The organism is Methylobacterium platani, assembly GCF_001653715.1.
Lineage (GTDB): Bacteria > Pseudomonadota > Alphaproteobacteria > Rhizobiales > Beijerinckiaceae > Methylobacterium > Methylobacterium platani.
On the sequence record NZ_LWHQ01000027.1, the window covers coordinates 138,723 to 195,651 of the forward strand.

Annotated in this window: 49 protein-coding genes; 26 read left to right on the forward strand and 23 right to left on the reverse strand. The window is 71.0% G+C overall.

All coding sequences use genetic code 11. From position 1 onward, the window contains the following. Positions 1-154: 154 nt before the first annotated feature. From A5481_RS15330 to groES, 3 genes are all read right to left on the reverse strand, one after another. Entirely contained in the window at positions 155-331 is a 177-nt protein-coding gene (locus tag A5481_RS15330; protein WP_197514190.1) for a type II toxin -antitoxin system TacA 1-like antitoxin, read from the reverse strand. A 405-nt stretch (positions 332-736) separates the two neighbouring features. After that, positions 737-2,377 (reverse strand): chaperonin GroEL, encoded by a 1,641-nt coding sequence (groL, locus tag A5481_RS15335; RefSeq protein ID WP_048433002.1) that lies wholly within the window; start codon positions 2,375-2,377, stop codon positions 737-739. A 108-nt stretch (positions 2,378-2,485) separates the two neighbouring features. After that, a complete protein-coding gene (groES, locus tag A5481_RS15340) occupies positions 2,486-2,773 on the reverse strand; it encodes a co-chaperone GroES (RefSeq protein WP_048433003.1) in 288 nt (95 codons plus the stop codon). A gap of 192 nt (positions 2,774-2,965) precedes the next feature. Here groES and A5481_RS15345 point away from each other — a divergent pair, with 192 nt between their 5' ends. Next, complete coding sequence (locus A5481_RS15345; RefSeq protein ID WP_048433004.1) at positions 2,966-3,979, forward strand: magnesium transporter CorA family protein; 1,014 nt, start codon at positions 2,966-2,968, stop codon at positions 3,977-3,979. A 7-nt stretch (positions 3,980-3,986) separates the two neighbouring features. On the opposite strand, the gene A5481_RS15350 is transcribed toward A5481_RS15345, so the two are convergent. Then, positions 3,987-4,868 carry a DMT family transporter gene (locus A5481_RS15350; RefSeq protein WP_048433005.1) on the reverse strand — a complete coding sequence of 294 codons (882 nt, stop codon included), beginning with the start codon at positions 4,866-4,868 and terminating at the stop codon, positions 3,987-3,989. A 145-nt stretch (positions 4,869-5,013) separates the two neighbouring features. Between A5481_RS15350 and A5481_RS15355 the strand changes: the two genes are divergently transcribed. The 9 genes from A5481_RS15355 to A5481_RS15395 all read left to right on the forward strand — a co-directional run bounded on the left by A5481_RS15355 (position 5,014) and on the right by A5481_RS15395 (position 14,367). Next, positions 5,014-6,255 carry a glycosyltransferase family 4 protein gene (locus A5481_RS15355; RefSeq protein ID WP_048433006.1) on the forward strand — a complete coding sequence of 414 codons (1,242 nt, stop codon included), beginning with the start codon at positions 5,014-5,016 and terminating at the stop codon, positions 6,253-6,255. A 92-nt stretch (positions 6,256-6,347) separates the two neighbouring features. Beyond that, a complete protein-coding gene (locus tag A5481_RS15360) occupies positions 6,348-7,775 on the forward strand; it encodes a lipopolysaccharide biosynthesis protein (RefSeq protein WP_048433007.1) in 1,428 nt (475 codons plus the stop codon). Positions 7,776-7,823: 48 nt separating this feature from the next. Further along, on the forward strand, positions 7,824-8,165 hold the full coding sequence (locus tag A5481_RS15365; RefSeq protein WP_048433008.1) for a nucleotidyltransferase domain-containing protein: 342 nt from the start codon (positions 7,824-7,826) through the stop codon (positions 8,163-8,165). Between the two features lie 4 nt (positions 8,166-8,169). After that, positions 8,170-8,556, forward strand: a complete 387-nt coding sequence (locus A5481_RS15370; RefSeq protein WP_167350041.1) for a HEPN domain-containing protein — start codon at positions 8,170-8,172, stop codon at positions 8,554-8,556. 100 nt (positions 8,557-8,656) lie between these two features. Continuing rightward, positions 8,657-9,835 (forward strand): FAD-binding protein, encoded by a 1,179-nt coding sequence (locus tag A5481_RS15375; RefSeq protein ID WP_048433010.1) that lies wholly within the window; start codon positions 8,657-8,659, stop codon positions 9,833-9,835. A 55-nt stretch (positions 9,836-9,890) separates the two neighbouring features. After that, positions 9,891-10,787 carry a metallophosphoesterase family protein gene (locus A5481_RS15380; RefSeq protein WP_048433011.1) on the forward strand — a complete coding sequence of 299 codons (897 nt, stop codon included), beginning with the start codon at positions 9,891-9,893 and terminating at the stop codon, positions 10,785-10,787. 147 nt (positions 10,788-10,934) lie between these two features. Continuing rightward, complete coding sequence (locus A5481_RS15385; RefSeq protein WP_048433012.1) at positions 10,935-13,211, forward strand: CDC48 family AAA ATPase; 2,277 nt, start codon at positions 10,935-10,937, stop codon at positions 13,209-13,211. Between the two features lie 125 nt (positions 13,212-13,336). Beyond that, a complete protein-coding gene (locus A5481_RS15390; protein ID WP_048433013.1) occupies positions 13,337-13,921 on the forward strand; it encodes a L,D-transpeptidase in 585 nt (194 codons plus the stop codon). Positions 13,922-14,073: 152 nt separating this feature from the next. Beyond that, complete coding sequence (locus tag A5481_RS15395; protein WP_048433014.1) at positions 14,074-14,367, forward strand: GIY-YIG nuclease family protein; 294 nt, start codon at positions 14,074-14,076, stop codon at positions 14,365-14,367. A 153-nt stretch (positions 14,368-14,520) separates the two neighbouring features. Here the strand turns inward: A5481_RS15395 and A5481_RS15400 are convergent, their stop codons facing one another. Beyond that, positions 14,521-15,939, reverse strand: coding sequence for an FAD-binding oxidoreductase (locus A5481_RS15400; protein ID WP_048433015.1), 1,419 nt, complete (start codon positions 15,937-15,939; stop codon positions 14,521-14,523). Positions 15,940-16,174: 235 nt separating this feature from the next. Here A5481_RS15400 and A5481_RS15405 point away from each other — a divergent pair, with 235 nt between their 5' ends. Then, positions 16,175-16,738 carry a thioesterase family protein gene (locus A5481_RS15405; protein WP_048433016.1) on the forward strand — a complete coding sequence of 188 codons (564 nt, stop codon included), beginning with the start codon at positions 16,175-16,177 and terminating at the stop codon, positions 16,736-16,738. Positions 16,739-16,772: 34 nt separating this feature from the next. On the opposite strand, the gene A5481_RS15410 is transcribed toward A5481_RS15405, so the two are convergent. Continuing rightward, complete coding sequence (locus tag A5481_RS15410) at positions 16,773-17,021, reverse strand: hypothetical protein (protein WP_048433017.1); 249 nt, start codon at positions 17,019-17,021, stop codon at positions 16,773-16,775. Between the two features lie 152 nt (positions 17,022-17,173). On the opposite strand from A5481_RS15410, the gene A5481_RS15415 reads away from it, so the two are divergent. The 4 genes from A5481_RS15415 (at position 17,174) to A5481_RS15430 (ending at position 22,213) form a co-directional block, all read left to right on the forward strand. Continuing rightward, on the forward strand, positions 17,174-19,516 hold the full coding sequence (locus A5481_RS15415; RefSeq protein ID WP_048433018.1) for an ATP-dependent helicase: 2,343 nt from the start codon (positions 17,174-17,176) through the stop codon (positions 19,514-19,516). Positions 19,517-19,865: 349 nt separating this feature from the next. After that, positions 19,866-20,582, forward strand: a complete 717-nt coding sequence (locus A5481_RS15420; RefSeq protein ID WP_048433019.1) for a PhoH family protein — start codon at positions 19,866-19,868, stop codon at positions 20,580-20,582. A 364-nt stretch (positions 20,583-20,946) separates the two neighbouring features. After that, positions 20,947-21,597: an NAD(P)-dependent oxidoreductase gene (locus A5481_RS15425; RefSeq protein WP_048433020.1), complete on the forward strand. Its 651-nt coding sequence runs from the start codon at positions 20,947-20,949 to the stop codon at positions 21,595-21,597. A 13-nt stretch (positions 21,598-21,610) separates the two neighbouring features. Then, positions 21,611-22,213 (forward strand): SOUL family heme-binding protein, encoded by a 603-nt coding sequence (locus tag A5481_RS15430; protein WP_048433021.1) that lies wholly within the window; start codon positions 21,611-21,613, stop codon positions 22,211-22,213. 12 nt (positions 22,214-22,225) lie between these two features. Here the strand turns inward: A5481_RS15430 and A5481_RS15435 are convergent, their stop codons facing one another. Next, positions 22,226-23,245 (reverse strand): alpha/beta hydrolase, encoded by a 1,020-nt coding sequence (locus A5481_RS15435; RefSeq protein WP_048433029.1) that lies wholly within the window; start codon positions 23,243-23,245, stop codon positions 22,226-22,228. A gap of 191 nt (positions 23,246-23,436) precedes the next feature. On the opposite strand from A5481_RS15435, the gene meaB reads away from it, so the two are divergent. Beyond that, on the forward strand, positions 23,437-24,414 hold the full coding sequence (gene meaB / locus A5481_RS15440) for a methylmalonyl Co-A mutase-associated GTPase MeaB (RefSeq protein ID WP_048433022.1): 978 nt from the start codon (positions 23,437-23,439) through the stop codon (positions 24,412-24,414). 60 nt (positions 24,415-24,474) lie between these two features. Here meaB and A5481_RS15445 read toward each other — a convergent pair whose 3' ends face one another. Both A5481_RS15445 and A5481_RS15450 read right to left on the reverse strand, forming a co-directional pair. Continuing rightward, positions 24,475-25,134, reverse strand: coding sequence for a DsbA family protein (locus A5481_RS15445; RefSeq protein ID WP_048433023.1), 660 nt, complete (start codon positions 25,132-25,134; stop codon positions 24,475-24,477). A gap of 41 nt (positions 25,135-25,175) precedes the next feature. Next, a complete protein-coding gene (locus A5481_RS15450) occupies positions 25,176-25,781 on the reverse strand; it encodes an NAD(P)-dependent oxidoreductase (RefSeq protein ID WP_048433024.1) in 606 nt (201 codons plus the stop codon). 150 nt (positions 25,782-25,931) lie between these two features. On the opposite strand from A5481_RS15450, the gene A5481_RS15455 reads away from it, so the two are divergent. Further along, on the forward strand, positions 25,932-26,279 hold the full coding sequence (locus A5481_RS15455) for a winged helix-turn-helix transcriptional regulator (protein WP_048433030.1): 348 nt from the start codon (positions 25,932-25,934) through the stop codon (positions 26,277-26,279). A 224-nt stretch (positions 26,280-26,503) separates the two neighbouring features. Here the strand turns inward: A5481_RS15455 and A5481_RS15460 are convergent, their stop codons facing one another. From A5481_RS15460 to A5481_RS15480, 5 genes are all read right to left on the reverse strand, one after another. Beyond that, on the reverse strand, positions 26,504-27,040 hold the full coding sequence (locus A5481_RS15460) for a prolyl-tRNA synthetase associated domain-containing protein (protein WP_048433025.1): 537 nt from the start codon (positions 27,038-27,040) through the stop codon (positions 26,504-26,506). Continuing rightward, complete coding sequence (locus A5481_RS15465) at positions 27,037-27,993, reverse strand: threo-3-hydroxy-L-aspartate ammonia-lyase (protein ID WP_048433026.1); 957 nt, start codon at positions 27,991-27,993, stop codon at positions 27,037-27,039. The genes A5481_RS15460 and A5481_RS15465 overlap by 4 nt, the downstream gene beginning before the upstream one ends. Next, a complete protein-coding gene (locus A5481_RS15470) occupies positions 27,993-28,766 on the reverse strand; it encodes an enoyl-CoA hydratase (RefSeq protein WP_048433027.1) in 774 nt (257 codons plus the stop codon). The genes A5481_RS15465 and A5481_RS15470 overlap by 1 nt, the downstream gene beginning before the upstream one ends. 63 nt (positions 28,767-28,829) lie before the next feature. Further along, positions 28,830-29,570, reverse strand: coding sequence for a phosphatase PAP2 family protein (locus A5481_RS15475; protein WP_048435749.1), 741 nt, complete (start codon positions 29,568-29,570; stop codon positions 28,830-28,832). Beyond that, positions 29,570-30,082, reverse strand: a complete 513-nt coding sequence (locus A5481_RS15480; protein ID WP_048435750.1) for a 2'-5' RNA ligase family protein — start codon at positions 30,080-30,082, stop codon at positions 29,570-29,572. The genes A5481_RS15475 and A5481_RS15480 overlap by 1 nt, the downstream gene beginning before the upstream one ends. Before the next feature lie 85 nt (positions 30,083-30,167). Between A5481_RS15480 and A5481_RS15485 the strand changes: the two genes are divergently transcribed. Both A5481_RS15485 and A5481_RS15490 read left to right on the forward strand, forming a co-directional pair. Further along, a complete protein-coding gene (locus A5481_RS15485; RefSeq protein ID WP_048435751.1) occupies positions 30,168-31,109 on the forward strand; it encodes an alginate O-acetyltransferase AlgX-related protein in 942 nt (313 codons plus the stop codon). Positions 31,110-31,174: 65 nt separating this feature from the next. After that, complete coding sequence (locus A5481_RS15490; RefSeq protein ID WP_048435752.1) at positions 31,175-32,152, forward strand: glutathione S-transferase family protein; 978 nt, start codon at positions 31,175-31,177, stop codon at positions 32,150-32,152. Between the two features lie 204 nt (positions 32,153-32,356). On the opposite strand, the gene puuE is transcribed toward A5481_RS15490, so the two are convergent. Next, a complete protein-coding gene (gene puuE / locus A5481_RS15495; protein WP_048435753.1) occupies positions 32,357-33,799 on the reverse strand; it encodes an allantoinase PuuE in 1,443 nt (480 codons plus the stop codon). A gap of 331 nt (positions 33,800-34,130) precedes the next feature. Next, positions 34,131-35,411: a glycosyltransferase family 4 protein gene (locus tag A5481_RS15500; RefSeq protein WP_048436971.1), complete on the reverse strand. Its 1,281-nt coding sequence runs from the start codon at positions 35,409-35,411 to the stop codon at positions 34,131-34,133. Between the two features lie 244 nt (positions 35,412-35,655). On the opposite strand from A5481_RS15500, the gene A5481_RS15505 reads away from it, so the two are divergent. From A5481_RS15505 to A5481_RS15525, 5 genes are all read left to right on the forward strand, one after another. After that, on the forward strand, positions 35,656-35,976 hold the full coding sequence (locus tag A5481_RS15505; RefSeq protein WP_048436970.1) for a rhodanese-like domain-containing protein: 321 nt from the start codon (positions 35,656-35,658) through the stop codon (positions 35,974-35,976). A 169-nt stretch (positions 35,977-36,145) separates the two neighbouring features. Beyond that, positions 36,146-37,279, forward strand: coding sequence for an efflux RND transporter periplasmic adaptor subunit (locus A5481_RS15510; protein ID WP_048436969.1), 1,134 nt, complete (start codon positions 36,146-36,148; stop codon positions 37,277-37,279). A 112-nt stretch (positions 37,280-37,391) separates the two neighbouring features. Beyond that, positions 37,392-40,580, forward strand: coding sequence for an efflux RND transporter permease subunit (locus tag A5481_RS15515; RefSeq protein ID WP_048436968.1), 3,189 nt, complete (start codon positions 37,392-37,394; stop codon positions 40,578-40,580). Between the two features lie 158 nt (positions 40,581-40,738). Further along, a complete protein-coding gene (locus A5481_RS15520; protein ID WP_048436967.1) occupies positions 40,739-41,770 on the forward strand; it encodes an SDR family oxidoreductase in 1,032 nt (343 codons plus the stop codon). Between the two features lie 81 nt (positions 41,771-41,851). Beyond that, on the forward strand, positions 41,852-42,715 hold the full coding sequence (locus A5481_RS15525; protein WP_048436966.1) for an MBL fold metallo-hydrolase: 864 nt from the start codon (positions 41,852-41,854) through the stop codon (positions 42,713-42,715). A 7-nt stretch (positions 42,716-42,722) separates the two neighbouring features. Here A5481_RS15525 and A5481_RS15530 read toward each other — a convergent pair whose 3' ends face one another. After that, complete coding sequence (locus A5481_RS15530; RefSeq protein ID WP_048436965.1) at positions 42,723-43,703, reverse strand: ferredoxin reductase domain-containing protein; 981 nt, start codon at positions 43,701-43,703, stop codon at positions 42,723-42,725. A gap of 65 nt (positions 43,704-43,768) precedes the next feature. After that, complete coding sequence (locus tag A5481_RS15535) at positions 43,769-44,146, reverse strand: hypothetical protein (RefSeq protein WP_048436964.1); 378 nt, start codon at positions 44,144-44,146, stop codon at positions 43,769-43,771. A gap of 220 nt (positions 44,147-44,366) precedes the next feature. Here A5481_RS15535 and A5481_RS15540 point away from each other — a divergent pair, with 220 nt between their 5' ends. Beyond that, entirely contained in the window at positions 44,367-44,747 is a 381-nt protein-coding gene (locus tag A5481_RS15540; RefSeq protein ID WP_048436963.1) for a response regulator, read from the forward strand. Between the two features lie 279 nt (positions 44,748-45,026). Here A5481_RS15540 and A5481_RS15545 read toward each other — a convergent pair whose 3' ends face one another. From A5481_RS15545 to A5481_RS15555, 3 genes are all read right to left on the reverse strand, one after another. Beyond that, a complete protein-coding gene (locus tag A5481_RS15545; protein ID WP_048436962.1) occupies positions 45,027-46,550 on the reverse strand; it encodes a calcium-binding protein in 1,524 nt (507 codons plus the stop codon). A gap of 654 nt (positions 46,551-47,204) precedes the next feature. Further along, positions 47,205-50,027, reverse strand: coding sequence for an EAL domain-containing protein (locus tag A5481_RS15550; protein WP_197514193.1), 2,823 nt, complete (start codon positions 50,025-50,027; stop codon positions 47,205-47,207). A 234-nt stretch (positions 50,028-50,261) separates the two neighbouring features. Continuing rightward, positions 50,262-51,368 carry a UDP-3-O-acyl-N-acetylglucosamine deacetylase gene (locus A5481_RS15555; protein ID WP_082173532.1) on the reverse strand — a complete coding sequence of 369 codons (1,107 nt, stop codon included), beginning with the start codon at positions 51,366-51,368 and terminating at the stop codon, positions 50,262-50,264. A 742-nt stretch (positions 51,369-52,110) separates the two neighbouring features. On the opposite strand from A5481_RS15555, the gene A5481_RS15560 reads away from it, so the two are divergent. Then, complete coding sequence (locus tag A5481_RS15560) at positions 52,111-54,195, forward strand: hypothetical protein (RefSeq protein ID WP_156312114.1); 2,085 nt, start codon at positions 52,111-52,113, stop codon at positions 54,193-54,195. A 29-nt stretch (positions 54,196-54,224) separates the two neighbouring features. On the opposite strand, the gene A5481_RS15565 is transcribed toward A5481_RS15560, so the two are convergent. Then, complete coding sequence (locus A5481_RS15565) at positions 54,225-55,520, reverse strand: M16 family metallopeptidase (protein WP_048436813.1); 1,296 nt, start codon at positions 55,518-55,520, stop codon at positions 54,225-54,227. Beyond that, complete coding sequence (gene thrC, locus A5481_RS15570; RefSeq protein ID WP_048436814.1) at positions 55,517-56,929, reverse strand: threonine synthase; 1,413 nt, start codon at positions 56,927-56,929, stop codon at positions 55,517-55,519. The genes A5481_RS15565 and thrC overlap by 4 nt, the downstream gene beginning before the upstream one ends.

A 56,929-nucleotide genomic window follows, 5' to 3' on the forward strand; every position in this document is an offset into this window, starting at 1 on the left:
CCCGCAGAGGGGGGAGGGGTCGCGCGCGGCGGTCGTAAGCGATTGCACCGCGCAACCTGCTGTATCGTGCACCATCCCGCGACGTGGAATGGCCCTGGTGATCGTTCGATTGCTCACCAGCCCTGAGACACAGCCTCGCCGGACTCATCTGCCGTCACCGCTCCACGCGGCGCGCATGCTCGGCAAAGGCCGCTTTCAGCCGATCATTCTGGCCGCGTGGATTGATGAGCGTGTCGAAGAAAACGGCGCGGTCCCGATCGTAGAGCACCAGGGCTGCATGCGCGGCTATCGACTGCCGCGCGCGCGAGGCGGCTAGCTCGATCGGCGACATCGTCTCATCGTCGATCGAGTGGGGCGGCTGCGATCGGCAGGACATCAGAGATCCAAATCCCGCAGCGGAGTTCTGTCGCGCTCCGGCAAATCCCCGTCACGCAGCCCCGACGAGCCCAGGAGTTGCCCGAAACTCCGTATTTCCGAAGGCGGCCTCCGCACCTCAGGCGATGGACGGGTAGAATCCGGAGCACCGGGTAAAGCAGGAGCGTGCTCATCCGCAACGGCGGAGCCGGCATCCGTCAGGCCTCGCGGTCGCAGCTCGCCCATCGCACCCTCCGACGACCGCAATTCTGACGCCGGGCATCGAGCGCACAAGTCCGGCCGCGATCCGGGCCGCCCCAACGGAAAAGGGGCCGCCTTTCGGCGACCCCCTTCCGTCTCTCGAAGACTGGTTGGCTTGGACTTAGAAGTCCATGCCGCCCATGCCGCCGCCCGGCATCGCCGGAGCGGGGGAGTCCTTCTTCGGGGCGTCGGCGACCATCGCCTCGGTCGTCACGAGCAGGCCGGCCACCGAGGCGGCGTCCTGCAGCGCGGTGCGCACGACCTTGGCCGGGTCGACGATGCCGGCCTGGATCATGTCGACGTACTCTTCGGTCTGGGCGTTGAAGCCGTAGGTCTCCGAGTCGCCCTTGTCGCCGATCTTGCCGACCACGATCGAGCCCTCGACGCCGGCGTTGCTGGCGATCTGGCGGATCGGGGCCTCAAGCGCCTTGAGGACGATCTTGATACCGGCCTGGACGTCGGCGTTGTCGCTCGACAGGCCGGCCACGGCCTTCTTGGCGCGCAGGAGGGCGGTGCCGCCGCCGGGAACGATGCCTTCCTCGACCGCCGCGCGGGTGGCGTGGAGGGCGTCGTCGACGCGGTCCTTCTTCTCCTTGACCTCGACCTCGGTCGCGCCGCCGACGCGGATCACCGCGACGCCGCCCGCGAGCTTGGCCAGACGCTCCTGGAGCTTCTCGCGGTCGTAGTCCGAGGTGGTCTCCTCGATCTGCGCCTTGATCTGCTGGACGCGGGCCTCGATGTCGGCCTTCTCGCCGGCGCCGTCGATGATCGTGGTGTTCTCCTTCTCGATGCGGACGCGCTTGGCGCGGCCGAGCATCGGGAGGGTCACGTTCTCGAGCTTGATGCCGAGGTCCTCGGCGATCATCTGACCCTGGGTCAGGATCGCGATGTCCTCGAGCATGGCCTTGCGACGGTCACCGAAGCCCGGCGCCTTCACGGCCGCGACCTTCAGGCCGCCGCGCAGCTTGTTGACCACCAGGGTGGCCAGGGCCTCGCCCTCGATGTCCTCGGCGACGATCAGCAGCGGCTTGCCGGTCTGAACGACGGCCTCGAGCACCGGCAGCATCGCCTGGAGCGACGACAGCTTCTTCTCGTGGATGAGGATGTAGGGATCCTCGAGCTCGGCGATCATCTTCTCCGCATTCGTGATGAAGTACGGGGAGAGGTAGCCGCGGTCGAACTGCATGCCCTCGACGACGTCGAGCTCGGTCTCGGCGGTCTTCGCCTCCTCGACCGTGATCACGCCCTCGTTGCCGACCTTCTGCATGGCATGGGCGATCATCTCGCCGATGTCCTTGTCGCCGTTGGCCGAGATCGTGCCGACCTGGGCGATCTCCTCCGAGGCCGACACCTTCTTGGCGCGGCTCTGGATGTCCTTCACGGCGGCCTGGGTGGCGAGGTCGATGCCGCGCTTCAGGTCCATCGGGTTCATGCCGGCGGCGACGTACTTGGCGCCCTCGCGGACGATCGCCTGGGCCAGCACGGTCGCGGTGGTGGTGCCGTCACCCGCGATGTCGTTGGTCTTCGAGGCCACTTCGCGCACCATCTGGGCGCCCATGTTCTCGAACTTGTCGGCGAGTTCGATCTCCTTGGCGACGGTCACGCCGTCCTTGGTGATCCGCGGCGCGCCGAAGCTCTTCTCGATCACGACGTTGCGGCCCTTCGGGCCGAGCGTGACCTTCACCGCATCCGCCAGGATGTCGACGCCGCGCAGCATCTTCTCGCGGGCGTCGGAGGCGAAACGAACGTCTTTCGCTGCCATGGTGATTCCTCACTGTAGATCGGTGTTGCAGGGGACAGCCCTCCGGCGTCAGCTCCCGGGAAGGGGCGCCGCCGTCGGGCTCGCAGGGCTTCTCAAGGGGGTGGCGGTTTAGGCCAGCACGCCCATGATGTCGGACTCCTTCATGATGAGGAGGTCCTTGCCGTCGATCTTGACCTCGGTGCCCGACCACTTGCCGAACAGGACACGGTCGCCGGCCTTGACGTCGAGGGGGTTCAGCTTGCCGGACTCGTCGCGGGCGCCGGGGCCGACGGCGACGATCTCGCCCTCTTGCGGCTTCTCCTTGGCGGTGTCCGGGATGATGATGCCGCCCTTGGTCTTCTCCTCGCTCTCGATGCGACGGACGACGACACGGTCGTGCAGCGGACGGAATTGCATGTGCTGCCCTCTTGCTTCGCAGAACGCATTGCGGTTGGTGCTGACGCCGAAGCCGCCTGCCCAACCCGGGCATTAGCACTCTCATGAGGTGAGTGCTAAGGCTGGCGAGGAGATAATCGGGCCGCGGACCCGAGTCAAGGCGCTGGCGTGTGGCCTGCGGGAAACAACCGACGGCCTTAAGGGGGCCCGATCATGATCACGCTGCACGGCCCGGAGGGGGTCGTCGCCGAGGGGCAGGCCTGCGCCGCGCGGCCCCTGCCGGCCCACGGCACCTGGCTCGACCTCGACGACCCGAGCGAGACCGAGACGGCCCTGGCGGAGGCCGCGACCGGTCTCTCCGTCCCGTCCCGGGCGGCGCTGAGCGAAGTGCAGAACTCCCGCCGCCTCAACCGGCGCCGGGACGCCTTCTATCTCAGCACGCCGATGGTCTCGTTCCGGGACGACGACCTGACGCTCCGCCCCCTCGGCTTCGTGCTGACGCCGGAGCGGCTGCTCACCATCCGGTTCCAGCCGCTCGCCGCCTTCGACACCGTCAAGGCGCGCCAGGCCGAGCGGGACGGGCCGGCCTCCAGCGTCGAGACCTTCCTGGCCCTCAACGAGGAGCTGATCGACCGCATGGCCGACACCCTCGAGACGACGAGCGACGAGCTCGACTCGCTCTCGACCCGGGTCTTCACCTTCGACGTCAGCGCGAACGGCAAGGCCCGGCCCGACGCGGCTGGCTCCAGGAACTTCGCACCCAAGCGCCGCGACCTCGCCTTGCGCCGGCTGCTGCGCGCCATCGGCCGGCGCGGCAAGGCGCTGGCGAAGCTGCGCGCCTCGCTGCTCGGGCTGGGCCGGATCCTGCCCTACGTCGCCGGCGAGGCGGAAGGCTGGCTGAAGCCCGAGGAGAAGGCGCGGTTCGAGAGCCTGCGCCTCGACGTCACTTCCCTCGACGAGTTCGAGACCCGGCTGTCCGAGACAGTGCAGTTCCTCCTCGACGCCACCCTCGGGCTCATCAACATGGAGCAGAACAACACCTTCCGGGTGCTGACCGTGGTCTCGGTGATCGGCATCCCGCCGACCCTGATGGCCTCGGTCTACGGCATGAACTTCAAGCACATGCCGGAGCTGGATTGGGCCTGGGGCTATCCCTACGGGCTCGCCGTCATCGCCGCGAGCGCGCTGGTGCCGGCGGTCTACTTCAAGCTGAAGGGGTGGTTCTGACGCCCGCTCACCGCCGCGCCGCCAGCGCCGAGCCCGCCAGGATCAGCCCCGCCCCGGCCAGCGTCGCCGCCCCCGGCACCTCCCCGAAGGCGACGTAGCCGAGGCCGATCGCCCAGAGGAGCGCGGTGTATTCCATCGCGGCGAGCCGCGAGGCTTCGGCCCTGGCGTAGGCGCGGCTGAGCACCAGGTGCCCGGCGACCCCGAGCACGCCGACGAGGACGAGGAGGGCCCAGTCCGGCGCCGCGACCGGGGTCCAGGTCCAGGCCGCCGGGCCGGCCAGCATCGCGGCGGGTCCGGCATTCTGGATCGCCACGATGGTCACCACCGGGTCGTGCCGGGCGCGGGCGCGCAGCAGCACCATCGAGAGCGCGTAGGTCAGGGCCGAGACCAGGATGGCGGCGATGCCCCAGGTCGAGGCCGCCGCCCGCGGCCCCTCGGATCCGACCTCCGATCCGATCTGGCCGGCGACCACGATCCCGACCCCGACGAAGCCGACGACGAGCCCGGCCCAGACCGGCGCGCGCACCCGCTCGCGCAGGAGGAGCGCGGCGAACAGCGCGATGAAGATCGGGCTCAGGAACGACAGCGCCAGCGCCTCGGCGAGCGGCAGCACCGACAGGCCGTGGAAGAAGCAGAGCGCGGTCGCCACCACCAGCACGGCCCGCAGGCCGTTGGTGCGCCAGGTCTCCGCCGAGGGCCAGCCGGGCCGCAGGGCGGCGAGCACGGCCGCCATCACCAGGGTGCCGACGGCGTAGCGCGCGAAGGCGATCCCGGTGACGCCGTAGCGCTCGGACAGGCCCTTGATGGTGGCGTCCATCAGCGACAGGAGCCCGATGCCGAGGGCGGCGAGCAGCACAGCCGAGGCGGGGGAGGTGGAGCGGGGGAGCATGGCCAAGGCGGATGGCCCGCGCGCGGCCGCGGCGCAAGGCCTGATGCGAGCGGCGATGCACCATGGCGCTTAGGCGTTTCATAAGGGGTCCGACCCATCCTGGCGCCGATCCGCCCGAGGAAGCGGTCATGCCAGGGAAGCGGTCATGAAGGTCATTCTGGTCGCGGACCACGCCTACATCAACGGCGGCCAGGCCAAGGTGTCGCTGGAGAGCGCCATCGGGCTCGCCCGCCGCGGCCACGCGGTCGTGCTGCTCGCCGCCGTCGGCCCGGCCGATCCGCGGCTGGCGGAAGCCGGCGTGCGCGTCGTGCTCCTCGGCCAGACCGACGTGACGCAGGCCCGCTCGCTGGCCCGCTTCGGCGTGCAATGGCTGTGGAACGCCCCCGCCGCCGCCGCCCTCGGCGCCCTGATCGCTGGATCGGACCCGCGCGACACGGTGGTGCACGTCCATGCCTGGGCCAAGGCCCTGTCGCCCGCGATCGGCCCGGTCCTGCGGGGAAGCCCCGCGCCGGTGGTCTACACCGCGCACGAATACTACCTCGCCTGCCCGAACGGCGGCTTCTACGATTATCCGGTCGCCGCGACCTGCCACCGGGTCCCGAACGGGCCGGCCTGCCTGGCCCACAACTGCGACTCGCGCACCTATCCGCGCAAGCTGATGCGGGTCGCCCGCCACGCCCTGATGCGGCGCACCGGCCTCGTCGAGGGCATCGACGCGATGATCACCATCAGCCGGCTGCAGCGCGAGGCGCTGGCGCCCCATCTGCCGGCGGGCCTGCGCTACCACGACGTGCCGAATCCGGTCGACGCGGAGCCCCTGGGACCGAAGACCGGCGCCCCCGGCGACTTCGTCTTCGTCGGACGCCTCTCGCCCGAGAAGGGGCCGGGCGTGTTCGGGGAGGCGGCGCGCCTCGCCGGGGCGCGGGCGGTCTTCGCCGGCGACGGGCCGATGCGGGCGGAGCTGGAGGCACGCTTCCCCGAAGCCTCCTTCCTCGGCTGGCAGAGCCCGGACGAGGTCAAGGCGGTGCTGCGGGCGGCCCGCGCCCTGGTGTTCCCGTCGGTCTGGTACGAGGGCCAGCCGCTCACGGTGCTCGAATCCCTGGGGCTCGGCACGCCGGTCGTCGTCAGCGACGTCTGCGCCGGCCGCGAGGCGGTGCGCCACGGCGAGAGCGGGCTGTGGTTCCGCTCCAACGATCCCCGCTCGCTCGCCGACGCCCTGGCGCATCTCGCCAACGACGCGACGGCGATGCGGATGGGACGCGCCGCCTACGACCTGTTCTGGGCCGACCCGCCGACGATGGAGCGCCACCTCGACGGGCTGGAGCGGGTCTATCGCGACGTGGCGGGGCAGGGGGCGCAGGCGCGGCCGCTGGCGCGGGCGGTGTAGCGGCCGAGGCGGCCGCGCCTTCGTCGAAAGCGCCATCAATCCTCCGCACGACGAGCCGAACAGGGTTCGTCCTGCAACGCGACGAGCACTCAATGGCGGTCATCGCGGCCTTCGTGGTCAATGCGGCCCTCAACCTCGCCCTCGGGCTGCTGATCGCGCAGATCCTGGGGCCGGCGGATTTCGGCCGCTTCGCCCTCGGTACCGCCGGCGCCGTGGTGCTCAACATCATGCTGTTCGAGTGGCTGCGCCTCTCGGCGACGCGATTCTACTCCGAGCGGGTGCGCCGGGCCGAGCCGTGGATCCGCACCATGCTCGACCGGGCCTACGCGGCGACGGCCCTCGGCCTCGCCGGGGCGGCGCTGCTGGCGCTGGCCGGCCGGCCCCTCGTCGGCGAGCCGGCGCTGCTTGCCGCCGCCGCCGCCGCGGCGGTCGGCATCGGGCTGTTCGACTACCAGGCGGCGCTCGCCCGCGCCCGCTTCGTCGGCGGGCTGTACCTGCGCCTCGTGCTGGTCAAGAACGGTCTCGCCCTCGTGATGATGGTCGGCACCGCCTGGGCGACCGCCGATGCCGCCGCGGTGATGCTCGCCGCGGGCTTGAGCCAGTTCCTCGCCGCGGTCATCGTCCGGCGCGCCCTCGCGGATCCGCCCGCCGCCTTCGCGGCGGCGCGGCGGCGCGAGACGATGCGCCTGTTCATGGCCTACGGCCTGCCGGTGGTCGCCGCCAACGTGGTCTACCAGCTGATGCCCTTCGCCAACCGCTGGACGATCGCGGCCGTCTCGGGCTTCGCCGAGGCCGGGTACTTCTCCCTCGCGGCCGATATCGGCGGGCGGATCTTCAGCACGCTCGGCGCCGCCCTGGACCTGCTGCTGTTCCAGATCGCCGTGCTCGCCGCCGAGACCCACGGACACGAGGCCGGCGAGACGCAGGTCGCCCGCAACGGCGCCGTGGTGCTGGCCCTGATCCTGCCGAGCGCCGCCGGGTTCTGGGCCGTGGCCCCGGCCCTCGAGGCGATCGCGGTGCCGGAGGCCTTTCGCGGGCACTTCGTGCACTACACCCTGCTGCTGGTGCCTGGCCTCGTCGCCCTGGCGCTGATGAACTTCGCCCTCAACCCGATCTTCCAGATCCGCCGCCGCACCCTGCCGCTGATCGCGGCCGGGCTCGTCGGGGCCCTCGTGAACCTCCTCGCGGCGCTGGCGCTGGCCGGCCCCTTCGGCCCGTCGGGCATCGCCGCGGCGCAGTCCCTCGGCTTCATCGCCGCGATGCTGTTCCTCGGCCTGCGCGCGCTCACCGGGCGGGATCGCCTGCGGATGCCCTGGCGCGACCCGATCGCGGTGGTGCTCGCCACGGCGGTGATGACCGCCGCGATCCTGCCCCTGCGCGGCCTCTCACCCTGGCTCGCCCTGCCGGCCTGCGTCGCGGTGGGCGGGCTCGTCTACGGGGCGCTGGCCTGGCGCTTCGACATCGCGGGGTTGCGCAGCGCGGTGACGGCGCGGTTCGGGCGGGGCGTGCCGGCGGAATAGGCTTGCGGTTCGCCTCGCTTCCGTCGCACGATCGGGATCGAGGATCGCATGATCGAGACCGACCGCCGCGCCGACGTTCCGGAGGCCCTGAAGCCGCTCGTCGCCCGCATCGTCCGGGATGCGGCGCCGCTCGGCATCTGGCTGTTCGGAAGCCGCGCCCGGGGCGAGGCCCGGGCCGACAGCGACTGGGACCTGCTGGTCGTTCTCCCGGACGATGCCGACGACGCCCTGCTCGACCCGGTTTTCGGCTGGCGCCTCCAGCGCGACAGCGGGGTTCAGGCGGACGTGCTGATGGCCACGCGGGACAATCTCGATGCGATCTGGGGCGTGCCGAACACGATCGGCTACGTGCTTGCACAGGAGGGCATCCGCCTGAATGTCGGCCGATAGGGCGATGGCTGCTCTGTTGCGGATCGCGACGGCCGATCTCGCCGACGCGCGCGTTCTGGCAGGCGTGCAGTCCCGCAATGCGCCATATCTGTGCTCTCAAGCCGCGGAAAAAGTCGTGAAGGCGGTCCTTACGGCGGAAGGCATTCATGCAAACCGGAGTGTTGCGCACAGAATCGACCTGATGGTCGACCTTCTGCCCGATTCCAATGCGTTCAAGGCGCGATTCCGCAAGATTGAGCATCTCGCGTCGTTCGCAACGAGCTACCGCTATCCCACCCCGGCCGGTCGCGTCCCCGCCGCACCGTCGTCGAGTGAGCTGGCTTGGCTGATCGACGAGACGGACAGCCTCCTGCAGGACGTAGCCGACCGGCTCAGCATCGACCTGACCTGACGGCGCCCCTCCCGCTTGCAACCGGCCCCGGTTGCCCGCAAAGATCCGCGCCCGATCCCCGCGCACCCGGCGCGGCCTGTCCCGGCGAGCGAGCCCCGCGATGAGCATCTACCAGCCCCGGAGCGAGGCGGAGGCCGCGAGCCTGATCGGTGACGCGGCGGCGCGGGGCGAGCGGCTGCGTCTCGTCGGCGGCGGTACCCGGGCCGGGATCGGGCGGCCCGCCCAGGACGAGGCCACCCTGTCGGCGGCGGGCCTCACCGGCATCACCCTGCACGAGCCGGCCGAGCTCGTCATCGCGGCCCGGGCTGGCACGCCGCTCGCCGAGGTCGAGGCGCGTCTCGCCGAGGGCGGCCAGATGCTGCCCTTCGAGCCGATGGACCACCGCGCGCTCCTCGGCTCGACCGGCGCGCCGACCATCGGGGCGGTCGCGGCCGGCAACATCTCGGGCCCGCGGCGCATCGCCGGCGGGGCCGCCCGCGACAGCCTGATCGGCGTCCGCTTCGTCAACGGCCGCGGCGAGGCGGTGAAGTCCGGCGGCCGGGTGATGAAGAACGTCACCGGGCTCGACCTCGTGAAGCTGATGGCCGGCTCCTGGGGCACGCTGGGCTTCCTCACCGAGGTCACCTTCAAGGTGCTGCCGGTCCCCGAGCGCACCGCCACCCTGGCGCTCGCCGGGCTCGACGATGCCGGCGCGGTCGAGGCGATGAGCCTGGCGCTGGGCTCGCCGTTCGAGATCACCGGCGCCGCGCACCTGCCCGACGGCGTCGACGGACCGGCGCGCACGCTGCTGCGCATCGAGGGTTTCTCGGCCTCGGTCGATTACCGCCTCGGCGAGCTGACCCGCCTGCTGCGCCGCTTCGGCCGTCCGGAGATCCAGGAGGGCGAGCCGGCGGCCGAGCTCTGGGCCTCGGTCCGCGACGTCCTGCCCTTCGCCGGCGGCGAGGAGGCGGTGTGGCGCCTCTCGACTGCCCCGGGCCGCGGCCCGGCGGTGACCGCGGCCATCGCCGCCGCCCGGCCGGCGCGCTGGTTCTACGATTGGGGCGGCGGCCTCGTCTGGCTCGCCACCCCGGCCGCGGGCGATGCCGGGGCGCACGCCGTGCGGGCGGCCCTCGCGGGGGGCGGCCACGCCACGCTGGTGCGCGCGCCCGACGCCGTGCGGGCGGCGGTGCCGGTCTTCGAGCCCCTGTCCGAGCCCCTGATGCGGATCACCGCCGGCCTCAAGGCCGCGCACGATCCCGTCGGCCTGTTCAACCCGGGGCGGATGTACGCGGGGATCTGATCCCGGCCTCCGTCACCGACAACCGGGGCGCCCCAGGCGCGTTCTAGCTCTCACGATGTTCCGTCTCGCCCACCTCACCGATCCGCATGTCGGCCCGCTGCCGCGCCCGCGCCTGCGCCAGCTGATGAGCAAGCGCGCCACCGGCTGGGTCAACTGGAGCCGCGGCCGCAAGCTCACCCACGACATGGAGATCCTGGCCGCCCTGGTGGCCGACCTGCGCGCCGCCGCGCCCGACCACATCGCCTGCACCGGCGACCTGTGCAACATCGGCCTGCCGAGCGAATGGGAGACCGCCCGCGTCTTCATGGAAGGGCTGGGCGAGCCCGGCTTCGTCAGCTTCGTGCCCGGCAACCACGACGCCTACGTGCGCGGCTCGCTGAAAGGCCTCCTCGGCGCGGTCGGCCCCTGGACCCGGGACGATGCCGGCCGCGACAAGGCGTTTCCCTACCTGCGCCGCCGGGGGCCGCTGGCCCTGGTCGGTCTGTCCTCGGCGATCCCGACCGCGCCCTTCGTGGCGACCGGCCGCCTCGGCTCCGACCAGATCCGGGCCGCCGAGCGGATGCTCCAGGATCTCGCCGCCGAGCCCGAGCGGCCGTGCCGGGTGGTGATGATCCACCATCCGCCGCATGTCGGCGGCGCCAAGGCGGGGCGCCACCTCACCGACGCCCACGCCTTCGAGGCGATGATCGGCCGCGTCGGCGCCGACCTCGTGCTGCACGGCCACAACCATGTCGGTTCGGTCGCCTTCCTGATGGCGCCGGGCGGGCGCCGCGTGCCGGTGATCGGCGCGCCCTCGGCCTCGGCCCGCGGCGGGGCGCTCAAGCACTGCGCCGGCTACCACCTCTACGAGATCGAGCGCACGGCCACCGGCTACGCGCTCACCGCGACCCTGCGCGGCCTGCTGCCCGAGGGCGGGATGGGCGATCTCGGCACCCTGACCCTCAAGGCCTAACGCGCGCCGCAACATTTCAGGCGAGAGGACGTTCTCCCGCCGATGCGCCGCCCGGTCGGGCGGCGCCGGTGTTGCGGCAGGGCAGGGCGGCGCGGCCGTCCGCGACGGGATCGCGGTATCCCGGCCCCGAGGAGCGAGGTCGCCCGGATGGCGGACGAAGCAGGCGGCGTGAGGGCGCAGGTCGCGAATGCCCGGGCCGAGGATGTGGGCCGGGGCGTCGCCCGGGTCGGCGCGGCCCTGCTCCAGAACCTGGGCCTGCAGGAAGGCCAGCCGATCGAGATCATCGGCAAGCGCCACACCACGGCGCTCGCCATTGCCCTCGGCCAGGAGGACGAGGGCCTGAGCATCATCCGGCTCGACGGCCTCCAGCGCGTCAATGCCGGCGTCGGCTCCGGCGACCACGTCGAGATCCGCAAGGCGGAGGTGCGGCCCGCGACGCGGGTGGTGCTGGCCCCGGCCCAGAAGAACCTGCGCCTGCAGGGCTCGGGCGAGGCCCTGCGCCGCACCTTCTACCGCCGGCCGCTCGTCGCCGGCGACGTGATCTCGACCTCGGTGCCCTCGCGATTCAAGCGCGAGGAGGTGCCCGAGGAGCTGCGCCAGATGTTCAGCCTGCCGGCCTACGGCCTGCAGGAGATCCGCCTCGTCGTGGTCTCGACCCAGCCGCCCCGCGGCATCGTCCAGGTCACCGCCGAGACCGAGGTCGAGCTGCGCCCGCTCTACGAGGAGCCGAAGGAGGTCCGCCGGGCCGACGTCACCTACGACGACATCGGGGGCCTCGGCACCACCGTCGACCAGGTCCGGGAGATGGTCGAGCTGCCCTTGCGCCACCCCGAGCTGTTCCAGCGCCTCGGCATCGACCCGCCGAAGGGCGTGCTGCTCTACGGCCCCCCGGGCACCGGCAAGACGCTGCTCGCCCGCGCCGTGGCGAACGAGACCGAGGCGCAGTTCTTCCACATCGCCGGCCCCGAGATCATGGGCAGCCAGTACGGCGAATCCGAGCAGCGGCTGCGCCAGATCTTCTCCGAGGCGCAGCGCAACGCGCCCGCCATCATCTTCATCGACGAGATCGACTCGATCGCCCCGAAGCGCGAGGAGGCGCGCGGCGAGGTCGAGCGGCGCATCGTCGCGCAATTGCTCACCCTGATGGACGGCCTCGAGCCGCGCCAGAACATCGTGGTGATCGGCGCCACCAACCGCCGCGACGCGATCGACGAAGCCCTGCGCCGGCCCGGCCGGTTCGACCGCGAGATCATCATCGGCGTGCCCGACGAGCCGGGCCGGCGCGAGGTGCTGACCATCCACACCCGCGGCATGCCGCTCGGCGACACCGTCGATCTCGACGAGATCGCGCGCACCACCTACGGCTTCGTCGGCGCCGACCTCTCGGCCCTCGCCCGCGAGGCGGCGATGGACGCGCTGCGCCGGGTGCTGCCGCAGATCAACCTCAAGGAGGGCATCCCGCCCGAGATCCTGGAGACGCTCGAGGTCTGCCGCGAGGATTTCCTCAACGCCCTCAAGCGCGTCCAGCCCTCGGCCCTGCGCGAGATCATGATCCAGGTCCCGAACGTCACCTGGGACGATGTCGGGGGCCTCGGCGAGGTGCAGACGAAGCTGCGCGAGGGCGTCGAGCTCCCCTTGCGCAACCCGGAGGCGTTCCGCCGCATCGGCATCCGTCCGGCCAAGGGCTTCCTGCTGTTCGGCCCCCCCGGCACCGGCAAGACCCTGCTCGCCAAGGCGGTGGCGCGCGAGGCGCAGGCGAACTTCGTCGCGACGAAATCCTCCGACCTGCTCTCGAAGTGGTACGGCGAATCCGAGCAGCAGGTCTCGCGCCTGTTCGCCCGCGCCCGCCAGGTCGCCCCGACGGTGATCTTCATCGACGAGATCGATTCGCTCGCCCCCGTGCGCGGCGGCGGCCTCGGCGAGCCGGCCGTGACCGAGCGGGTGGTCAACACGATCCTCGCCGAGATGGACGGCCTGGAGGACCTGCAGGGCGTGGTGGTGATGGCCGCGACCAACCGGCCGAACCTCGTCGATCCGGCCCTCCTGCGGCCGGGCCGCTTCGACGAACTCGTCTACGTGCCGGTGCCGAGCATCGCCGGGCGGCGCCACATCCTCGGCATCCACACCCGCGCCATGCCGCTCGCCGGCGACGTCGACCTCGATCTCCTCGCCGAGCGCACGACCCGCTTCACCGGAGCCGACCTCGAGGACCTGACCCGTCGCGCCGGCCTGATGGCCCTGCGCGAGAACCTGTCGAGCGAGCGGGTGACCCAGAGTCATTTCGACGCGGCCCTGCACGAGACCCGGGCCTCGGTGACGCCCGAGATGGAGCAGGATTACGAGACCATGCTGCGCACCCTCAGGCAGGAGGGCCCGCAGCGCCAGCCGATCGGCTTCGTGCCGCTCCGGCCGGCGGCGGAGTAGGCGGGGTCGTCGTCGGGCGGTCTGTGACGCATTTGCACCACGGACCACCCGGCGATTGTTTCCGCCCTGTTTTCGCCACAGCCCGGCGGCCAACCCGTTCGACGTTACTCGAACGGGAGGGGACGATGACCCGTCTGACCGCGCCGCGGCGCCTGCTGAAGCCGCTCCTGGCCGCGGCGACCCTGTTGACCCTGGCGGCGCCGGCGCACGCCATCGGCCTGCTCGAGCGCGGGCCGATCGCCGACTTCCTGACGGTGTTCCGCCAGCAGGGCGTGCCGCGCCAGACCATCGGCTGGAACAGCCCCTACAAGCCCGGCACGGTGGTGATCTCGACCAGCCAGCGCCGGCTCTACTACATCCTGCCGAACCAGGAGGCGGTGCAGTACGGCGTCGGCGTCGGCCGCGAGGGTTTCTCGTGGTCCGGTACCAAGACCGTGACGATGAAGAAGGAATGGCCGGCCTGGCGTCCGCCCGAGCAGATGATCAAGCGCCGCCCCGACCTGCCGCGCTACATGGCCGGCGGCAACGACAACCCGCTCGGCGCGCGCGCGCTCTATCTCGGCTCCTCGCTCTACCGCATCCACGGCTCGAACGAGCCGGAGACGATCGGCGCCGCGGTCTCCTCGGGCTGCATCCGCATGACCAACCGGGACGTGATCGACCTGTATGGTCGCGTGAAGGTGGGGACGAAGGTGGTGGTGCTGCCGTAGGGATTTTTCGCGGACTCAAGTTTCGTCCGTGCGCGAAGCGGCTTTGTCAGCGTTTGTGCTGATATAGCGAGCCGCTTCGCGGCCCTTCTTGTGCTGGATCCCGGATCTCCTTCCGCTTACGCTGCAGTCGTCCGGGAAAGGGCGGTGCACGGATGGCGAAGGGCGGGTTCGTCTACATGCTGGCTAGCGGGCGCAACGGCACGCTCTATCTCGGGTCGACGGTCGATCTCTGTCGACGTGTCTACGAGCACCAACAGGCCCATGTGCCCGGCTTCACGACTCGCTACGGCGTGATCCATCTGGTTTGGTACGAGCACTACGACCGGATCACGGACGCTCGCCACCGTGAGTACACGCTCAAGAAGTGGCGCCGCGCCTGGAAACTCGCGCTGATCGAGGCAATGAACCCAGATTGGCGTGATTTGTCAGCTGACCTCAACGGCTGAACACACCGCTTTCCCCCACCTACCCTTTTCCCGGACGACTGCAGCGAAGCGGAAGGAGATCCGGGATCCAGCACAAGAAGTGCCGCGAAGCGGCTCGAACTATCAGCACGAACGTCGATACAGCCGCTTCGCTTCGGATAGCTCCGCGGTAACTTAAACCGCCACGACCTTCCCCGGATTCATGATGTTGTCCGGATCGATCGCCCGCTTGAGCACCCGCATCAGGTTCAGCGCCTCCGGCCCGTGCTCCAGTTCCATGAAGCGCATCTTCTTCTGGCCGATGCCGTGCTCGCCGGTGCAGGTGCCCTCCATGGCGACGGCGCGGGCGACGAGGCGCTCGATGAAGCCGGTGACCCGGGCGATCTCGTCGGGGTCGTCCATCATGACGAGCGGCGAGGTGTGGAAGTTGCCGTCGCCGACGTGTCCCGCGATCGGCGCCGTGATGCCGCTCGCGACGATGTCGCGCTTCGTCTCGTCGACGCATTCGGCGAGCCGCGAGATCGGCACGCAGACATCGGTGGCGATGACCTTGGCGCCCGGCCGCATGCCGACCGCCGCCCAGTAGACGTCGTGGCGGGCCTGCCACAGCCGGGTGCGGTCCTCCGGCTTCGTCGCCCACTCGTAGGGCCCGCCCTCGAACTCCGCGGCGATCTCGCCGAAGCGCTCGGCCTGCTCGCGCACGCTGGCGTCCGTGCCGTGGAACTCGACGAGCAGCAGCGGCATCTCGGGCAGGGTCAGCTTCGAGTAGGCGTTGCAGGCTGCGACCTGGACCTCGTCGAGGAGCTCGATCCGCGCCACCGGCAGGCCGGACTGGATCGTCACGATGACGGCGTCGCAGGCCGCCTTGATGCTCGGAAACGGGCAGACGCCGGCGGAGATCGCCTCCGGGATGCCCGCGAGCTTGAGGGTCAGCTCGGTGATGATGCCGAAGGTGCCCTCCGAGCCGACCATCAGCCGGGTGAGGTCGTAGCCGGCCGAGGTCTTGCGGGCGCGCGGGCTGGTGCGGACGATGTCGCCGTTCGGCATCACGGCGGTGAGCGACAGCACGTTGTCCTTCATCGTGCCGTAGCGCACCGCGTTGGTGCCCGAGGCCCGGGTCGCCGCCATGCCGCCCAGCGACGCATCGGCGCCCGGATCGATCGGGAAGAACAGGCCCTGGTCGCGCAGGTGCTCGTTCACCGCCTTGCGGGTCACGCCGGGCTGGACCACGCAGTCGAGGTCCTCGGCATGGACGGCGAGCACCTTGTTCATCCCGTTCATGTCGATCGAGATGCCGCCGAACGGCGCGTTGACGTGGCCCTCGAGCGAGGTGCCGGTGCCGAAGGCGACGACCGGCATCTTGTGCGCGGCGCAGACCCGCACCACCGCCTGCACGTCCTCGGTGCTCTCGGCGTAGACCACCGCGTCCGGCGGCTGGTTGGCGACCCAGGTCAGGGTGCTGGCATGCTGCTCGCGCACCGCCTGCGAGGTGACGACGCGGTTGCCGAACTGCGCCGTCAGCTCGCGGATCACCGCCGCGACGGTCTCTGGCGACGGGCGCTCGCGCGACGGGGCGGGGCTCTGGGCGTTCATGGGATCTCGACCTCCCGGACGGTGTCTCGACGACCGGGCGGCCCGGCCTTTTGCCGGCCACTCTAGCAGCCGTGTCCGGCCCGGCATATCCGGCCCGCCGGTCACGGAGAAGTGCGATCCGGGGGTGGCACCTTGCCCCAAGGTGCAACGCATCCGGGGGTGCATCGCCGGGGCGGGCGTGCTACGTGCCAGGGCGCCCTTGTCATCCCGCCTGCGCCTGATCGGGAGCCCAACAATGGCTGACGACCGCCCCGCCTCGGTCTTCTTCTTCGCGCCGTTCGTGTCGTCGACGATGGCGATCGAGCCCGGCTGGATCGACTATAACGGTCACCTGAACATGGCGTATTACCACGTCCTGTTCGACCGGGCGGTGGACGAGGCGTTCGGCGTCGTCGGCCTCGGGCCCGACTACCTGGAATCCGGGCGCGGCACGACCTTCGCCGCCGAGGTCCATGTCCGCTACCGCCGCGAGCTCGTGCTCGACGACCCGGTCCGGGTGACGCTCCAGCTCATCGGGTTCGACGAGAAGCGAATCCACTTCTACTCCGAGATCCGCCACGCCACCGAGGGCTGGGTCGCCGCCAGCTCCGAGAACCTCGCCCTCCACGTCGACCCGGCGACCCGGCGGGTGGCGCCGTTCCCGGACGACATCCAGGCCAATCTCTCGGTCATGCTCGGCTCGCATGCCCGGCTGCCGCGGCCCGACGATCTCGGGCGGGTGATCGGCATCCCGGCCCGCGGCCATGCCCGGCCGGAGACCATGGCCTTCGCGGCCGCCGGGGCCCGGGTCAGGCATTAGGGACCGGGCGCCCGTCGGCGGCGCGGCGCGTTCGTCAGCGCCGCGGGACGATCGGGATCGGCGCCGGCGGCGGCGCGACCTGCTGGCGCTGGATCTGGCCCTGGAGCTGGTTGGTCTCGAAGCGGTTCTGCTGCTGGATGCCGCGTGTCGCGGCACCGGATTCGATCGAGCGGTTGAGGCCCTCGACCGCCTGCTGCGAGCGGTTGATCGGCACCTGGTTCTGGGCCAGCGCCGGGACCGGCGCGGCGGCGAGCGTCAGGATCAGAAGAGTATGGGCGCGCATCGGGTTCCTTTCCGCGGGCGGGGGCCTGTCCGTGGGAGACGACGCCATGGTGTCGGCAAGGTTCCCGCATCCGCAAGGGTCCGGCGCCCGGCCGGGGAGGGATGCGCGCACCACCCTCGACGCCGTTCGCGTTTTGGTCCAGTGATGCGGCCATGACTCGCGACATCCCGGCCGCGCCCGCCCCGACCTCGATCTCCGCCCGCGCCCGCGCCGCGCTGGTGCCCCCGGACGCGCACTACCTCACCGGGCTCAACCCCGAGCAGCGCCGCGCCGTCGAGGCGACGGAGGGGCCGGTGCTGGTGCTGGCCGGCGCCGGCACCGGCAAGACCCGGGTGCTGACCACCCGCATCGCCCACCTGATCGCCACCGGCCGCGCCCGGCCCTTCGACATCCTGTCGGTGACCTTCACCAACAAGGCCGCCCGGGAGATGAAGGAGCGCATCGGCGCGCTGATCGGCCCGGCCGGCGAGGGGATGCCGTGGCTCGGCACCTTTCACGCCATCGGCACCAAGATCCTGCGCCGCCACGCCGAGCTCGTCGGCCTGCGCTCCGACTTCACGATCCTCGGCACCGACGACCAACTGCGGCTCCTGAAGCAGGTGATCGCGGCGGCCGACCTCGACGAGAAGCGCTGGCCGGCCCGCAGCCTCGCCGGTACGATCGACGGCTGGAAGAACCGCGGCCTGTCGCCCGAGCAGGTGCCGGCGGGCGAGGCCTCGGCCTTCGGCTTCGGCAAGGGAGGGGCGCTCTACGCCGCCTACCAGGAGCGGCTGAAGTCGCTCAACGCCGTCGATTTCGGCGACCTGCTGCTGCTCTGCCTGAAGCTGTGGCGCGAGAATCCGGACGTGCTGACCAACTACCAGCAGCGCTTCCGCTACATCCTCGTCGACGAGTACCAGGACACCAACGTCGCCCAGTATCTCTGGCTGCGCCTGCTCGCGCAAGGCCACCGCAACGTCGCTTGCGTCGGCGACGACGACCAGTCGATCTACGGCTGGCGCGGCGCCGAGGTCGACAACATCCTGCGCTTCGAGCACGACTTTCCGGGCGCCCTGGTGGTGCGGCTCGAGAACAACTACCGCTCGACCGGTCACATCCTGGCCGCGGCGTCCGTGCTGATCGCCCACAACGAGGGCCGGCTGGGCAAGACCCTGCGCACCGACAGCCCGGAGGGCGAGAAGGTCACGGTCACCGGCGCCTGGGACTCGGAGGAGGAAGCCCGCCTCGTCTGCGAGGAGATCGAGCGCCTGCAGGCCAAGGGCCACAAGCTCTCGGAGATCGCCGTGCTGGTGCGCATCTCGGCGCAGATGCGCGAGATCGAGGATCGTTTCGTCCAGCTCGGCCTGCCCTACCGGGTCGTCGGCGGCCCGCGCTTCTACGAGCGGGCCGAGATCCGCGACGCGCTGGCCTATCTCCGCATCGTCGCCAACGGCTCCGACGACCTCGCCTTCGAGCGGATCTTCAATACGCCCAAACGGGGCTTAGGCGACGCGACGCTCCAGGCCCTGCACGGGCTCGCCCGCCGCGCCAAGGTGCCGCTGCTGCAGGCTGCGCGCATGATGAGCGAGACCGAGGAGCTGAAGCCCAAGCCCCGCTCGACCGTGCGCGCCCTGTGCCAGAGCTTCTCCCGCTGGGCCAAGCTCCTGGAGGACCAGCCGCATACGGAAGTGGCGCAGACGATCCTGGAGGAATCCGGCTACACCGAGATGTGGCAGAAGGAGCGCACCGCCGACGCCGCCGGCCGGCTCGAGAACCTCAAGGAACTGGTGCGCTCGATGGAGGAGTTCCCGGACCTCGCCGGCTTCCTCGAGCACGTCTCCCTCGTCATGGACGTCAACGAGGCCGAGGGCGGCGACCGGGTGAGCCTGATGACGCTGCACGCGGCCAAGGGCCTGGAATTCGACACCGTGTTCCTGCCCGGCTGGGAGAACGGCCTGATCCCCAACCAGCGCGCCCTCGACGAGAGCGGGCGGGCCGGCCTGGAGGAGGAGCGCCGCCTCGCCCATGTCGGTCTCACCCGGGCGCGCAAGCGGGCCAAGATCTCCTTCGCGGTCAACCGCCGCATCCACGGCCTGTGGTCCTCAACCGTGCCGAGCCGCTTCATCGACGAACTCCCCGAGGCCAGCGTCCTGGTGCTCGACGCGCCGGCGAGCTTCTCGCAAGGCCCCTCGCGCTTCGACCGGCAGGCGCCGGCTTTCGGCTCGTCCTATGCCACCCCGGGCTGGCAGCGGGCGCAGGCCCAGACCGCGAAGGACGACCGGTTCGGCGGGGGAGGGCGCGGGAGCGCGCCGGGCCGGCGCGGGCCGCAGCAGATCGAGGGCACGCTGGTGGCGAAATCCACCGGCACGCCGTCGGCCTACGAGGCGGGCGCACGCATCTTCCACACCAAATTCGGACCGGGCTCGGTGGCGGCCGTCGACGGCAACAAGCTCACCGTTGACTTCGACAAGGCCGGCCGGAAAATGGTCCTCGACAGCTTCGTCCAGCCGGGCTGAGGCGTCCCCCGCGGCGGGCGAATCGGGAGCGGCGATCCAGTGGCGACCCCTTCCGGCCCGCGCGCCCCGGCGACCCGCGCCGCCCCTGTGTGGTTTTCATCACAAAACCGTCGCTCCTCTCCGTCATCGTGCTTTTCACCGGGGCATGGTGCGGCGCGAGAATTGCTCGTTCATCATCGGCTGCTTACCCTGTCGGTCGAAACAGGCGGACTTGTCCACCGCCTGCGTCAACCCCGACCGGAACCGTTGCGGCCCGTGAGGCTTTGAATCGCCAGAGTAACAGAGGAGTTCAGGGACACGAGAGGGCACACGATAGTCGGCACCGCAAGTCCAGTGGGAGTGTTGATCCGTGAAGAGACGACGCGCACGACTTGAACTGGTTGATGACCGCCCGATCCGCGTGCACCGCACACGCTTCGAGGAAGAGCGCAACCCGCCACCGATCCAGCCGATGACGGCCCGCCAGGCCGAGTATCTGGACGCCCTCGGGTCCCACCCGCAAGTCATCGTCCTCGGCCCCGCCGGCACCGGCAAGACCTACATCGCCGGCACCCGCGCCGCCGACCTCTTGCGCCAGCGCCGGGTCGCCAAGGTGGTCATCACCCGGCCGAACGTGCCCTCGGGCCGCTCCCTCGGCTTCTTCCCCGGCACCCTGGAAGACAAGATCGCCCCCTGGGTCGCGCCCCTCACCGAGACGATGAAGGAGCGCATGGGCGACGGCGCCTTCGAGATCGCCGTGAAGGCCGGCGACATCGAGGTCGTCCCCTTCGAGGTGATGCGCGGCCGCACCTTCAAGAACTGCCTGGTGATCCTCGACGAGGCCCAGAACACCACCCCGGCCGAGATCAAGATGTTCCTGACCCGGATCGGCGACGACACCCAGGTCATCATCAACGGCGACGTGTCCCAGACCGACCTGCGCGAGACCTCGGGGCTCCGCACCGTCATCCACCTCGTCAAGAGCCGGATGATGCCGATCCCGATCGTCGAGTTCGGACTGGACGACATCGTGCGCTCGGGAATCTGTGCCGAGTGGGTGCGGGCCTTCGAGGAGGCGCGGGTGTGAGGTTGCCATGCCTGCCCGGCCGGATGGCCGGGCAGGCATTCTAATGTGTCGGCTTGATCCCCGGACGGGGCACCGTACGAAGCACGGTAAACGCTCCGATGTCGTCCTGGGGCTCGCCGCAGGCAAGAACCCGGGATCCGTCACTGCTGACGCTTTAGATGGTATCGGAGGGCGTTTCGCCTCGTCCCGCATCGTCAGCGGTGATGGATCCCGGGTTCCGCTGCGCGGCACCAGGATGACGCGGAGGATGGCCGCAACGTCGCAGGCGCCTGAATACGTACCGAAACTTGTCCCGGCGCGAGAAACCATCCCGCTTCCCGGCGTTTCCCAGGATCTGCTGTTCCCTGCACATCCAGGATCCATCATGGCCCACATCCTCGTCATCGGCGCCAGCCAGGGCATCGGCCTGGAGACGGTGAAGGCGGCGCTCGCCGCGGGGCACCGGGTGCGGGCCTTCGCCCGCTCGGCGGGCAGGATCGAGCTCTCCGACCCCGACCTCGAGCGCTTTCCCGGCGATGCCCTGTCCGCCACCGACGTGGGAGCCGCGCTCGAGGGGATCGACGTCGTCGTCCAGGCCCTCGGCGTACCGTTTCGCGACCTGTTCGGGCCGGTGCGGCTGTTCTCCGACGCGACCAACGTGCTCGTCCCGGCGATAGAGCAGGCGGGGGTGCGCCGGCTGATCGCGGTGACCGGCTTCGGCACCGGCGACAGCCGCGCGGCGATCGGCCCGCTGCAGCGCCTGCCGTTCCGCCTCGTCTTCGGCCGCGCCTACGACGACAAGGACGCGCAGGAGATGCGCATCCGCCGCTCCGGCCTGGACTGGACCTTCGTGCGCCCGGGCGTGCTCACCGGCGGCCCCGCGACCGGGCGCTACCAGGTGCTCGACCGGCCGTCGTCGTGGACGAACGGGCTGATCGCCCGGGCCGACGTCGCCCGGTTCATCGTTCGCGACCTCGAGTCCCGCGACCATGTCGGCCGCCCGGTCGTGCTCATCAGCCACGCACTCCCGCTCTGATCGTCCGGAACCCATGGACAAGTTCCTCTACTACGCCGTCACCCTGCTCGAATCGGTCCTCGGGGTGTTCGGGGTGCGGACCTTCTACGACCAGCCCCGCTACGCGGTGGTCGACCGGCTCGACCGCGGCGTCGAGATCCGCGCCTACGAACCCCGCGTCGCGGTCGAGACCGACGCGCGCGGCCAGGGCGACGGCGAGGCGTTCGGGCGGCTCTTCCGCTACATCACCGGCGCCAACTGGGCCGGCGACCACATCGCCATGACGGCGCCGGTGGAGGCCGGCGGGCAGCGCATCGCCATGACGGTGCCGGTCGAGCAGGGCACCGGCGGGACGATGCGGTTCTTCCTGCCCCGGGCCGTGGCGGCGGCCGGCGCGCCGGAGCCGACCGAGGCCGGGGTTCGGCTGGTGACGATCCCGGAGGAGCGGATCGCGGCTCTGCGCTTCTCCGGCCGCGCGACGCCGGAGGCCCGGGCCGAGCAGGAGCGGATCCTCACCGAGGTCTTGCGCGCGGCCGGCCGTGCGACGGCGGGGCCGCCGTTCTTCATGGGCTACGACCCGCCCTTCGCGATCCCGTTCCTGCGGCGCAACGAGGCGGCGGTCAGGCTCGGGGCGTGACCTCGGGCGGGCTCACCGCCCATCCGCCCGGGCCACCGCCCGCTTGATCACCTGCTGCACCTCGACGTTCGACAGGAACAGGTCGTGGTTGATGATGCCGCTGCCGTAATCCGAGGCATCGGCGACGCGCACGCCGAGGGCCTCCAGGCGGCCGCGATCGGCGGCGCCGGCGCGGATGACGCCGCCCGCGATGGTGCTGGAGAGTTCGAGCGCCCGGTCGTTGGTCGAGGAGATCACGGTGATCTTCTGGGCGGCGGTGCCGAGGCGCTCGATGCCGTTGGTGAACAGGTCGATGTCGATGTCGGGCGCGGCGAGCACGATGGCGCCGATCCGGTCGAGGGCCGCCTCGCCGGCATCGGCGCGTAGCATCCGCAGGGTCTCCAGGGTGAGCAGCGTGCCCATCGAATGGGCGACGAGGTGGATCCGCCCACCCTGCGCCGTGGCGAGCGCCCGCAGCAGGTCCTCGAAGGCGTCGCGCGACCACAGGGCGCTCTCGCGGTCGTAGCCGTAATCGAAGGTCTTGCCCGCCGACGGCCAGGTGAACAGGCCCGAGGCGCCGCGGAAGCGGATGCCGTCGGAGAGCTGTGCCGCGCTCACCGCGGCGGTCTCGAACGATTCGCGGTAGCCGTGGACGTAGAGCAGCACGTCGCGGCCGAGCACGGCCTCCGCGAAGGCGGTGGCGGCCTCGGGGCCGGTCACCACCCGGGGCGCCCCGGCGATACGCCAGTCGCCGGTGACCACCGACGACACCTTCCCGATCAGCGAGCGGTCCGGCGGGGCGAGGCGCAGCGTCGCGAAGGACAGGCCGCGGCCGCGCTGGTCGGTGAAGAAGGGCGGGCGGCCGGCGGGGTCGGCGGGCCGGCGGGTGGTGGCCACCAGCAGGACCGGGCTGACGTCGAGGGCGGATTGCTTCTCCGGCGTCGCCTCGCTCAGGAGCCCGTCGCCGAGGCAGCCGCCGAGGGACAGGCTGGCGAGGGCGGAGAAGCCGAGGCGGGCGAAGCCCCGGCGCGTCGGCGCGGCGATCGATGTCATGACGTCCCACTCGTCCCCGGCCATGGCCGGCATTCCACCCGGCTTTCAGGCCGGGGATGCGGCATGATCGTGGCCGTGCCGCGTCGCGTCGGGGCAAAGCCGCGATTGTTGCCCGAAGGTCACGCCGCCTCGGTCCTTCGTCCACAGCCACGCCCCTCGACGGGCGGGCGGCGAGGCGGCAGAAAGACCGGATGACCGTTCCGGCTCCCGACCTCGCCCAGCTCCTGTCCGGCAACCGCGCCGCCCTCGCCCGCGCCATCACGCTGGTCGAATCGAAGCGGGCCGATCACCGGGCCGCCGCCCGCGAACTCCTCGACGCCGCGCTGCCGCATGCCGGCAAGGCGGTGCGGGTCGGCATCACGGGCGTGCCGGGGGTGGGGAAGTCGACCACCATCGATGCCCTGGGGGCCAGCCTGACGGCGCGGGGCCACAAGGTGGCGGTGCTGGCGGTCGATCCGAGCTCGTCGCGCACCGGCGGCTCGATCCTCGGCGACAAGACCCGGATGGCGCGGCTCGCCGTCGACCCGAACGCCTTCATCCGGCCCTCGCCGTCCTCCGGCACCCTCGGGGGCGTCGCGGCGAAGACCCGCGAGACGATGCTGCTCTGCGAGGCCGCCGGGTTCGACGTGGTGCTGGTCGAGACCGTCGGCGTCGGCCAGTCCGAGACCGCGGTCGCCGACCTCACCGACTTCTTCCTGGTGCTGATGCTGCCCGGCGCCGGCGACGAGCTGCAGGGCATCAAGAAGGGCATCCTCGAACTCGCCGACATGATCGCGGTCAACAAGGCCGACGGCGAGGAGGGGATGCGGCGCGCCATGGCCGCCGCCGCCGAGTACCGCGCCGCGCTCCACATCCTGACGCCGGCGAGCGCCACCTGGTCGCCGCCGGTCACCACCATCTCGGGGCTCGCCGGCCAGGGGCTGGACGCCCTGTGGGAGGCGGTGCTCGACCATCGCGCCAAGCTCACCGCGACCGGCGAGATCGCCGCCAAGCGCCGGAGCCAGGACGTGCAATGGATGTGGGCGCTCGTCCACGAGCGCCTGCACCAGCGCCTGACCGGCAGCGCCGAGGTGCGCAGGGTGACGGCGGAGGCCGAGGGCAGGGTGGCGGCCGGCGAGCGCTCGCCGGCCGCGGGGGCGGACCTGATCGCCGAGCTGATCGGTCTCTAGATCCTTGGTTTTACTGCCTTTCATCTGGACCGAGCGGCATCCGCCCCGTCAGGGAATGGTCTAGCGCCTCGCGCCCCGGAGCGCGCGCAGGAGCGCGCGCAGGAGCGCGTCCCGATCACCGAACAGGTGTGCGCCGTCGAGGCCTCTCCCGTCCCCGCCGCCGACCACCAGGGCCGGGACCCCGCGTAGGCCGTGCCGGGCCATCGCCGCCCGGCCCGCCGCCATGCGGGCAGCAGCGGCCTCGTGCAGGGTCGCATCGGCGGCCCGCAGGCGCGCGGCGGCGGGCGCGAGGCCGGCCTCGTCGAGGATGTCCGCCAGAACCCCCGGCGCGGCGATGTCGCGGCCGCCGACGTAGCGGGCCGCCTGGACCGCCGCGAGGGCATCCGGTTCCCGGTCGGGCGCGGTGAGTCGAACCGCGGTCAGGGCCAGGGTCGCCGGCCCCGAATCGACCGGGCCGGCTCGGGATTCAAGCACTTGCGTCCGATAGGCCTCGCTGAACGGCTGGCCCGTGAGTACGGCGATGCGCTGGTCGGCCGACCAGGCATGGGCGGCGAAGCCCGCATCCATCGGGAAGGCGCCCCGCCCGGCGAACAGGCCGACCGGGAGCACGGCGAGGGCCACGTCGTCGTGGGCGCGAAGCCAGGTCAAGGCAGGATGGGCGCCGTAGCACCAGCCGCAGAGCGGATCGTACAGGCAGGTGACGGTGATCCGGTCGGACATCGATCCTCGTCTCGCTCCGCGTCCTCGTCCCGTCGGCCGCGTCAGTAGCCGACGGTGAAGCGCTGGCGCAGATGCGCCGGGCGCTCGATCTCGTCGACGAGGGCGACGGCGTAATCCTCGTAGGAGATCCGGCTGCCGGTCTCGCCGACGAGCAGCGCGTCGCGACCGAGGCGGAACCGGCCGGTGCGCTCGCCCGCCTCGATCAGCGCCGAGGGCGACAGGAAGCTCCAGTCGAGGTCGGCGACCCGGCGCAGCGCGTCGAGGAAGGCCGCGCCGCGCAGGGCCTCGTCCCTGTAGGCGGCGGGAAAGTCGGGCTGGTCGACCAGACGTTGCCCGGGCGCGACCTCGAGCGAGCCGGCGCCGCCGACCACGAGGTAGCGCGACACGCCCGAGTCCCGCACCGCGCCGATCAGCGCCGCCGGGTCGGTGTCGCGAAAACGCACGGCGCTCACCACCGCGTCGTGTCCGGCGATGAGCCGGCTCAGGCCCGCGGGATCGCGAACGTCGCCCGCGGCCGGCGTGATCTGCGGCGCGGCGGCACGCGGGTTGCGGGCGATGGCGGTGACGCGGTGGCTCCGCGCCGCCAGCTCCGCGACGAGGCGTGCGCCGACATTCCCGGTCGCGCCGATGACGGCAACCTTGGCCATGATGCTCTCTTGGTTCGATTTCGCGATCTGGTCTATGATCGAGACCGCCGACAGAGCTAGACCCTCGCCGGGCCTCCCGCAAGACGTCACGGGGGAGAGACCAGGTCAGCGTGCGGTGACCATGGGGAGAATGTGGTGCTCGACGAGTTGATGCCGGCCGACGCTTCCGGACAACCTTGCGCGATCCGCGATGTCCTCGACTGGATCGGCGATCAATGGAGCCTGCTGGTGCTGGCGACGCTGGCACCCGGGGTGAAACGCTTCAGCCAGCTCGAGCGCGAGATCGGCGACGTCTCGAAGCAGATGCTGTCGAAGACCCTGCGCCGGCTGGAGCAGGACGGCTTCGTGGCCCGCGAGGTCCATGCCGAGGTGCCGCCGCGGGTCGAGTACCGGCTGACGCCGCTCGGGATGTCGTTCCTGGAGCCGATGCGCGGGCTGATCCGCTGGGCGGAGGCGAACCAGGCGGCGATTGCGGCGGCGCGGCGGGTGGCGACGTAATCGCTTCCCGGCACGGCAGTGTTCGAGCGCTCGGGCCCCGCCCTGGACGACGACGGCGACGTGGAACGAGATCCGGAACCCGGCAGGGGAGGTGCTGCGAAGCGCCGCTCCGTGCTGCTCCGCTGCAGGCATGACGACATTTCGCGACTTGGCGCGCTGGATCCCGGACCTCCTTCCGCGACCGCTTCAGTGAGCGCGGGAAGGGGCAGGTTTCGGATCGCTTTCTATCCGACCGCTGGCTCCGTCTCCTCCTTCGCCGGCTCCGGCAGCGCCATCACCCGCGGCTCGTGCCCCGTCGCCTCCAGGAAGCGGATCAGGTCGCCGGGGGCGACCGCCGTGGTGGCGCCGTTGTGGAGCGGGTGGACGTTGACCGGGTCGCGCGCCATCAGCCCGGCATCGAGGATCACCGTGACGGTGCCGTCGCGGTCGTTGAGGAGCCCGAACGGCGTCACCGAGCCCGGACGGACGCCGAGCCGCTCGTAGAGGAGCTCGGGCGAGCCGAAGGAGAGCCGGCCGCGGGCGCCGAGCGGGCCGTGCAGCCGCTTGAGGTCGATCCGCGCCTCCGCCTCTGCGACGACGAGGAACAGGCGGCCGTCCTTGTCCTTGAGGAAGAGGTTCTTCGAGTGGCCGCCCGGCATGCCGGCCTTGAGGTCGCGCGATTCCGCCACCGTGTGCACGGGGACGTGCGTCACGGTGGCGTGGGCGATCCCGAGGCGGTCGAGGAAGGCGAACAGCTCCTCGGGGGTCGCCGGGTCGGTCATGCGGCGAGGTGCCGGGCGAGCGCCGCCGGGTCGACGTTGCCGCCCGACAGGATCACGCCGACGCGCTTGCCCGCGACGGGGACCGCGCCCTCGAAGGCGGCGGCCGCGGCGAGGCAGCCGGTCGGCTCGACGACGAGCTTCATCCGCTCGACGAAGAACCGCATGGCGGAGACGAGCTGCGCATCCGTCGCCGTGACGATGCCGGCGGCCTCGCGCCGGATGATCGGGAAGGTGTGGTTGCCCAGATGCGTGGTCAGCGCGCCGTCGGCGATCGAGACCGGGACGGGGATGCGCACCACCTCGCCCTTGGCGAGCGATTGCTGGCCGTCGTTGCCGGCCTCGGGCTCGACGCCCCAGATCTCGACCCCCGGCGACAGCGCGCGCGCGGCGAGGCACGAGCCGGCGAGCAGCCCGCCGCCGCCGAGGCAGACGAGCAGCAGGTCGAGGGGGCCGACCTCCTCGATCAGCTCCTTCACCGCCGTGCCCTGGCCGGCGATCACGTCGGGATGGTCGTAGGGCGGGATCACCGACAGGCCGCGCGCCTCGGCGAGCCGCCGGCTCACCGCCTCGCGGTCCTCCTTGTAGCGGTCGTAGGTGACGATCTCGGCGCCGTAGCCGCGGGTCGCCGCGACCTTGATGGCAGGGGCGTCGTGCGGCATCACGATCACGGTCGGCACAGTCTGGAGTGCGCCCGCATACGCGATCGCCTGGGCGTGGTTGCCCGACGAGAAGGCCAGCACGCCGCGCTCGCGCTGCACGGGCGAGAGCGCCGCGATGGCGTTGCAGGCGCCCCGGAACTTGAAGGCGCCGGCCCGCTGCAGCGGCTCGGCCTTGAAGAACAGGGTGGCGCCGGTCCGCGCGTCCGCCGTGCGGGAGGTGAGGACCGGGGTGCGGTGGGCGATGCCGTCGATCCGGTGGGCGGCGGCCTCGACGTCGGCGTAGGACAGGCTCATCAGCGGTGCTCGAAGTTGGGCTTACGCTTCTCGACGAAGGCGCTCATGCCTTCCTTCTGGTCGTGGGTGGCGAACAGCCCGTAGAATACCCGGCGCTCGTAGCGGATGCCCTCGGTCAGGGTGGTCTCGAAGGCGCGGTCGACGCTCTCCTTGGCCACCATCACGGCGGGCAGCGACATCGACGCGATGGTCTCGGCGGCCTTCATCGCCTCGTCGAGAAGCTCGGCCGCCGGCACCACCCGGGCGACGAGGCCGGAGCGCTCGGCCTCGGCGGCATCCATCATCCGGCCGGTGAGGCACAGCTCCATCGCCTTGGCCTTGCCGACCGCGCGGGTCAGGCGCTGGGTGCCGCCGGCGCCGGGGATCACCCCGAGCTTGATCTCGGGCTGGCCGAACTTGGCCGTGTCGGCGGCCAGGATGAAGTCGCACATCAGCGCCAGCTCGCAGCCGCCGCCGAGGGCGTAGCCGGCGACAGCGGCGATGATCGGCTTGCGGCGCCGGCCGACCTTGTCCCACTCGCCGAACGGGTCGGCCATGTAGAATTCGGGGTGGGTGCGGTCCTGCATCTCGCGGATGTCGGCGCCGGCCGCGAAGGCCTTCTCCGAGCCGGTGATGACGACGCAGCCGATGCCGTCGTCGCGCTCGGTACCGTCGAGGGCGTGGTTCAGCTCGGCGATCAGCGCGTTGCACAGGGCGTTCAGCGCCGCCGGGCGGTGCAGGGTGACGAGCGCCACCCGCCCGCGGGTCTCGACCCGGATGTTCTCGTAGTCCACGGCGTTCCTCCCGCTCGTCTCCGTTGCTTGGCTAGGGGAGGGATGGGCGGGGCGCAAGCGCTGTCAGGCCGGCGGCGGCGGGTCGGGCGCCTCGACCACCTCCTGCCGCTGGAGCTGAAGGGCGACGAACCAGCACAGCGACGCCCAGGCGGCGCCGATGCACCAGCCGGCGAGCACGTCGCTCGGCCAGTGCACGCCGAGATAGATCCGGCTGATGCCGACGAGCAGCGTGGTGACGACGCCGAGCCCCATCACGAAGGCCTTCACCTTGCGCGACCGCTCGACCCGGGCGAGCAGGATCGCCAGCGTCAGGTAGGCGATCGCCGACAGCATGGCGTGGCCGCTCGGGAAGCTCGCCGTGAAGGTCTCCATGCCGTGCGGCACCAGTTCCGGCCGCGGGCGGTGGAAGAACAGCTTCAGGCCGGTCGACAGCAATTCGCCGCCGCCGATCGCGATTACCACGAACAGCGCGGCGCGCCGCCGCGCCGTGATGGCGAGGTAGAGTACCACGCAGGCCGTGACGTAGACGATGCCGAACACGCTGCCGAAGGCGGTGATATCGCGCATCGTCTCCGGCAGCCAGGACGGGCCGATCGGCTGGGCGAGGTCGCCGGGCACGCGCAGCGCCAGCAGCAGCCGGTCGTCGAACCCGAACGAGCCGCCCTCGCGGATCTCGTCGGCGAGCTTGAGGAAGCCGAAGCCGAACAGGCTGACGGCGAGCAGCGAGGCGAGCGGACCGATCTCGTTGAGGCGCAGGCGCAGCCACACCGCCGTGGCGTGGCGCCGGAACGGAATCGCCACCATCACGCCCCCCCGAACGGGAAACGGCCGCGGGCCTCCCACGGCCCGCCGAGATAGCGCCAGAGCAGGAGCCCGGTGCCGGTGATCTCGCGCGGCACGAAGGCGGCCTCCAGCTCGCGGTGCAGCGCGCGGGCTTCATCCGGCGCGACCTTGTTCTGCACCGTGACGTGCGGCCTGTAGCCCTGGCGGTCCTGCGGCGTCAGCCACGAGTCGAAGGTCGCGGCAAGCCGTCCGCGCAACTGCGACAGGCGCGGCGCCTCGAGGGCGTAGGCGACGCCGCGGCCGATGAAGCGCAGGGACGCAACCTTGACCGGCATCGGGCCTTCCGCCCGAACCTCCGCGGCGAGCGTCTCGACGATGCCGCGCTCCTCCTCGCCGGGCAGGTGGTGGAACAGCGTGACGTGGGCCGGAATCTTGTTGAGGGCCGGCGGGAAGTGGCGGCGGCGCTGGCCGTCGAACTCCGCGAAGGCGGCCTCGTCGAGTTCCAGGGTGAGGATCAGGGGGGCTTGCGACATCCTCGTCGTGACATGGCGCGGGCCGCCGCAAAGGCCAGGGCCGCCGGCGCTGTTCAGCCGCGGCGCTTGCCGCTACACGGCGCGGATGCGCGACAGCACCGACGACATGGTCCATCTCGGCCGGGACGGATGGCTCTTCCTGACCGGCGGCACCAACCGGGTGCGCCAGCAATACCGGGCGAGCCTGCCCGTCGCCTGGCGGCTGTGGCGCTGGCGCCGGCTGATCGAGGCCCGCACGGCCCGGGCCGCCGCCCTGGGAATCCGCGCCTTCCACGTCGTGGTGCCGGAGAAGCTGAGCGTCTACGACGACCGCCTCGACGGGCTCGCGCTCGATCCGGCGCTCTCGCCGGCCCGCCGCCTCGGCGCGCGCCTCGCCCGCTCGGCCGCGGCCCGGGCCTGGATCGACCTCGTCGGCCCGTTGCGGGCGGCCCGGGGGGCCGAGCCGCCGCTCTACCTGCGCACCGACACCCATTGGAGCCAGGACGGCTGCCGGCTGGCCTACGGCGAGGTCATGCGGGCGCTCGGCGCGGTGCCGCCGCACGACCTCGCCGCGCGGCCGTTCCACGACCATGACGGCGTGCGCGACCTCGGCGGCAAGCTCGATCCGCCGATCTACGAGACGATGCGGGTCTACGCGGTGCAGCGCGACGCGGTGCGGGTCTTCGCCAACCCGCTGGTCGAGGCGCACGAGGCGCGGGGCACGGCGGCGGACCTGCATGTCGGCGCCCACGTGGTGTTCCGCAACGACAGCCCCGCCGCCGATCCCCGGACGCTGATGCTGTTCGGCGATTCCTGCTCGCACTTCCATCCGATCTTCCTGACCGGGTTGCTGGCGGAGAGCTTTCGCGAGCTGCACTTCGTCTGGTCGTCGAATCTCGACTGGGCCCATATCGAGCGGGTGCGCCCGCACCTGCTGCTGGTCGAGGTGGCGGAACGCTTCCTCGCCCGGGTGCCGACGGACCGGTTCGACGTCGAGGCCGAGGGCGCGCGGGCCCTGCCGCCCCGGGGCGGCGGCGCCGCGATCTGAGCCCCGGCCATTGCGGCCCCGGCCGGCCGCCCCACCTTCGGGCCTTGTGGGTCGAGGAGGGTGCGATGGGGCTTCTGGTCGACGGCGTCTGGCACGACCAATGGTACGACACCAAGGGGACCGGCGGGCGCTTCGTGCGCAAGGACGCGGCCTTCCGCAACTGGGTGACGCCGGACGGGGCGGCCGGCCCGAGCGGGGAGGGCGGGTTCCCGGGGCAAGCCGGGCGCTACCACCTCTACGTCTCGCTCGCCTGCCCGTGGGCCCACCGCACCCTGATCGTGCGCGCGCTCAAGCGGCTCGACGATGCGATCACCGTCTCGGTGGTCGACCCGCATATGGGCCGCGAGGGCTGGGTGTTCGGCGACAGCCCGGGCGCCGGGCCCGACACGGTCAACGGCGCGACCCGGCTCTACGAGGTCTACCTGAAGGCCGATCCGCACCATACCGGCCGGGTCACCGTGCCGGTGCTGTGGGACAAGGTGCGCAACACCATCGTGTCGAACGAATCGGCCGAGATCGTCCGGATGCTCAATGGCGCCTTCGGCGGCACCGGTCCCGACCTCTACCCCGAGGATCTGGCGGCCGAGATCGACGACGTGAACGCCCGGGTCTACGACCGGGTCAACAACGGCGTCTACAAGGCCGGCTTCGCCACCAGCCAGGACGCCTACGAGGAGGCGGTGACGGCTCTGTTCGAGGAGCTCGACGCCCTCGACGCCCGCCTCGACCGCGCGCGCTACCTGACGGGCGACCGGCTGACCGAGGCCGACATCCGGCTGTTCACCACGCTGGTGCGGTTCGACCCGGTCTATGTCGGGCACTTCAAGTGCAACCTGCGCCGGATCGCCGACTACCCGAACCTCGCGCCCTACCTGCGCGACCTCTACCAGACCCCCGGCATCGCCCCGACGGTGAACCTGACCCACATCAAGCGGCACTATTACGAGAGCCATCCGACCATCAACCTGACCGGGATCGTGCCGCTGGGGCCGGCGCTGGATTACGACGCGCCGCATGGACGGGCGGAGCGGTTCGGGGCCTGACAGGGAGATAGCCACCCGGTTTCCACCTCGCAGGGTCATCCCGGGGCTCGCCGAAGGCGAGGATCCGGGATCCATGACCGCCGACGCGGAAGAACGAGGCGGATCGCGTGCCGCCTCATCCTGTCCCGTCAGCGGTCATGGATCCCGGGTTCCGCTATGCGGTCCCCGGAATGGTACGGAGGATGTCGGTCCCCGGCAGCGACATCACGCCGTCGCCGAGAACACGTCCGGCAAGGACGGCAATCTCTGCCGCAACCGCAGGAGCGCGATGGCCTCGATCTCGGCCAGCGCCCGCGCCCGCTCCGCCTCCGGCGGGTTGTCGAGCCGCTCGGAGAGCTGGGACAGGATCTCGTCCGGGCTCTTGCCCCGCACCGCCATCACGAACGGGAAGCCGTGGCGGGCGCGGTAGCGCTCGTTGAGGTCGAGGAAGCGGGCGCGGCCCTCGGCGTCGAGGGCGTCGAGCCCGGCCGAGGCCTGTTCGGCGCGGGATTCCGGCGCGAGATCGGCCGCCGCCACCCGGCCGGCGAGGTCGGGATGGGCGCGGATGAGGGCGAGCTGCCGCTCCGGATCGGCCGCCCGCATCACCTCGACCATGGCGGCGTGGAGCCCGTCGGCATTGTCCTGCATCCCCGACAGCCCCGCCGCGTGGGCGCCCTCGGCCACCCAGGGGGAATGCTCGAACACGTCGCCGAAGCCCTCCACGAACAGGGCGCGGCCCATCCGGCTCGGGGTCAGGCCGGCCGGCGCATGGGTCCTCGCCCAGTGGCGGGCGATGTCGATGCGCCGGGTCACCCAGACGTCGTCATGCGCGGCGACGTGATCGAGGAAGCGGGCGAGCGCCGCGATCCGGCCGGGGCGTCCGACGAGGCGGCAATGCAGGCCGATCGACAGCATCCGGGGCGTCTCGGCGCCCTCGGCGTAGAGCACGTCGAACGAATCGCGCAGGTAGGCGAAGAACTGGTCGCCGGCGTTGAACCCTTGCGGGGTCGCGAACCGCATGTCGTTGGAATCGAGGGTGTAGGGCACGACGAGAAGCGGCGCGCGCGGGCCCTCGACCCAGTAGGGCAGGTCGTCGGCGTAGGAATCCGCCGAGTAGAGGAAGCCACCCTCTTCCATCACGAGGCGCAGGGTGTTCTCCGAGGTGCGGCCCGTGTACCAGCCGAGCGGGCGCTCGCCGGTCACCTCGGTGTGGATGCGGATCGCCTCGCTCATGTGGGCCTTCTCCTCCTCGTAGGAGAAGTCGCGGTAGTCGATCCACTTGAGGCCGTGGCAGGCGATCTCCCAGCCGGCCTCGCGCATCGCCGCGACCGCGTCCGGGTTGCGCTGGAGCGCGGTGGCTACGCCGTAGACCGTCACCGGCAGGTTGCGCTCGGTGAACAGCCGGTGCAGGCGCCAGAACCCGACCCGCGAGCCGTACTCGTAGATCGATTCCATGCTCATGTGGCGCTGGCCCGGCCAGGCCTGCGCCCCGACGATCTCCGACAGGAACGCCTCCGACGCCCGGTCGCCGTGCAGCAGGCAGTTCTCGCCGCCCTCCTCGTAGTTGATGACGAACTGCACCGCGATGCGGGCGCCGCCCGGCCATTGCGCGTGGGGCGGGGTGCGGCCGTAGCCGACGAGGTCGCGGGGGTAGGGGGTGTCGGTCATGGGGTCGCGGTCCGGTGGAGGCCGTCGCCGCTCCGTCCGGTGCTGGGTAAAGCGCGGGATCCCCTCTCCCGAGTGGGAGAGGGGTAGGGGTGAGGGTGTGACGCTTCAGTGTGAAGCTCGAACCATCGTGCTGGCGGCTCAACGGTCGCGTCCGATGCCGAACCGTCGCCACCCTCACCCCCGGCCCCTCTCCCGCACCTTGGAGCGATACCGGGCAAGCCCGGCATCGCCTGGAGAGGGGAGACCCGCGCCCGACCCCGCACCCGGAGGGTGGAACGGTCTGGGACTATCGTGCCGCAACCTTAGCCGTGCCGGCCCGCCGGCGCAAAAACTACCCCGCCAAGGCCTCCAGCGCCGGATCGACCCGGGCGAAGTGGTCGTCCCAGCTCGGCGCCCGGTAGCCCGCGAGGCGTCCGGCCATCGCGGTCCGCAAGGGGGAACCCGGCACCGCCAGATCCTCGACCATCCGCATCCAGCCCAAACCGTCGAGCGGGTGCAGGAACTCCGCGAAGCCCGCGGCGATCTCGCGGTGGACCGGGATGTCGGAGGCGACGACCGGCAGCCCGGCGGCGGCCGCTTCCAGCACCGGCAGGCCGTAGCCCTCGGCGAAGGAGGGCATCAGGAGCGCGGTGGCCTGGCCCATCAGCCGCACCAGCCCGGCGGTCGAGAGGCCCGAGACCTCGGTGACGTGGGTCCGCACCGCCGGGCAGCGCTCCAGCAGGTCGACCACGTTCTCGCTCTCCCAGCCCCGGCGCCCGACGACGACGAGGCGGGGCGTCGCGTCGCCGTGCCGGGCGGCGAGATCGCGCCAGGCGGTGAGCAGGGTGATCAGGTTCTTCCGCGGCTCGATCGTGCCGCAGACCAGGAAGAGCGGCCGGGCCGGCGCCGCCGAGGGAGCACCGCTGAAGGACGCCTCGATCCCGAGCGGCCCGACGGTGACCGGCGGCGGCCGGTGGCCGACCCGGGCGAGATGGGCCGAGAACCGCCGCCCGACATCGGCCGAGTTCACCACCACGGCCCGGGCGTGGCGCGCCACGGTCTCCATCCGCACCCGGTGCCGCTCGGCCTCGCCGGGGCGGCCGTATTCGGGATACTCGATCGGGATCAGGTCGTGGACGAAGAAGACCGGCTTCACGTCGGTCCGGTCGTAGAGCCAGTCGAACCGCGCCGGCAGGTCGAGGCGCAGATGCGAGGTGTGGAGGTAGAGCGCGCCCGGCGGCAACCGCTCCGGGCCGGGCGCGCGCAGAGCCTCGATCCAGGCGCGCAGCTCGCGCTCCCGCCGTCGGCGCGCCCCGTCGGGCCTCGCCTCGCGCGTCCCGGCCGCCGGCGCCGGCAGGCCGAGCCGGGCCGCGAGGTCGCGGTAGACCGGGTCGTCCTCGACCGGCACCTCCTCGGTCCACGCGGCGAGCGCCGCGTCCACCAGCCCGGCCATCTGCGCGCGCGCGAGCACCTTCGGGCCGAGACGGGTCGAGACGAGCCCGAGGCGCTCCCCCGGCTGCGCCAGCAGATGCCGGGCATAGGCGAGATCGACCCGGTCGATCCCGGTCGGGCTGGCGTGCCGCAGCCGGGTGACGAGGCGGGTGAGATCGAAGGCGACGGGGGAGCTGACCATGGATGTCCGAAGGCTGCGACGGGGACCGGGCCCCGTCCTACACAGTGGCGGGCCCGAAGCCCAATCCGGCCCGGCCTGTGCGGCAGCGCACAAGACCGGCCGCGGGTCGGGGATCGTCGCTCTTGCAACGCTGAGTGATGATGATTTATCGCATTCGTCACCGCTCCGTCGCGTCGCGGTGACAAGTGTCGGACGTGCCGACTATGATCATGAGTCGGCGCCGTGCCGACGTTCGGGTGAGACCATGGCGATCGTCGATCTGGATCGGGATGCGGTGAAGAACGGACTGGCGGACGGCTCCGTCCTGCTGATCGACGTGCGCGAGCCCAACGAGTTCGCCTCGGGGCACATCCCGGGCGCGGTCTCCTTCCCGCTCTCGGAGTTCGACGTCGCGCGGCTGCAGGCGCTGATCGCCGACGACGGCCGCCGGCCGGTCCTGTCCTGCGCCGCCGGCGTCCGGTCGGCGCGGGCCCTGCAGTACCTGCAGAGCCAGGGCATCCCGCTCTCCGAGCATTACGTCGGCGGGTTCAAGGACTGGGCCAATGCCGGCGAGCCCGTCGAATAGCTGACACGACATCCGCCCGCGGGCGGTCGACGACATCCCCGGCCCCGGGAGGGCCGCGCCGAGGGCGGCGCGGTTCCCGTTCAAGGCCACCCCTCGGCGCGGACGGGCCACGGCCCATCGCATCGCGCGTCCGACGGGCCGCATGCACGAGATGAACGGGAGAGTGAGTATGCGCAGGCTGAGGCTGGCGGCGGTGATCCCGGCGCTCCTGCTGCTGGCGGGGATCCCGGCGCGGGCCCAGGCTCCCGGCGGCCCGCCCCCCACGGTCACGGTCGCCAAGCCCGTGGTCAAGGAGGTGGTGGAGCACGACGATTTCACCGGCCGCTTCAACGCGATCGAGTACGTCGAGGTGCGGGCCCGGGTCACCGGCTACCTGCAGAAGATCCACTTCCAGGACGGCGCCGTGGTGAAGAAGGGCGAACTGCTCTTCACCATCGACCGGCGGCCCTACAAGGCGGCGCTCGACCAGGCGACGGCGGCGCTCGATTCGGCCAAGGCCCGGCTGAACTTCAGCCAGACCGACCTCGAGCGCGCGCAGACGCTGAGCCGCTCGGGCAACATCTCCGAGCAGGTCACCGACCAGCGCCGGCAGAACTCGCAGACCGCCCAGGCCGACGTCGACAACGCCACCGCGGCGCTTCGCCAGGCGCAGCTCAACTACGACTTCACCGAGGTGCGCTCGCCGATCGACGGCCGGATCTCGCAGCGGCTGGTCACCGAGGGCAACATCGTCATCACCGACCAGACGACGCTGACCAACATCGTCTCGCTCGATCCGATCTACTTCTCGTTCACCGTCGACGAGCGTTCCTTCCTGGCCTACCAGGGCACGCTCAAGATCGGCATGGGGGCGACCCAGAACGAGCACACGGTGCCGATCCTGGTGGCGCTCACCGGCGAGGCGAGGCCGACCCGCAAGGGCACGCTCAACTTCGTCGACAACCGGGTCGACGAGGGAACCGGCACGGTGCTCCTGCGCGCCACCGTCGAGAACCCCGACCGCTTCATCAAGCCGGGCCTGTTCGGCATCGTCAGCATGCCGGCCTCGAAGCCCTATCGCGGGGTCCTGATCCCCGACGACGCGATCGCGGCGAACCAGGACAAGCGCCTCGTCTACGTGCTCGGCCCCGACAACGTCGTGCAGCCGCGCAACATCCGCCCCGGCCCGAAGATCGACGGCTACCGGGTGGTGCGCGACGGGCTCAAGGGCGACGAGACCATCGTGATCGTCGGCCTGACCCGGGTGCGCCCGGGCGCCAAGGTCACGCCGGAGGTCAAGGAACTGCCGCCGGTCCGCGAGTAAGCCGGGACGCGCCGCCTCGCGGCGGCGCTCCCGTCAGGATGCCAGTGCCCCGACAGAGGGGAGTGCCCCGCCCGGGGCGCCACGCCCGCATGAGGGCGCGAGAGGCCCACCGATGCGTTTTGCCCATTTCTTCGTCGACCGGCCGATCTTCGCCTCGGTGACCTCGATCGTCATCCTGATCATCGGCTACGTCTCGTACATCTCGCTGCCCGTCTCGCAGTACCCCGAGATCGTGCCGCCGACCGTGGTGGTGCGCGCCTCCTATCCGGGCGCCAACGCCGAGACGGTGGCGGCCACGATCGCAACGCCGATCGAGCAGGAGATCAACGGCGTCGACAACATGCTGTACATGTCGTCGCTGTCGACCAACGACGGCAACATGCAGCTGACCGTCACCTTCGCGCTCGGCACCAACCTCGACATCGCCAACGTGCTGGTCCAGAACCGGCTCTCGGTCGCCCAGCCGCGCCTGCCCGGCGACGTGCGCAACCTCGGCGTCACGGTCCGCAAGTCCTCGCCCGACCTGATGATGGTCGTGCACGTGCTGTCGCCCGACGGCACCTTCGACCAGAACTACCTCGCCAACTACATCTACCTGCGCCTGCGCGATCCGCTGCTCCGCCTCAACGGCGTCGGCGACATCACGGTGTTCGGCGGCTCGGAATACGCGTTGCGGCTCTGGCTCGACCCGAACAAGCTCGCCTCCTACCAGCTCTCGACCACCGACGTGATCAACGCGCTGCAGGAGCAGAACGTCCAGGTCGCGTCGGGCGCGCTCGGTGCGCCGCCGGCCCCCGCGAGCCAGGCCTTCCAGCTCACCGTTCAGACGCAAGGCCGGTTCCAGGACCCGAGCGAGTTCCGCAAGGTCATTGTCAAGGCCTCGGACGGGCGCCTGGTGCGGGTCTCCGACATCGCCCGGGTCGAGCTCGGCCAGAAGGACTACACGACGAAGTCGTTCCTCAACGGCCAGCCGGCGATCGGCATCGGCGTGTTCCAGCGCCCCGGCACCAACGCGCTCGAGGCGGCCGAGCAGGTCCAGGCGCTGATGAAGACGCTGTCGAAGGACTTCCCGCCCGGCCTCGAGTTCAAGATCGCCTACAACCCGACCGAGTTCATCGCCGAATCGGTGCACGAGGTCTACAAGACGCTGGCCGAGGCGGTGGTCCTCGTCGTGGTGGTGATCCTGATCTTCCTGCAGAGCTGGCGCACCGCGATCATCCCGATCATCGCGATCCCGGTCTCGCTGATCGGCACCTTCGCGGTGATGGCGCTGCTCGGCTTCTCGCTCAACAACCTGACGCTGTTCGGCCTCGTGCTCGCCATCGGCATCGTCGTCGACGACGCGATCGTGGTGGTCGAGAACGTCGAGCGCAACATGGCCGAGGGGCTCTCGCCCGGCGAGGCGGCCCACAAGACCATGGACGAGGTCGGCGGCGCGGTCGTCGCCATCGCGCTGGTGCTGTCGGCGGTGTTCATCCCGACCGCCTTCATCCCGGGCATCTCGGGCCAGTTCTACCGGCAGTTCGCGCTCACCATCGCGGCCTCGACCATCATCTCGATGTTCAACTCGCTGACGCTGTCGCCGGCGCTCTGCAAGCTCCTGCTCAAACCCCATTCCGAGCACCACCGGCCGCGCTTCTTCCTCGCCCGCTTCGGATCCTGGGCGGCCAACACCTTCAACCGCGGCTTCGACGCGACGGCGAACGCCTACGCGGCGACGGTCCGCTTCCTCACCGGGCGGCTGGTGCCGCTGCTCGCGATGCTGCTGCTCTACGCCGGCGTCATCTACGGCGTGCTGCACCTCGTGCGCACCACCCCGACCGGCTTCATCCCGCTCCAGGACCAGGGCTACCTGCTGGTGGTGGTGCAGCTGCCGCCGGGCTCGTCGCTCGAGCGCACCACCGCGGTGGTGCAGGAGGTGTCGCGCCGCTCCCTCGACATCGACGGGGTCGGCAACACGGTCGTCATCGCCGGCTTCGACGGCGCGACCTTCACCAACACCACCAACGGCGCGGTGATGTTCCTGCCGCTCAAGCCCTTCAAGGAGCGCCTGGAGAAGGGCCTGACGGCGGGCAAGATCCTGCAGACCGTGCTCGCCCGGACCGCGCCGATGCAGGAGGCCCGGATCATCGCGATCCCGCCGCCGCCGGTGCGGGGCCTGGGCAATGCCGGCGGCTTCAAGCTGCAGGTGCAGAGCCGCGAGGGCTCGGACATCGCCCGGCTGCTCCAGGTCTCGGGTGATCTCATCGGAGCGGCCAACCGCGATCCCGCGCTCACCCGCGTCTTCACCACCTTCGGCAACGACACGCCGCAGATCTACCTCGACATCGACCGCACGGTGGCGCGGATGCTGAACGTGCCGCTCGCCAACGTGTTCTCGACGCTGCAGGTCAACCTCGGCGGCGCCTACGTCAACGACTTCAACACCTTCGGCCGCGTCTACCAGGTCCGGGCCCAGGCCGACGCCAAGTACCGGATGGAGAAGTCGGACATCGAGCGGCTCAAGGTCCGCTCCTCAACCGGTGCCCTGGTGCCGATGGGGACCTTGGCCAGCATCCGCGACATCTCGGGCCCGCAGATCGTCCAGCGCTACAACCTGTACTACTCGATCCCGGTCCAGGGCGATTCGCGGCCGGGCATCTCCTCGGGCCAGGCCCTCGACGCGATGGAGAAGCTCGCCCGCCAGACCCTGCCCGACGGCATGAGCTTCGAGTGGACCGACATCGCGTTCCAGGAGAAGGCGGTCGGCAACACGGCGATCTACGTCTTCGCGCTCGGCGTGCTGCTGGTCTTCCTGGTGCTCGCCGCGCAGTACGAATCCTGGGCGCTGCCGCTCTCGATCCTCCTGGTGGTGCCGACCGGCGTGCTCGCGGCGCTCGCGGGCGTGCAGTTCCGGGGGCAGGACAACAACATCCTGACCCAGATCGGCCTCATCGTGCTCATCGGCCTGGCGGCCAAGAACGCGATCCTGATCGTCGAGTTCGCCCACCAGATCGAGGAGAGCGAGCGCCGCGGGCCGGTCGCCGCCGCCGTCGAGGCCTGCCGGCTTCGCCTGCGGCCGATCCTGATGACCGCCTTCGCGTTCATCCTCGGCGTGGTGCCGCTCGCCTTCGCCACCGGCCCGGGCGCCGAGATGCGCCAGGCGCTCGGCACGGCGGTGCTGTTCGGCATGCTCGGCGCCACGGTGTTCGGCCTGTTCCTGACCCCGGTCTTCTACGTGGTGATCCGCAACGTCCTGATCCGGATCAACCGCTGGCGCGGGGTCGACGATCACCACGGGGAGCCCGAGCCGGCGCGGTGACGACGACCGCGACGGGAGACCGCCGATCCAGCGCCCCCGGACGATCCCGTCCGGGGGCGCTCTCGCCTGCGGGGGACGTCGCGGTGCGTCACCGCGGCCCCCGAACCCGCCGCCGGGCTTGCGCATTGCCGGCCTGATTCGAGCATCGGGAGGCGGGCGTGGCGCGGGTGGCGGTGGTGACGGGCGGTACGGCGGGGATCGGTCTGGCGACCGCCCATGCCTTCGCCAGGGACGGCTGGGCGGTCGGGATCGTCGCGCGCGACCAGGACCGCCTGCGCGATGCGGAGGCGGCGCTTCGCCGGCACGGCGGCGCGGTCATGGGCATCTCGGCCGACGTGGCGGACGTGGACGCGGTGAACGCCGCCGCCGATCGGTTCGAGGCCGAGCTCGGGCCGGTCGACACCTGGGTCAACAACGCGATGTCGTCGATCGTGGCGCCGGTCCCCGAGATCACGCCCGAGGAATGGCGCCGGGTCACCGAGACGACCTATCTCAGCCAGGTCTGGGGCACGCTCGCCGCGCTCCGCCACATGCGCCGGCGCAACCGCGGCACCATCGTGCAGGTCAGCTCGGGGCTGGGCCTGCGCGCGATGCCGCTGCAGGTGCCCTACTGCGCCGCCAAGCACGCGGTGACCGGCTTCACCGACGGCCTGCGCTCCGAGCTGCTGCACGAGCGCGTCGATATCGGCCTGACGGTGGTCTACCTGCCGGCGGTGAACACGCCGCAATTCGGCTGGGCCCGCACCCGCACGGGCGCCGAGCAGGACATCCCGGCCCCGGTCTTCGACCCCCGGCTCTGCGCCGACGCGATCCTGTTCGCGGCCCGCAACCGGCGCCGGGACATCTGGGTCGGCCGCTCGACGGTGCAGATGGGGCTGATGCAGGTGGTCTCGCCCGCCCTCTCCGACCGCCTCATGGCCCGCGGCTGGGACGCGCAGATCGGGCAGGCGGCGCCCGACAAGCCCGGCAACCTGTTCGACCCCGCGCCCGGGCCGGCCGCGATCGACGGACGATTCGCCGACAAGACCTCGCCGACCCGCAGCGAGTTCGTCACCGATCGCCAGCGCGACCTCCTCGTCGGCGGGCTCGCGGCCCTCTGCCTCGGCGGGGCGGCGGCACTGGCTCTCGGCGGGGCCGCGACGCGCCGGCTCGCGCGGCGCCGGCGGCGGATCCTGCCGCGGATCATCTGACGGACGGACGGGCGCGTCGACGGAGACGGGCACCCGCCCTATCTCCCGCCGCACCCCTCAGGCTGCCCCGATAGGTCTCGCGTGCCCGGTTACCTGCCCTTCGCGGGCGCCCTCAAGCTTCCGAGCTTCGTCTGCGACAATTGCGGCTTCTGGCAGCGCCACTTCGCGGCGCCGCCGAGCTGCCCGCTCTGCCTCGACGCCCGCCACGTCGTGCCGCAGGACGGCTGGCGGTTCCGGGACGTCGCGGAGGCGCAGGGCGCGTTCCCGTGCCACTGGGAGGAGGTCGAGCCGGGGGTGTGGAAGTTCTGGAACGAGCCGGTCACCGGCATCGGGCCGAGCGCCTACCTGATCGTCACGCCCCACGGCAACATGGGCTTCGAGGGCTGCCCGGTCTTCGGCGAGGCGGCCCTCGACCACATCGCGGGCCTGGGCGGCATGACGATGCTGTCGGCCTCGCATCCCCACAGCTACGGTGCGCTGCCCCAGCTCCAGGACCGCTTCGACCCCGAGCTGTGCCTGCCGGCGGCCGACTTCACCTGGAGCGCCGCGCTTCAGGTCTCCTGGCCCTACGACGATGTCCTGGAGCCGCTGCCGGGGCTGACGCTCCACCGCACCGCAGGCCATTTCGACGGCCATGCCGTGCTGCACGACGCGGCCCGCGGCATCGTGTTCTGCGGCGACGCGCTGAAGTTCGAGCTGAACCCCGACGACCCGCGCGAGGCGCTGACGATCTCGGCCCACAAGGCCTTCGTGCGCGGCGTGCCCCTGACCCACGCCGAGCTGACCCGCTACCGCGAGGTCTTCGCCGCCCTCGATTTCCACCAGACCTGGACGCCGTTCGAGCAGGCGGCGAATGTCGGACGGCCCGAGGTGCTGGCCCTCATCGACGCGATGCTGGCCGGGCGGCCGCACGCCTATCCGGTGCCGGTCTCCGAGCTGAGATAGGCGGCGCTCACAGCCCGAACTGCGCGCCGGTCTCCCCCGGCGTGACGAGGCTGCGGGCACGGCTGCGCGAGGGCAGGAAGGGCAGGGCGGCGCACGTCGCGCCGACGCTGTCGCACAGCCGCTCGACCGCCCGCACGATGTCCGGCGGGCCGGCGACGTGGACGGTGTCGCTGTCGCGTAAGGTGGGCAGGTGGGCGGTGACCGGGCCGTGGCGGACGTCGGGCCGGCCGCGCCGGTCGCGGCTGGCCGCCAGCGTGATCTGCTGCACGCCGGTGCCGCGCAGCCAGTCGAGGCCGGGCCGCATGTAGAGGTCGTCGGCGTCGGCGGCGCCGGCCACCACGACCATCTCGCGGCCGGTCTCGAGGTGGCGCGCCGCCCGGGCGATGGCCCAGATCGGGGCGAAGCCGGTCTCGGCCGAGACCAGGATCAGGCGTCCGGGCCCCGGGCGGTAGGGCGTGCCGCCCGCCGGTCCCTTGATCCGCACGACGTGGCCGGGCTGCACCGCCTCGCCCAGGGCGGGGCCGAGGGCGCCCTGGTCGCGCCGCAGGTGGAAGACGAGCTCGTTCAGCTCGGTGTTGCCGTCGATCCGCTGCGTCGGGCAGTAGGGCCGGGCGGGCAGCCCCGCGAAGGCGACCTCGACGGCCTGACCGGGCGCGACGTCGAGGCCGCGCGAGACCGTGACCACCATCTCCACCACGGCGCCGGAGAGCGGCTTGGCCGAGAGCAGGGTGCCGGCGCGCTTGGCGGTCCGCAGGACGGCGAGCGGCGAGGGGGCGGGGCCCGGCCGGGTCGCGGCTCCGTCGCCGAGGCGGGGCCGGGCGCGGCTGGTGTTGCGCAGGCGCGGCAGCGCCTCCGCCAGAAGGGAATCCTGGACCACGCCGTCGCGGCCGGCGGCGACGTTGCGGGGCAGGGCGGAGTCGAGGGGCGTGTCGCCGGTCGCCACACGGACGGGCTTGCCGTTGACGACGAGCGAGCAGCGGGGGCTCATGGCCGTCTCCGTGCGACTGGGGCGTTCAGGAATGGGTCGGGCGATGCGACGCGGGACGCGCCCTGTCAGCGGGGGGCGAAGAGCAGCCGCTCGACCAGGGAGGCCCAGCGGTCGCGGTCGGCACGCAGGTCCTCCTGCGCGTCCTCGCCCTCGGCCTGCTGGGACGCGAGCGCCGCGACCTGGGCGCGCAGCTCCGCGGCGGCCTCGCGCTCGGAGCGCAGCACCGCCTTCATCACCTTGTTCTCGGCCTCGAGCTGGGCGACGAGATCCTCGATCTCCTCGACCTCCGCTTCGTCGGGCGGGGGCAGCCGGTAGGGCCGCGGGCCGAGCCAGCCCGGCGGCAGGAGCAGGCGCCGCACCAGATCGAAATCCGGGCCGGTCCGCTCATTGAGATCCGAGCCGCTCCGCTCCCGGCCCGAGATGTCAAACGCCGCCTCGCCCATGCCGCCTCTCCGCACCTCGTGCCGCCCGGTGCGCCCGTACCCCGGGCGCGCCGCATCCTGTTACGGCCTGGGCGACGATGCCGCCGTCATGGTTAAGGACCGTTTAAGCGCGACCGTCGCATTCGCGCGATTGACCCGGCGGATGCGGCGACACACTCTCGCCCTAACACCGGATCCGGGCACCGATTCGCCCCGGATTCCGAGATCCACGGAGATCGCGATGCTGGACGGACGACGGGTGCTGATCGTCGAGGACGAGGCGCTGGTCGCCCTGGAGCTGACCGAGATCGTCACCGGCTCGAACGCCCACGCCGTCGGCCCGGCCCGCACCAACCGCGAGGCCCTGGCGCTCCTCGACCTCGAGGAGGTCGACGTCGCGATCCTCGACCTCAACCTCGCCGACGGCGAGGCCACCCCGACGGCCGAGTGCCTGATCGCCAAGGGCGTCCCGGTCCTGATCTGCACCGGCGGCGTCCTGCCGCGGGCGATGCGGCTGATGTGGCCGGACCTGCCGATGCTGCGAAAGCCCCTGAACCCGGACCGGCTGGTCGAGGCGCTGGGAGCGCTGTGCGCCGAGCCGGCGGGGGCAGGGCGCGGGTAGGGCATTTCTCGACGAGGCGGATGCCGGTTCGCCGAGAGACGAGGCGACCGGGCGCGGCGCGAGGCAGGCCGGTGCGCGTGCCGGCGGCCGTTCCCGACCGCGGGACTGCCGGCCGGTCCGACATGCGGGCGAACAGCGGCAGGCCCGGAGCCGGCCGCGTTCTCGCGTATTCTCCGACGAAGCGGATACCGGTTCGTCGGAGAAAATCTGGCCTAGCCAAAGGCTCAGAGCAGTGTCCGATGACAAAACGGTCGGGCGCCGCCCCGGTTCGACGACGGATCAGGCAATCGTGTCGGTCGCCAGGAAGACCGTCGAGGCCTGGAGCTGGGCGACGCTCGCGCCCTGCGCGTAGATGGTGTGCTGGTTGCCGACGTTGATCAGCGCGCCGCCGTCGTAGGCCTGGAAGCTGACATCCGCCTGCACCGAGCTCGACAGGTAGACGGCGTCGCCGGCGCCCAGATCGGTGATGACGTCGTAGAGCCCGTCGTAGAGGTCGCTGCGGTTGAAGATGAAGTTGTCGAAGCCGCCGCCGCCGGTGATCAGATCGATGCCGGAGCCGCCGATCAGGTTGTCGGCCTGCCCTCCGCCGACGAGGGTGTCGTTGCCCGAGCCGCCGAACAGCCCAGCGCCCTGGTTGGCTCCGGCCGACAGGACGTCGTTGCCGGCCCCGCCCACCGCGTACGAGAAGCCGCCGGTTCCGTCGCCGGCCACGATGGTGTCGTTCCCCTCGCCGCCGTCGATGTTGTTGCTGCCGGCGCCGCCGCTGATGGTGTCGTTGCCGCCCTGGCCGAAGAGGACGTCGTTTCCTTCGTCGCCCGCGATGACGTCGCCGGCCGAGCCGCCCACGATCAGGTCGTTGCCGGCCCCGCCATTCAGGACCTGCGCCGCCTCGGCCGTGTTGTAGCCGATGGTGTCGTCGCCGCTGCCGCCGAAGACGGTGTCCGATCCCTCGCCGAGTGCGCCCTGGATCAGGTCGTTGCCGCCGCCGCCGTAGATCAGGTCGTTGCCCAGACCGCCGCGGATGTAGTCGGCACCGTCGGTGGCGAGCTCGCCGTCCTGGTCCCCGTAGATCACGTCGTTGCCCGAACTCGCCGCGATGCTGTCGTCGCCGCCGCCGAGGACGAAGGTGGAGCCGGTCGTGCTCGGCACGTAGTAGACGTTGTCGTTGCCGAGGCCGGCGAAGACGACGTCGTGCCCGGTCTCGCCGGGATTCGCGGTATTGCTGTAGATGGTATCGTTGCCGTCGCCGGCCGAGATCACGTCCTGCGCCGCCGACCCCAGGATCGTGTCGGCGCCGGCATTGCCGGCGACCGTGACGCCGTCCGCGAAGATCGCCGTGTTGAGGCCCGGGGTGGCGTCCAGGGTCAGGTTCGTCACGGCCTGATTCTGCGGTGCCGCGCCGACCAGCAACTCGACGACGCCGATGGCGAGGCCGGTCACCAGGCCGAGGACGCCGCCGCCCGATGCAGTGCCGAAGTTCACGCTGCGGGGCTGGATGTCCGCCGCGGCCAGGACCTGGGCCCCGTTGCTGACTTCAATCCGGCTATACGTGCCGCTGGCGCTGACAGTACCGGTCAAGACGCCATTGTTGAAATCGACCTGCCAGTTGCCGATGTAGCGGTATGTCAATCCCCCGGATTGAAACTCGAAGGCCGAGAACCGGGTCTGCGATTGACCGAGCAGTAGGCTCCCCGTCTGGCCGGTTTGACCCGTGAATTGCTCTCCCGTCGCTTGTCCGAGATTGTTCACGAAGAAGGTCGCGGTGTTGAAACCCGAACCGGTGCCGATGACGACGGACGACATGCATACGACTCCATGTGCTGGACGCCACAACCAGGCGTTGCGAAATACCTAGCACGGAGGGTCGGGGCCGCAAGCTTAAATTGCATAATATCGCGAGACACATCGTGGTTGAAATTAATGTCGTCGTTTCGTTTTGAGACAATTTGTGACGAGGACGTCGATCGCACCGGTATGGATCAGCATATATTCCTATAAACGCGATAAAACCGATAACGAAGTCGGCGTGCGGAAAAACCACATTCATCCGCCCGAGCTTGCGAATGCCCTGCCGGGTCGGCGCGTGCCCACGGCTGGCGAAAGCCAACGTGACGATCGGGAATGAGCATTCCGACATGCCGGTCTGCGAGGCGAGTGCGGGACCCCCTCGCCCTTGGGTCGACGCTGCCGGCCAAGCCCGTCAGGTCACGTCATTCCCCATAATCGGTGTCGACGGCGCACCCGACGGCAGGCGTCGCCCCGCCATGGGGACGGGTCATACCCTCGCGCCTTGGCCTCGACACGTCGATGCCGAGGCGTCCGGCGCAGATGAGAGGACAGGGAAACCTTGCGGGCTCGGCCAGCGCCTTCGAACGCATCCGTTCGAAGGCGCTGCGGTCTCACAGCCCTCGTCTCACGACATCCGCGATTCAGAACCAGCGCGGAGAAGGCCGGCGATCACGCCGCCTCCGGCGCCGCCCCCACCAGCTGCCGCGCCTGCAGGATCGACATCGGCTCGCCGAAGGCGAAGCCTTGCGCGTAGTCGCAGCCGACCTCGGCGAGCGCCAGGGCGTCGGCCTCCGACTCGGCTCCCTCGGCGACGATCTCGAGACCGAGCTCCTGCGCCATCCGGACGATCGAGCGCAGGATGCCGGAGCGGCCGTTCGCCATCTGGCGCACGAAGGACTGGTCGATCTTGATCGTGTCGAAGGGGAAGCGCTGCATGTAGGTCAGCGCCGAGTAGCCGGTGCCGAAATCGTCGAGGCAGAGCCCCGCGCCGAGCTCGTGGATGCGGGCGAGCATCTGGGCGGCGTATTCCGGGTTCTCCATCACCAGGGCTTCGGTCAGCTCGAGCTTGAGCGAGCCGGGGACGACGCCGGTGCGGGCGAGAACGGTCTTCACGTCGTGCAGGAGGTCGTGGCGCAGGAGCTGGCGCGAGGACAGGTTGACCGAGGCGAAGATCGGCGGCTCGACGACGAGGGCCTGCTGCCAGGCGGCGAGCTCCGCGGCGGTGCGCTCGAGCGCGAAGACACCGAGATTGACGATGAGGCCGGATTCCTCGGCGATCGGCAGGAAGACCTGGGGGGCGACGCGGCCGAGCCGCGGATGGTCCCAGCGCAAAACCGTCTCGAAGCCCGCGACCGTGCGGTCCTCAAGGCGCACGATCGGCTGGAACAGCACCTTGATCTCGTTGCGCTCCAGCGCCCGGCGCAGGTCGCTCTCCAGCATCATCCGCTCGCCGCGGTCGGAGCGCATGGTCGGGCGGTAGACCTCGATCCGGTCGCCGCCCTGGCGCTTGCCGTTGATCATCGCGAGCTCGGCGTTCTTCACCACGTCGTCGCGCTTCACCACCGCGCCCGCCTCGTGGAGCGCGACGCCGATCGAGGGCGTCAGGAAGATCTCGCGGTCGGCATAGGTGATCGGGGTGGTGATCGCCCGGCGGATGCTGTCGGCGAAGGCGATGATCCGGTCGGGATCGCGCTCGGAGAGCAGGATGATGGCGAATTCGTCGCCGGCGACGCGGGCGAGGGTATCCTGGGGCCGCAGCAGGCGGTTGAGGCGGCGCGACAGCGTCAGCAGGATCGAATCGCCGGCCGACAGCCCGATCGCGTCGTTGACCTGCTTGAAGCGGTCGATGTCGATGACGAACAGGGTCGGCTTCAGGCGCGGGTCCTGGCTGGCCAGCGCCAGGCCGGCATCGAGCCGGTCGTTGAACAACTCGCGGTTGGGCAGGCCGGTGAGGTTGTCGTGCACGGCGTCGTGCAGCAGCCGCTCCTCGGCGATCTTCGATTCGGTGACGTCCGCGATGGTGCCGACGATGCGCACCACCTCGCCGTCGGTGCCGATCACCGGCCGGGCCTTGAGGCGGTACCAGTAATACGGCCCGGCGGCCGAGCGCAGGCGGAAATCCTGCGAGATGCGGCCGCGGCGCTCCTCGATCACGGTGTCGAGGGCGGCGGAATAGCGCTCGACGTCGAAGGGGTGGAGAAGCGAGAGCCAGCTCGCCTGCGGCCCCTCCAGCGCCCCGCGCTTGAGGCCGAGCTGGCCCTCGATCTCGGGGCCGGCGAAGACCCGGTCGCCCGGCACGTCCCAGTCGAACACGACGTCGCCGGCGCCGGTCAGCGCCAGCGCCCGGCGCTCGGTGTCGGAGACGAGGCTGTTGCCGAGGCTTCCGCCCGCGAAGGCGTGCTGGAGCACCGTGAAGCCGATCAGCATCACGATCAGCACCAGGCCGCCGATCAGCGCCGGCTGGACGAGGTCGTTGTGGAGCTGGCCGGTGATGGCGAAGCCCGCCGCCACCACCCAGGCCAGCAGCAGGAGCCAGGTCGGGATCAGCAGGATCGCCCGGTCGTAGCCGTTGTGGATGGCGAGGTAGACGACGAGCAGCAGGCCGATTCCCGCCACCGTGGCGATCGAGATGCGGGCGACGCCCGCCGCCACCGGCGGATCGATGACGGCGAGACCGACGAGGCCGCCGAGGAACAGCAGCCAGATCAGCGCGACGTGGCTGTAGCGCACGTGCCAGCGGGCGAGGTTGAGATAGGCGAACAGGAACACCAGCAGCGTGGCGCCGAGCACGGCTTCCGCCGAAGCGCGGTAGATCCGCTCTGCCGCCTCGGTGACCGGGAAGATGCGCTGGAAGAACCCGAAATCGATGCAGGCATAGGCCAGCACCGCCCAGGCGAGCGCCGCCGCCGCCGGGAAGATGATCGCGCCCTTGACCACGAACACGATGGTCAGGAACAGCGCCAGCAGCCCGGCGATGCCGATGATGATGCCCTTGTAGAGGGTGAGCCCGGTCGCCTTCTTGCGGTAGGCGTCCTGGTCCCAGAGATAGACCTGCGGCACGTTGGGGGTGCGCAGCTCCGCCACGAAGGTGACGGTGGTGCCGGGGTCCAGCGTGATGACGAACTGGTCGGCGTCGGGGCTCTCGTCGCGCTCGGGCCGGATGCCCTGGCTCGCGGTGATCGCGGCGATGCGCGAGCCGCCGAGGTCGGGCCAGACCACGCCCGAGCCGACGAGGCGGAAATGCGGGGCGACCAGCAGGCGGTCGATCTGCTCGTCGGTGTCGTTGGTGAGCGCGAACACCATCCAGTCGGGCCTCGCCCCGGTCTCGCGCGCCTTCACGGCGATGCGCCGCACGATGCCGTCCTTGCCGGGCGCGGTCGAGATCTGGATCAGGTCGCCGTCCGAGCGGTAGCGCTCGATCGCCGGGGTCAGGTCGATGGCCTGCGAGTCGAGGGTGACGCGCACGGCCTCGACCGCGCGGGCCTGCGGCATGGACAGGAGCAGCCCGGCGAGGGCGGCGAGGCAGGCGAGGACGAGTGAGTACGTGCGCAAGCTTCGGGGTCTTCCGACCGGACGGGGGGCGGCCACGGCCACGGGGGCGGCTCAAGGGAGGTGCCGGACCGTACTGACGCCCAAGCTTCCGAGCAAGGCGGAGGCCTCGGATCTCCCCTGCCGTCCGCGAGCGCGGCCGTCGACGGGCTTCGATCGCTCCGCTTTGCGGCCAAATCAAGTTGTGCCGGACTCCCCGCGACCGGTGCCGGCTGGCGCGAGCGGGACGATCTCCCAGCATTCCGGATGCCGCATCAGCTCGGTCAGGAACGCGAAGGTGAGGGCGTGGGTCGGGCAATTGGCGACGATGCGCCCGAGGATCGGCCGGCCGGCGAGGCCGAGGTCGCCGACGAGGTCGAGGATCTTGTGCCGCACCGGCTCGTCGGGGAAGCGGGCGCCGCCGAGCACCCGGCCGCCGAGCAGGATCGCCACCCGCCCGGGGCGCGCTCCGCGCAGCAGGGGCTCGCGGTCGCGCGGATGCATCCGGGCCTGCGTCTCGAGGCCGATCTCGCGCCGGTGCTCCGGGCGCGGCGAGGCGGGCACGAGGCCGGCGCCGCACACGGTCTGGGAATCGAACGAGCGGGCCCAGAGCCGGTCCCGCATCCCGCCCGGCAGCAGCGCCCGGGCGAGGCGGGTCTTCAGAGCGGTGCGCCAGATCAGCGAGGCGTTGCCGAAGCTGCGGCTCGGGGCGATGGCGGCGCGGAACGTGCCCGGGTCGATCGGGCCCGACCAGCGCAGGACGCCGAAGCCCGGCAGACGGTCGGTGCTGACGTCAACGGTGAAGCCGTCGCCGGGCTCGGCACGCAGGAAGCCGTGCATCCCGTCGACCTGGAACGGCGCGCGGATGCGAAGCGCCTGGCGCGGCCGGGCCTGCGGCACCCGCCCGGCCTCGTCGATGAGCGCGCACCAGCGCGAGGCCGACCCGTCGAGGATCGGGATCTCGGTCCCCTCGACGGTGATGGCGGCGTTGTCGATCCGCGAGGCCGCGAGGCCGGCCATCAGGTGCTCGATGGTGCGCAGCTTGCGCCCTTGCCCGATGTCGAGGGCGGTGCTCATCCGGCTCGCGACCCAGGCCGCGGTGCCGGCCGGCACGTCGTCGGCGCGGGCGCCGGTGCGGGGGCAGCGCACCGCGAAGCGGATGCCGTGACCGGCGGGGGCGGGCGCCAGGGTGACGCGGGCGCTCCGGCCGGTATGCAGCCCGGGCCCGCGCACCGACACGCTCCGCCCGAGCGTCGCCTCGCGCGACGCATCGTCCGCCGCCTGCGCAGCCCCCCCGAGCCCCATCGTTCCCGCCCGACTTCGTCGACGGTCGGTCTCACCGGCCGTCCTCTGCCATTCCCCAAGGGACCGACGCCGTAGTCCCGTGAGCGGGACGGCGACGCGGCCAGTCTCGCCTACTCGGGACTCGGGCCGCACGAGACCCAACCCTCGCACGCTCGCGCGCTCGATTGCCGAGTCCTCTAACGGAGACCGAGGAACCACGCCCACTCAGCCGTTCGACCTAGTCACCCGCGCGGCCCTCGACTGGATGATCGCGGGGCGGGATGGAGCGGGCGTCCGGTCGCGGAACGATTGTCTTCCGGCGATCCTCGGCACATCCTCACCGTCCGCCGCTGCCGGGTCGTGTATCGCCGACGCGCGCGGGCGAGACGTCGCCGGTCGCCCTCCTCATCACGGCGACCGGGCGGACATGCTGTCCTCGTGCAGATGGTCGACGTCGCTTGTCATGAATGTCCAGCTGATCGACCGCTCCCGCGCGATCGCACTGGGACTATCGTGTTTCCAAATCGTTTCAAAATAAAATACGAATAACAAATAACAATATTCCTTATAGTGTCAGATTGCAGGCTTCGTTCGCGTTGTCGAGTCTGCAATTTGCCGGATTTGCATTGTTTCCGAATATTTTTCGCTGTCGATTTCCGGCTGTATTTGTAATACGAAAAAGCATCATTTCGATCGCGAAAGCAAAAATAATGTTGATATTATAGTATATAGTAGAGCATGATCGCCAGAAGGGAGGTCGAAAATGGATACACCACTCGCGACTCCGCCGGAGACTGGCACGAGCGTCGCTCCAGCAGCGGCTCCAGGCGGCGCCTCCAGACCGGAAGCGGACCCGGATGCCGTCAGGCGCGCCCTCGCGAACAGCGAGGGACGTCTCCGAAGCCTGCTGGCAGCGGGCGGTCCGCGAGACAGCTACCGGTCCGACGCGCGAGCCCGAGAGTTCCTGCCAGCCGTCGCCGCGTCGTTGAAACTGGACCCCGACACGCAGGCGCTCGTCGAGGATGACCTGGTTTCCTTCATACAGGACGTCATTCTCGGAATAGCGTGGTACACCGGAAAGTACAAAGATGCCGAGAAGGCCGCGAAGTGGTACATCGCTGCGAATGCAGCCGTTGTCGTTGCGGTTCCCGGCGCGATCACGCTCATCGGATCGCACCTCGTGGCCGGTGCGGCGTCACCTTACGGCGTGGTGATCGCACAGCTCTCGTCGATCCTGAGCGGCACGTTCGCGTTGCAGAAGACCGTATCGGCCTGGTACTCGCAGCAGCGGAACTATGCGGCATGGTACAAATGCAGCTCCGATCTCAAGGAGATATATTACAATCTGATCAGGGACTGGTCTGGAAAGGCGAAGGGCGGGGAGAATGCGTTCGTCGGCAGCCTGGCGCTCGGTCAGGAGACGGCGCGGAAAATCATGCAGGCGGAACGCCTGGACTTCTACACGCGCCTGGCGCTGCCGAGCTTCGATGTGCTCGACATGCTGACGGCCTCCAAGGACAAGGCCGCGACCCTGGTGACGTCCCTCGTGCCGGAGGCCAAGGAGGTCAAGGCGATCGCCATCGGGATGAAGGCCATCCAGGGCGCCAGCCTCGCTCCGAAAGCCCCCGAGGCCGCCGCGCCGGCGCCGGTGAGCCGCCTCGCCGATCAGCCGGGGATACGGACGAGCACCCTGGTCGCGGCCATGAAACCGCTCGCGGCGGCCTCGCTCCAGGGCGGCGTCCCCGACCTCCTCGCCGCACAGGGTCTGCCCGCGTTCGACCAGGCCGTCGTGGATGCTTGTGCTTCCCTCACGCTGAAGGGGTCGGCCGATATCCTGAGCCTGTTCGGCGGCTATCACGGTTTCTACGACTGGTTCAACGCGACGTTCCACGATGTTCCCGACGTCGCTCAGAGACACCCATCGCCCGATACGGCATTGAAGCGAAAGAATTTCTCGGATTTCTGGGATCAGATCCAGGTCGTTTTCGGCAAGGACTCGATCAATGCCCTCGAATTTTCCGCCTTGATGGCGGTCAATCTCGAAGAATCACGGGGCAATCTCTCCGCCTCGCCGGAGGAGATGAACGGCATGGACCACCCTCATCCCGGGTTGGCCTACGCGTTCGACCGGATTCCGGGATTGAAGCAATCTTACAACCTGCCCAACGACCGTCAGAACCCGCCCAACAGGACGGCCCTGGCGCTGTTTCAGGATCCGGATTTTCTGCGTGCGCACAAGGACAGGGCTGGTTCCGCGTCGGTCCTCGAGCGGTCCGGTGGCATCGATCCGCGCTGGGGCGGCGACATCTGGCCGAGCGACGTCCCGGCCTGGGTCGATCCGGCCAGGAACGGCTTCATCATGCAGGCCGACTTCTACAAGTTCCGCGGCCGCGGCGTCATCCAGACGACGTGGCGATCGGATTACAGGAGTCTCATCGAATGGGCTCTCAAGGTGAGCAAGGACCAGAACGCCGTCATCGCGAGCGTCGCCGATCGATGGAGATCTGACACCCGGACGGGCGCCGGGCAGATCGACGAGATCGCCACCATCTCAAGCAACGAGGACTGGGACAGGATCTTCGGCGAGGCCCTGGCGCTCGCCCAGGGGGTCAGGATCGATTCCCGTGACAAGGGAGATTACCTGAACACGCTCTCCGCCGATGCCGCGGTCCTCGATGCGGGGAGACGGGTCCCGGGATCGTTCCTGAACTTCGCCGCGCACATCAACGGCGGCGACTACCCGGACCGCGTAGCGCCGATGATGAAGGCCCTCGCCTGCGGGATCGCCCGGACGGTCGGCGCCCAGGTCGCGTCCCGTCAGCCGAGGTCACCGACGCTTCCGGTTTGAGGATGGACCGTCCGCGCCGGTGATCTCGACTACGTCGACTTGAGCGCCTGGCCGACCGCCTCGAGGCTCTGCAGCTTCTTGATCGGGCCGATCGCCGCGATGGTGGGTGCGCCGGCGATCAGCGCGCGGCCGGCCGCCCGGACATCGTCGGGGGTCACCGCATCGACCTTGGCGATCACCTCGGCGGCCGGGATCACCCGGCCCCAGGCCAGCAGCTGGCGCGCCGTGCGCTCGATGCGCCCGCCCGGCGTCTCCAGCGCCGAGAGCAGGGCGACCTTGAGCTGGGCCTTGGCCCGGGCGAGCTCGACCGCGTCGACCGTCTCGGCGGCCTCGCGCAGGCAGGCCAGCGTGACCTCGACGAGGCCCGGCAGGTCGCCGCCCGCGGTGCCGGCGCCGATGCCGAACAGGCCGCAATCGCTGAACGGCCAGTGGAAGGCGTGGATCTCGTAGGCGAGCCCGCGCGTCTCGCGGACCTCGTGCCAGAGCCGCGAGGTCAGCCCGCCGCCGAGCACCTGGGCGAAGAGGTGCGTGGCGTAGTAGCCCTCGTCGCGGAACGACAGGCCGGGCAGGCCGAGGACCAGGTTGGCCTGTTCGAGCTTGCGCGGCATCCGCCGCTCGCCGCCGCGGTAGAGCCCGGGCACGGTCTCCGTCTCGGCGCCCGCCGGCATCGCGCCGAAGTGCTTCTCCGCCGCCGCCACGATGGCGTCGTGCTCGACCGCGCCGGCGGCGGCCAGCACCATCCGGCCCGGGGTGTACTCGCGGGCGAGATAGGCCTCGATCGCCGCGCGGTCGAAGCTCTGGATCGTCTCCGGGCGCCCGAGGATCGGCCGGCCGAGCGGCTGGTCGGGGAAGGCGGCCTCGGTGAAGGCGTCGTAGACGACGTCGTCGGGCGTGTCTTCGACGGCGGCGTATTCCTGCAGGATCACGCCCTTCTCGCGGGCGAGTTCGCCGGCCTCGAAGGTCGAGCGGGTCAGGATGTCGCCGAGCACGTCGAGGGCGACCTCGGTATCCTCGCCCAGCACCCGGGCGGTGTAGCTCGTCTGCTCGACGCTGGTGGCGGCGTTGATCTCGCCGCCGACATTCTCGATGTCCTCGGCGATGGCGCGGGCCGAGCGGGACGCCGTGCCCTTGAACGCCATGTGCTCGATCAGGTGGCTGAGCCCGTGCTCCTCCGGCCGCTCGTTGCGCGAGCCGGCGCCGACCCAGACCCCGAGGGTCGCGGTGGCGACGCCCGGCATCGCCTCGGTGGCGACGGTGAGCCCGTTCGGCAGCCGGGTGATCTTGAGGTCGGGCGAGGCGCCGAGCGTCGCGAAATGCTGGTTCACGCAGCGCTCCTCAGGATACGGGCGCGCTCGCGGATCGCCCGCTCCACCGCCGCCTCGTCGTTGGGCAGGACCGTGAAACGCTCGCGCCGCTCCAGAAGATCCGACAGGTGCGGCGGCAGGGCCGGGCGCACCCCCGTCGCGGCCTCGACCGCGTCGGGGAACTTCGCCGCATGGGCGGTCGCCAGCGCCACGACCGGCGTCGCCGGATCGTCGGCGAGGAGCCTGCGGGCGGCGCGCACGCCGATCGCGCTGTGCGGGTCGATGATCTGGCCCGTCCCGGCATAGACGTCGCGGATCTCCGCCACGACCTCGTCCTCCGGCACGCAGGCCGCGTCGAACTCGGCCCGGATCCGCTCCAGGGTGCGGGCGTCGAGCGTGAAGGCGCCCGACTGCTTCAGGCCCGCCATCAGCCGGGTCACCGCCCCGGCGTCGCGGTCGAGCGCCTCGAACAGCAGCCGCTCGAAGTTCGACGAGACCTGGATGTCCATCGACGGCGAGGTGGTGGGAGCCACGCCGCGCACCTCGTAGGTGCCCGTCGCGAGCGTCCGCGCCAGGATGTCGTTGGCGTTGGTGGCGATCATCAGCCGCCCGACCGGCAGGCCCATGCGCTTGGCCGCCCAGCCGGCGAGGATGTCGCCGAAATTGCCCGTCGGCACCGAGAACGACACCGGGCGGTGCGGGCTGCCCAGGGCCACCGCGCTGGTGAAGTAGTAGACCGCCTGCGCGGCGACCCGGGCCCAGTTGATCGAGTTGACGCCCGACAGCCGCACGTCCTCGGCGAAGCGCGGGTGCTGGAACAGCGCCTTCACGATCGCCTGGCAATCGTCGAACGTGCCCTCGACTGCGAGCGCGTGGATGTTGCCCGCATCGACCGTGGTCATCTGCCGGCGCTGGACCTCGGAGACCCGGCCGTGGGGATAGAGGATGAACACGTCGACGTTGTCGAGGCCGCGGAAGGCCTCGACGGCGGCGCTGCCGGTATCGCCCGAGGTGGCGCCGACGATGGTGGCGCGGCTGCCCCGGGCCTTGAGGGCGTGGTCCATCAGCCGGCCGAGCAGCTGCATCGCCACGTCCTTGAAGGCGAGCGTCGGGCCGTGATGCAGTTCGAGCAGGAAGAGGTTGTCGCCGAGCTGGGTCAGCGGGCAGGTCGCCGGATGGCGGAAGGTCGCGTAGGCCTCGTCGATCATCCGGTCGAGGTCGGCCTGGGGGATCTCGCCGTCGACGAGGGGCGACAGCACCGTCCTGGCGGCGTCCGCGTAGGGCCGGCCGGCCAGGCCCGCGATGGTCCCGGGCGCGATCTGCGGCCAGGCCTGCGGGATGTAGAGCCCGCCGTCGCGGGCAAGCCCGGCGAGGAGCGCATCGGTGAAGGTCAGCGGCGCGGCGCTGCCGCGGGTCGAAACATGGAGCAC

Coding starts and splice junctions, on each gene's coding strand:
- A5481_RS15345 (WP_048433004.1), top strand. CDS start 2,966: ATGATCACGCTGCACGGCCCGGAGGGGGTCGTCGCCGAGGGGCAGGCC.
- A5481_RS15500 (WP_048436971.1), bottom strand. CDS start 35,411: ATGGTCAGCTCCCCCGTCGCCTTCGATCTCACCCGCCTCGTCACCCGG.
- groES (WP_048433003.1), bottom strand. CDS start 2,773: ATGCAATTCCGTCCGCTGCACGACCGTGTCGTCGTCCGTCGCATCGAG.
- A5481_RS15550 (WP_197514193.1), bottom strand. CDS start 50,027: ATGCCGCAGGCCCGCGCGGTCGAGGCCGTGCGCGTCACCCTCGACTCG.
- A5481_RS15385 (WP_048433012.1), top strand. CDS start 10,935: ATGGCGGACGAAGCAGGCGGCGTGAGGGCGCAGGTCGCGAATGCCCGG.
- A5481_RS15390 (WP_048433013.1), top strand. CDS start 13,337: ATGACCCGTCTGACCGCGCCGCGGCGCCTGCTGAAGCCGCTCCTGGCC.
- groL (WP_048433002.1), bottom strand. CDS start 2,377: ATGGCAGCGAAAGACGTTCGTTTCGCCTCCGACGCCCGCGAGAAGATG.
- A5481_RS15515 (WP_048436968.1), top strand. CDS start 37,392: ATGCGTTTTGCCCATTTCTTCGTCGACCGGCCGATCTTCGCCTCGGTG.
- A5481_RS15475 (WP_048435749.1), bottom strand. CDS start 29,570: ATGGTGGCGATTCCGTTCCGGCGCCACGCCACGGCGGTGTGGCTGCGC.
- A5481_RS15415 (WP_048433018.1), top strand. CDS start 17,174: ATGACTCGCGACATCCCGGCCGCGCCCGCCCCGACCTCGATCTCCGCC.
- A5481_RS15405 (WP_048433016.1), top strand. CDS start 16,175: ATGGCTGACGACCGCCCCGCCTCGGTCTTCTTCTTCGCGCCGTTCGTG.
- A5481_RS15370 (WP_167350041.1), top strand. CDS start 8,170: ATGGCTGCTCTGTTGCGGATCGCGACGGCCGATCTCGCCGACGCGCGC.
- A5481_RS15545 (WP_048436962.1), bottom strand. CDS start 46,550: ATGTCGTCCGTCGTCATCGGCACCGGTTCGGGTTTCAACACCGCGACC.
- A5481_RS15430 (WP_048433021.1), top strand. CDS start 21,611: ATGGACAAGTTCCTCTACTACGCCGTCACCCTGCTCGAATCGGTCCTC.
- A5481_RS15560 (WP_156312114.1), top strand. CDS start 52,111: ATGGATACACCACTCGCGACTCCGCCGGAGACTGGCACGAGCGTCGCT.
- A5481_RS15435 (WP_048433029.1), bottom strand. CDS start 23,245: ATGACATCGATCGCCGCGCCGACGCGCCGGGGCTTCGCCCGCCTCGGC.
- A5481_RS15530 (WP_048436965.1), bottom strand. CDS start 43,703: ATGAGCCCCCGCTGCTCGCTCGTCGTCAACGGCAAGCCCGTCCGTGTG.
- A5481_RS15485 (WP_048435751.1), top strand. CDS start 30,168: ATGCGCGACAGCACCGACGACATGGTCCATCTCGGCCGGGACGGATGG.
- A5481_RS15425 (WP_048433020.1), top strand. CDS start 20,947: ATGGCCCACATCCTCGTCATCGGCGCCAGCCAGGGCATCGGCCTGGAG.
- A5481_RS15365 (WP_048433008.1), top strand. CDS start 7,824: ATGATCGAGACCGACCGCCGCGCCGACGTTCCGGAGGCCCTGAAGCCG.
- A5481_RS15540 (WP_048436963.1), top strand. CDS start 44,367: ATGCTGGACGGACGACGGGTGCTGATCGTCGAGGACGAGGCGCTGGTC.
- A5481_RS15350 (WP_048433005.1), bottom strand. CDS start 4,868: ATGCTCCCCCGCTCCACCTCCCCCGCCTCGGCTGTGCTGCTCGCCGCC.
- A5481_RS15465 (WP_048433026.1), bottom strand. CDS start 27,993: ATGAGCCTGTCCTACGCCGACGTCGAGGCCGCCGCCCACCGGATCGAC.
- A5481_RS15380 (WP_048433011.1), top strand. CDS start 9,891: ATGTTCCGTCTCGCCCACCTCACCGATCCGCATGTCGGCCCGCTGCCG.
- A5481_RS15410 (WP_048433017.1), bottom strand. CDS start 17,021: ATGCGCGCCCATACTCTTCTGATCCTGACGCTCGCCGCCGCGCCGGTC.
- A5481_RS15455 (WP_048433030.1), top strand. CDS start 25,932: ATGCCGGCCGACGCTTCCGGACAACCTTGCGCGATCCGCGATGTCCTC.
- puuE (WP_048435753.1), bottom strand. CDS start 33,799: ATGACCGACACCCCCTACCCCCGCGACCTCGTCGGCTACGGCCGCACC.
- A5481_RS15375 (WP_048433010.1), top strand. CDS start 8,657: ATGAGCATCTACCAGCCCCGGAGCGAGGCGGAGGCCGCGAGCCTGATC.
- meaB (WP_048433022.1), top strand. CDS start 23,437: ATGACCGTTCCGGCTCCCGACCTCGCCCAGCTCCTGTCCGGCAACCGC.
- A5481_RS15505 (WP_048436970.1), top strand. CDS start 35,656: ATGGCGATCGTCGATCTGGATCGGGATGCGGTGAAGAACGGACTGGCG.
- A5481_RS15360 (WP_048433007.1), top strand. CDS start 6,348: ATGGCGGTCATCGCGGCCTTCGTGGTCAATGCGGCCCTCAACCTCGCC.
- A5481_RS15355 (WP_048433006.1), top strand. CDS start 5,014: ATGAAGGTCATTCTGGTCGCGGACCACGCCTACATCAACGGCGGCCAG.
- A5481_RS15490 (WP_048435752.1), top strand. CDS start 31,175: ATGGGGCTTCTGGTCGACGGCGTCTGGCACGACCAATGGTACGACACC.
- A5481_RS15510 (WP_048436969.1), top strand. CDS start 36,146: ATGCGCAGGCTGAGGCTGGCGGCGGTGATCCCGGCGCTCCTGCTGCTG.
- A5481_RS15395 (WP_048433014.1), top strand. CDS start 14,074: ATGGCGAAGGGCGGGTTCGTCTACATGCTGGCTAGCGGGCGCAACGGC.
- A5481_RS15400 (WP_048433015.1), bottom strand. CDS start 15,939: ATGAACGCCCAGAGCCCCGCCCCGTCGCGCGAGCGCCCGTCGCCAGAG.
- A5481_RS15450 (WP_048433024.1), bottom strand. CDS start 25,781: ATGGCCAAGGTTGCCGTCATCGGCGCGACCGGGAATGTCGGCGCACGC.
- A5481_RS15330 (WP_197514190.1), bottom strand. CDS start 331: ATGTCGCCGATCGAGCTAGCCGCCTCGCGCGCGCGGCAGTCGATAGCC.
- A5481_RS15555 (WP_082173532.1), bottom strand. CDS start 51,368: ATGGGGCTCGGGGGGGCTGCGCAGGCGGCGGACGATGCGTCGCGCGAG.
- A5481_RS15480 (WP_048435750.1), bottom strand. CDS start 30,082: ATGTCGCAAGCCCCCCTGATCCTCACCCTGGAACTCGACGAGGCCGCC.
- A5481_RS15460 (WP_048433025.1), bottom strand. CDS start 27,040: ATGACCGACCCGGCGACCCCCGAGGAGCTGTTCGCCTTCCTCGACCGC.
- A5481_RS15445 (WP_048433023.1), bottom strand. CDS start 25,134: ATGTCCGACCGGATCACCGTCACCTGCCTGTACGATCCGCTCTGCGGC.
- A5481_RS15535 (WP_048436964.1), bottom strand. CDS start 44,146: ATGGGCGAGGCGGCGTTTGACATCTCGGGCCGGGAGCGGAGCGGCTCG.